This is a genomic window from Streptomyces sp. G5(2025) (assembly GCF_049542075.1).
Classification (GTDB): Bacteria; Actinomycetota; Actinomycetes; order Streptomycetales; family Streptomycetaceae; genus Streptomyces.
The window spans coordinates 3,365,409-3,421,780 of sequence record NZ_JBMUZT010000006.1 but is presented as its reverse complement, the minus strand read 5'-3'; the positions used below and the strand labels follow the sequence as shown (position 1 = coordinate 3,421,780).

Below are 56,372 nucleotides of genomic sequence, written 5' to 3'. Positions count from 1 at the left end.
CGCTCCCGCGCTGCGATTCCGCACACTGAATCTTGTACTCCGCAAGAACTCGTGGAGATCGCGGAGGCCCGTCAACTTCCCCTCACGTGACGGAAGTTGACCCAGGCCGCCCAGTGGCCTCAGCGCTTGGCGACGAAGACGTGCGAGGCGATCTCCGAGGACAGCTCCGCGGCCTCGCCGCTGCTGCCCACGAGCACGCCGCCCGGCGACTCCGTCACGCTCACCACCGAGCCCGGCTGCACCCCGGCCCGCCGCAGCGTGTACATCAGCTGGGCGTCCGTCTGGATCGGCTCGCCGATGCGGCGCACGACGACCGTCTTGCCCTCCGCCCCGGGGTCGAGCTCCGTGAGGGAGACCATCCCCTCGTCCAGGAACGGGTCCGCGCCGTCCTTCTCGCCCAGCTCCTCCAGGCCCGGGATCGGGTTGCCGTACGGCGACTCGGTGGGGTGGCGCAGGAGCTCCAGGACGCGGCGCTCCACGGCCTCGCTCATCACGTGCTCCCAGCGGCACGCCTCGGCGTGGACCTGCTCCCATTCGAGCCCGATCACGTCGACGAGCAGGCACTCCGCCAGGCGGTGCTTGCGCATCACACGGGTGGCCAGGCGGCGGCCCTCCTCGGTGAGCTCCAGGTGGCGGTCGCTGGCGACCGCCACCAGGCCGTCGCGCTCCATGCGCGCCACGGTCTGGCTCACCGTCGGTCCGCTCTGGTCCAGCCGCTCGGCGATCCGGGCGCGCATGGGGACCACACCTTCCTCCTCCAGTTCGAGGATGGTGCGCAAATACATCTCAGTGGTGTCAATCAGCCCCGACATGGGTGCCCCTCAGAATTCGCTCGTGCGCTGGCCCTGCCCTCAATTCTGACGCATACCACCGACAACCGTGCCGCGCCGTGGGAAAACCGGCCCCCAGGCGTCCGGAGACCCTGTTGACAGGGCACTGGTCCAGACCGCAACGTGATGCGAATGAGCGCCAAGAGCGAGAGCAAGCTCGCCGGTCAGTATTTCGACGCCGCGATCGGCCTGCTCCAGCGGGTCCGCGACGAGGAGTCCGGGAACATCGCGGAGGCCGGCGCCCTGCTCGCGGACGCGGCCGCGTCCGGCGGCCGCCTGTTCGCCTTCGGCGCCGGGCACTCCTCGCTCGCCGCGCAGGACGTCGTCTACCGCGCGGGCGGCCTCGCCCTGATGAACCTCCTCGCCGTCCCCGGTGTCGTCGGCGTCGACGTGATGCCCGCGACGCTCGGCTCCGCCCTGGAGCGTGTCGACGGCCTCGCGGGCGCCGTCCTCGACTCCTCGCCGGCCCGCTCCGGCGACGTCCTCGTGATCGTCTCGCTCTCCGGGCGGAACTCCCTGCCGGTGGAGATGGCGATGAACGCCCGCGCGCTGGGCCTCAAGGTCGTCGGCGTCACCTCGGTGGCGTACGCGACCGGGACCAGGTCGCGGCACGCCTCCGGGAGCTTCCTCAAGGACCACTGCGATGTCGTGGTCGACTCCAAGATCGCGGTGGGGGACGCGGAGCTGTCCCTCGACGGGGTCGACGCGCCGTTCGGCCCCGCGTCCAGCGTCGTGACGAACGCGCTGATGCAGGCCATGGTCGCCGCCGCCGTGGAGGAGCTGGCCGCGCGGGGCATCCAGCCGCCGCTGCTCCGGTCCGGAAACGTGGACGGGGGCCATGACTGGAACGGGCGAATCCTTGAGGAGTACGGGGAGCGGATCTTCTACCGGCACTGAAGGCGCCCTAGGACCTGTCGTCCGAGGGGAACCGCACCCGGACGGTGAGCCCGCCCCCCGCGTTCGCCTCCGCCGCGACCTCCGCGCCGTGCGCCCGCGCGATCGCCGCCACGATGGACAGCCCGAGCCCCGCTCCCTCGCCCCGTGCGTGCGTACGTTCGTTCAGGCGCCGGAAGGGCTCGAAGAGGCGCGGGACCGTCTCCGGCGGGACCTCGGGGCCCGTGTTGGAGACCTCCAGCCCGCCGCCCCGGGTGACCAGTACGCTCACCCGGCCCCCCGGCACGTTGTAGCGGACCGCGTTCGCCACCAGGTTGTGCGTGAGACGGTCGAGCAGGACGCCGTCACCCTCCACCGCCAGCGGTTCGGCCCGCACCGACACGGTGACGTCCCGCCGGGCCGCCTCGCCGGCGAGACCGTCCGCCACCGCGTGCGCCAGGACGTCGAGCGCGACGGGCTCACGCCGCTCCAGCCCCTGTTCCGACGCGGCGAGCAGCAGCAGCCCCTCGATGAGGTGCTCGCTGTCGTCGGCGACGGAGATCAGCTTCGAACGGATCTTCGCCACCCGCCGCGCGTCCGGCTCGCCCGCGAGCCCGATCTCGGCCGCCGCCCGTTGCACGGCCAGCGGGGTGCGCAGCTCGTGCGCCGCGTTGGCCGCGAACCGCTGCTGCGCGCCGACCAGCCGCTCCATGCGGTCCAGCATCTCGTCGAACGTGTCGGCCAGCCGCTTCAGCTCGCCCGGCGGGGCGTCCAGGGCGATCCGCTCGTGCAGATTGGCCCCGGACAGGCGGCGCGCGGTCCCGGTGATCACGGCGACCGGGCGCAGCACCCGGCCCGCCATCCACCAGGCGAGCGCGATCGACAGGACGGCGTACACGGCGAAGACGATCGCGGACACCGTCAGGAGGCGGCTGAGAGCCGCCTCCCCCGCGAGGTCGCCGATCTCCTTCGTGACGGCGAGGCCCCGGTCGATGTCCGCCGGCACTCCCTCCATCCGCCGGGCGGGCGTGGCCGAGGCCGTCGGCGCCGGGACGGCGCTCCACGGCGGGAGGGGCCCCCGGGGCACGGCCGTGGTCACCGCCGTACTGATCGACCTGTCCAGGCCCTGTTGTACGAGCAGATACACGAGCCCGGTCAGCAGCGCCCCGGCCAGCACCAGCAGACCCCCGTACAGGGTGGTCAGCCGGGCCCGCTCGCTGCCCATCCGCGCCCGCAGGGGCGCCCGCCGGGTCACAGCGAGCGCCCCGCGATCCGGTAGCCGGCCCCGGGGACCGTCTCGACCACCGGCGGCTCGCCCAGCTTCGCCCGGAGCTTGGAGAGGGTCACGCGCACGGCGTTGGTGCGGTAACTGGTGTCCTCCTCCCAGACCTGTTCGATCAGGTCGTCGCCGCTGACGACCGCGCCGTCCGCCCGCAGCAGCGCCTCAAGGACCGCGAACTCCTTGCGGGACAAGGAGAGATGACGGCCGTCGCGGCTGGCCTGGCGGCGGGCGGTGTCCAGGACGAGGCCCGCGCGTTCGAGGACCGGGGGCAGCGCGGGGCGGGCACGGCGGCCGAGCGCCAGGACGCGGGCGAGCAGTTCGTCGTACGCGAAGGGCTTGGTGAGGTAGTCGTCCGCGCCGAGGCCCAGACCGGCCACGCGGTCACGCACCGTGCCCGCCGCCGTCAGCATCAGGACGCGCGTGAGCAGCCGCTGCTCGACGACGCGGCGGCACACCTCGTCACCGTGCAGGCCCGGCAGATCACGGTCGAGGATCATGACGTCGTACTCCCCGAGCTGGAGTTTCCGCAGCGCGGTCAGGCCGTCGGGCGCGACGTCGACGGCGAGCGCGTCGCGCCGCAGCCCGTCGGCGATCATCTCGGCCAGGAATTCCTCGTCCTCCACCAGCAGTACGCGCATGGGGCCCTGTGTACCGGAGAGTGACCTTTCGCCGGTGTAAGCGTCCCCGTTGAGAGAAATGAAACCCCGCTTCCCCTGAGCCTGAGCACGTCAACGCCAGAGTCACGAACCAGCGTCATGAAGGGGTAGCAGCCATGAGGACCAGGCCGATCAGGTCACGTACGCGCTCGGCGGTCATCGCCTCAGGAATCGCCGCGCTCGCACTCTTCGCCGGAGCGTGCTCTTCCGATTCCGGGTCCGGGCCGACGAACAGCGGCGGCGGGGGAAAGGGCGCCGCCGCCGACAAGGCGTTCAAGGAGCGCGAGTGCCTGCGCGAGCAGGGCCTCAAGGTGCCCGAGCCCAAGCCCGGCCAGGACAGCCGCGGCATCACCATCGGCGGCGACATGAGCCAGGAGCAGATGCAGGCCGCCATCAAGAAGTGCGGCATGGGCGGCGGCTCCAAGGGCGGCGGCGTCTCGCAGACCGACAAGGACAAGATGCTCAAGTACGCGCGGTGCATGCGCGACAACGGCTTCAACATGCCCGACCCGAAGTTCGACGGCGGCGCGCTACAGGCCCAGCCCATGCCCAAGGGCGCCGAGGCCAAGAAGATGGAGAAGGCGGCCAAGGCGTGCAAGGGCATCGTCGAATGAGGCGCCGCACCGCGGTCGTCGCGACCGTCGTCGCCCTCCTCGCGGTCACCGGCGGCGGCATAGCCGTCACCGCCCTCGCCGACGCGGGCGGCGGCAAGGACTCCACGGCGCGCGACGCCGGCCTGCCGCCCGCCACCGCGCCCGTCGAACGCGGCGACCTCAGCAGCGGCACCCAGGTCGACGGCACCCTCGGCTACGCCAAGGAGCGCAAGGTCAACGCGGGTACGACAGGAACCCTCACGTGGCGCGCCGGCACCGGCTCCACCATCCGGCGCGACGGACGCCTGTACGAGGTGAACGGCGCCCCCGTCCGCCTCATGTACGGCACCGAGCCCATGTACCGCACGCTGAAGCCGGGCGCCGAGGGCAACGACGTACGGCAGTTGGAGGAGAACCTGGTGGCGCTCGGATACGGCACCGGGCTCGCCGTCGACGACACGTACACGGCGGGCACGGCCAACGCCGTGAAGCGCTGGCAGAAGGCCCATGACCGCAAGCAGACGGGCCGCGTCGGCCCCGAGCAGATCTCCTTCCAGCCGTCGGCACTCCGCGTGAAGTCCGCCGGGTCGGCCGTCGGCGACCAGGTCGCGCCGGGCAGGCCGGTACTGTCGACGACCGGCTCCCAGCGGGTCGTACGCGTCCTGCTCGACGTCGCCGAGGGGAAGCTGGCGAAGAAGGGCGCGAAGGTCACCGTCACGCTCCCCGACGGCACGACGGCGGTCGGGAAGGTGGCGGCGGTCGGCAAGACCGCCGGGCCCGGCGACGACCCGTCCGACAAGACGCCCAAGATCCCCGTGACGGTCACCTTCGACACCCCGGGGAAGGTCGGCGGCTTCGACCAGTCCCCGGTCACCGTCGACCTCACCGGCGAGCACCGCGAGAACGTCCTGTCCGTCCCCGTCAACGCCCTCCTCGCCCTGCCCGGCGGCGGCTTCGGCGTCCAGGTCGTCGAGGGCGGCCTGGCGCGGGAGGTCGAGGTCGAACTCGGCATGTTCGGACAGGGCCGGGTCGAGGTGCGCGGCGGCGGGCTGCGGGCCGGGATGAAGGTCGGGGTGCCGAAGGTATGAGCACCACACAACAGGTGCCGGCTGTCGTGGAGTTGCGGGGCGTCACCAAGGAGTACGCGGGTGGGGTCGCCGCTCTGCGCGGGGTCGACCTGAGCGTCACCGCCGGTGAACTCCTCGGCATCGTCGGTCCTTCCGGCTCCGGGAAGTCCACGCTGCTGCACATCGTCGGCACCCTCGACCGGCCCACCGCGGGCTCCGTCGCCATCGCCGGGCACGACATCGCCGCGCTCGCCGACCGCAGCCTGTCCGCGCTGCGCGCCCGGCACATCGGCTTCGTCTTCCAGGCGTTCCATCTCGTCCCCGGCATGAGCGCCCGCGACAACGTCGCCGAGGGGCTGCTGTACTGCGGGCTCTCCCGCGCCGAGCGGCGCCGCAGGGCCGCGTACGCCCTGGAGCGCGTCGGTCTCGCCGACCGCATGAAGCACCGCCCGCACGAACTGTCCGGCGGGCAGAAACAGCGCGTCGCCATCGCCCGCGCGGTCGTCGGCGAACCCGACCTGCTGCTCGCCGACGAACCCACCGGCGCCCTCGACTCCGCGTCGGGCGACGCCGTCATGGCCCTGCTGCACGACCTCAACGCGCAGGGCGCGACCATCGCCGTCATCACCCACGACACGGAGATCGCCGAACGGCTGCCGCGGCAGGTGCGGATCAGGGACGGGCGGGTCGTCGCGGACACGCGGGGCCGCCGGGCGGGGGCGGCGGTATGAGGGCGCGCGACATGAGGCCCGGCGAGAAACTCAAGGCGGCGCGGCTCGGTCTCCGTGACGTCCTGCACGTCGGCTCCGCCGGGCCGCGCGCCCGCCCCGTGCGGGTCGTGCTGTCCGCGCTCGGCATCGCCATCGGCATCGCGACGATGGTCGCCGTGGTCGGCATCTCCTCCTCCAGCCAGGCCCACCTGCTGCGGGAGCTGGACAAGCTGGGCACGAACCTGCTGGTGGCCTCGCCGGGCGAGGCGATGTTCGCCGGGGAGAAGGTGACGCTGCCGCGCGACGCGGCGGGCCGCGTGGCGCGGGTCGACGGCGTCGAGGACGTGGGCGCGACGGGAGACCTCGAACACACGGTCCGGCGCAGCGAGAAGATCCCCGAGGACGAGACCGGCGGGATCGCCGTGAAGGCCGCGTCGGAAGGGCTGCTGAAGGTGGTGCGGGGGCGCGTGGCGCACGGCAGCTGGTTCAACGCGGCGAACAGCCGCTACCCGTCGGTGGTCCTCGGCCATGTGGCGGCCCGGCGGCTGGGCATCACCTCACCCGGCCAACAGGTGTGGCTGGACGACCGCTACTTCACGGTCATCGGCGTCCTCGGCCCGCTGCCGCTCGCACCGGACGTCGAACGCTCAGCGCTCACCGGCTGGGACGCCTCGAAGAAGCTGCTCGGCTTCGACGGGCGGCCGACGTCGGTGTACGAACGTTCCACCGACGCCGCTGTCGAGCGGGTCCGGGGGCTCCTCGCCCCCACCATCGACCCGCAGAACCCGCGCAACGTCCAGGTCACCGACCCGTCGTCGGCGCTCCGGGCGAAGACGGCGACGGAAGGAGCGTTCTCCACGCTGCTGCTGGGACTGGGCGGGATCGCACTCCTGGTGGGCGGCGTCGGAGTCGCCAACACAATGATCATCTCGGTCCTGGAGCGCCGCCACGAGATAGGCCTGCGCCGCTCACTGGGCGCGACGCGGGGCCAGATCCGCGTCCAGTTCGTGACGGAGTCCCTGCTGCTGTCGGGCCTCGGCGGCGTGGCGGGCGTGGCGCTCGGCGCGGCGGCGACGGCGGCGTACGCGGCATCCGGCGACCTGCCGTGGGTGGTCCCCCCTGGTCCATGGCAGGCGGCTTCGCGGCGACGCTGGCCATCGGCACGGTGGCGGGCCTCTACCCGGCGGTCCGGGCGGCGCGACTGTCTCCGACGCTGGCGTTGCAGGCGGGGTAATGGGGAGGGGCGTGGCGGGGGCGCCCTGCGGTGTGCCCCCGCCACGCCCCCGCCACGCCCCTCCCCGTCACCCGCCCACTGCCCCCGCGAGGTCCAGCGCCGCCGCCACCCTCGCCGCCACGCTCTCCGCGTACGTCGCGTCCGCCCGTTCGAACTGGCCGCGGCCCGGCCCCCGCAGGAACGTCACGACGCCCAGCGTCCGCCCCCGGCTGCGCAGCACCGCGCACAGCGCGTGCACCGTCTCCGGCGGCCACTGCCGGGCCGCGGCCCACTCGCGGGCCCGCTCCGGGGACGCCGCGCCCGCGCTCGCCCGCACCGAACCGGCCCGCTCCGCGCACTGCGGCGCCGGATGCCCCGCGTCGTACGGGACCGGTATGCCCGCCATGGCCACCGGCAGGCACGGCCCCGGCGGCCCCGCGGGCGTCGCCGCGACGCGGACCAGACGCACCGGGTCCTCGCCCGCCACCACGTCCACCAGGGCATGGTCGGCGAACCCGGCGAGGGCGAAGTCGAGCTGGACCGTGGCCGCCTCCGTCGGGTCCTCGCACTCCGCGGCGGCCCGCGCCGCCCGGTGCAGCTGCTGGGAGCGGAACCGCAGCTGCGAGGCCTCCTGCGCGGTCAGCTTCGCCTCGGTCACGTCCTGGAAGAGCCAGCCGACACCCAGCGGCACCGGCTCCTCGGCGAGCGGTGAGGCCAGCCGCAGGAAACCGCTGCGCCAGCACCGCCGCTCGAAGCCGTCCTCCTCGCCGTCACCGGCCCGCACCGACACCCACAGCTCGGCGGGGGCGGGCGGCGCGCCCTCCGCGAGCACATGGGCCAGGGCGCTCTCCAGCTCCTCGACGCCCTGCCCGAGCAGATCGGCCAGCGGGCGCCCCAGGACCGCCGTACGCCCGAGGCCCAGGGCGCGGGCCGCGTGTTCGTTGACCACGGCGGGGCGCAGGTCCGCGTCGACGAGCACGACACCCCAGGAGGCGTTCTCGAAAAGGGCCTCGCTCAGGGCGATGGACCGCTCCAGGTCGATCTGCGCGTGGACCTCGCTGAAGGCGCAGTACACGCCCGCGGGCTTCCCGTCGCCGCCGCGCACGGCGGCGGACTGCATCCGCACGAGGACCCGCCCGCCGCCCTTGGTCACCAGGGCGAACTCGTGCACCTGCCGCCCCGGCGCGTCCATCGCGGACAGCAGCCGCCCCTCGATCTCCCCGGCGTCGGCCGCCCGCACCGCCCACCCGGACAGCCCCCGGCGCCCCACGGCCTCCGCCGCCGACCAGCCGAGGACGCGCTCCGCCTCGCGGTTCCAGTGCGTCACCACACCATCGGCGTCGAACGCGCACAACGCCGCGTCCATCCCGTCCAACAACGCCGCGAGCAGCTCCGCCCCGCCGGGCTCTGGCTCGTCGGGACCCAGTTCGTCGGTAGTTCCGCTCCGCCGCGAAGCACTCACCTCGAACCCCCCTGTAGGCCGTGTCCTCAGATCATTCAACTTGAACGTGACGCGCCCCACAGGAAGTTCCCGGAAGTTGGAGGGAAAGAAACGGGAAGACGTCGTGCGCGAAAAACCGGTTGTGCGCCGCCCGGAGCGGTTCCTAGGGTGGCGTTCACACAGAAGGGAGGTGGTTCGGCAGATGTATGGAAACCGGACGCGTGAGGTGACTGCGGGCTAGCGGCCCGTCGTCGCAGTACGAATTCGGCGCCGGACCAGCACGTGTGATGTGCGTGCAGCCGGCCCAATCCCCAGCAGTCACCCGACCCGCGAGCCGCCGGTACGTCCGGCCGGCTTCCTGGCGCCCCCGGTCCGTCCGGCGCGGCAGGAACCACGGCTCGCGGGTCGCCTGCGTTCGCGGACGGTGGCGACCCGTCGGTTCCTCGGGCCTGGCCTCGCGCCTCAGCGGACGACGTCGAAGACGTTCTTCTGCACGCCGTTCGCGTACGCCTCGTGCTCGACCAGCCTCAGCTTCTGCGCGTCCTTGTCCGTGTCGCTGAACAGCCGCTTGCCCGCGCCCAGCAGCAGCGGGAAGACCAGCAGGTGGTAGCGGTCGATCAGGCCGGCGTCCGACAGGGCGCGGTTGAGGGTGGCGCTGCCGTGCATGATGATCGGGCCGCCCTCGGTCTCCTTCAGCGCGGCCACCTCGTCCAGTGAGCGCAGGATCGTGGTCTCGCCCCAGCCGTCCACCAGGCCGTCCTCGCCGAGCGTGGTGGAGACGACGTACTTGGGCAGCGGCTTGTACCCCGCGAAGTCCTCCATGCCGGGCCAGACGGGGCTGAACGCCTCGTAGCTGACCCGGCCCAGCAGCATCGCGGTGGCCTCCCCCTGCTCCCGGCCCTTGATCTCGAAGGCCTCCGGGAGGAAGTCGACGTCCTTGAAGGTCCAGCCCGCGTTCCGGTAGCCCGGTTCGCCGCCGGGAGCCTCCACGACGCCGTCGAGCGAGACGAAGGCCGAGCTGATCAAGGTGCGCATCGAAAGTCTCCTGGTCATCCGTCGGTTCGATGGCTCATCGAACCGATCATCAACTGACACATCAGACCGCACCGCCACGCGGAAGTCATCGGTCGACGGCTAACCCTTGCTGACCGCCGTCAGGATCTCCGGGAGCCGCCGGGCCACCCGCGGGGCCGCGAGGCGCAGCCCGGCCTCCGTGATGACCCAGCCGTACGCCGTGCCCAGGGGGAGCAGCAGCCAGGTCCAGGAGGCCGCGTCCGAGGCGTGCAGCCAGATGGCCAGGGCCAGGACGGGGGCGCACAGCAGGGCCCCCGCGACCATGCCGCCGAAGATGGAGAGCCAGGCGAGGCCCGCCTGACCGGGCGCCACGTTCTTGTAGCCCTCCTGCGGGATCGAGTACGGGAAGCGGGCCGAGGACCAGGCGCCCGTCGCCAGCATCGCGCCGAGCAGCGCGAAGGAGAGGCCGAGGGCTTCGGGCAGGGCGGGCCAGGCACCGAGCATCCCCGTGGTGAGGACGGTGACGAGGGTGGCGTACGGGAGGGTGACCAGGACCATGGCCAGGGCGCGGCCCCGCAGCTCCACATAGGCGTCACGGGTCGTCGAGATGGTCATCGCCACCATCCAGAACGCCGAGGTGTCCTGGCCGAACTGGTTGTACATGAGGATGCCGAGCATCCCCGCCGCGAAGCACGCGAAGTACACGGAGCCGGTGCCCTGGAGGGCGTTGAAGACCGGCACGATCAGGCCGATGGCCAGCGAGGTCACCCAGGCCGCCTTCGTCTTCGGGTCGCGCCACATGTACCGCAGGCTCCGCTCCATGACGGTGCCGGTGCGGCCCGCGGGGAGCAGGCCGCCGAGGGCACCGGAAGCGCGGGACGTGCCCTTGTCCGGTTCCGCCGCCGCCAGCGTCGAGCCGTCGGGGGTCGTCATCAGGCGGGTCAGGCTGCGCTGCCAGAGGGCGAGGAGGGCCACCAGGGCCGCCGCGCTCAGGGCGAGTTGGGCGGCCCCCGTCGCGTACGCGCCCTCGCTCACGGAGTCCACCGCGCCGAGCGCCGAGGCCGGCGGGATCCAGCGCACGACGGCCGCCGCCGGGTCGAGGGTGGACAGGCCGGACGAACCGAGTTTCTGCGCCCCGAAGTTGACGGCCTGCGCGCCGACCGCGATGACCAGGCCGCTGAGGACCGCGAGGTCACGGCCCTTGCGGCTGGTCAGCAGGCGGATGTTGGCGGCGGCGACCGCGCGGGCCAGGGCCACGCAGACCAGGAGCGTCAGTGCGGTGGCGAGGACGCCGGTGGCGGCGGCCGCCGCGCCGTGGGCCAGCGCGATCGTCGCGCCGACGGCCAGGCAGAGCGTGAACAGCGGCCCGATGCCGACCAGCGACGCCACGAGCAGCGCCCGCACCAGCGGCCGGGGGCGCAGCGGCAGCATCACCAGGCGGGTGGGGTCGAGGGTCTCGTCGCCGCTCGGGAAGAACAGCGGCATGACGGCCCAGCCGAGGGCGAGGACGCCGGTGAGCAGGACGCAGACGGTGGCGGCGTGCGCGGTGCCGCGCAGCGCGATCAGGCCGAGAAGCTGGAGCGCGGCGATGAGGAGGGTGACGGTGACGGACGCGATGTAGGCGGCCCGGCGCCCGGCCGACTGCCGCAGGCCGTTGCGCAGCAGCGACAGCTTCAGGCGTACGAAGACCGGGGTGATGGCAGGGGCAGGCGGGGAGGTCGTCATCGGGCACCGCCGCCCAGCCAGTCGAGGTCGGAGACGGTGTCGCGGCCGCGCGCGCCGACGAGTTCGAGGAACGCCTGCTGGAGGGAGGGCGCGTCGCCGCGCACCTCGGCGAGCGTGCCGTGCGCGCGGATGCGGCCCGCGGCCATGACGGCCACCCAGTCGCACAGCGACTCGACGAGCTCCATGACGTGGGAGGAGAAGACGACGGTGGCGCCGGAGGCGGTGTAGCGCTCCAGGACACCCCGGATCGTCTGGGCGGAGACCGGGTCGACGCCTTCGAACGGCTCGTCCAGGAAGAGCACTTCGGGATTGTGGAGCAGGGCCGCCGCCAAGCCGATCTTCTTGCGCATGCCGGTGGAGTAGTCGACGACGAGCTTGTGCTGGGCGCCCGCGAGGTCGAGCACGTCCAGGAGCTGGGTGGCGCGCTTGTCGACCTCCGCGCCGGGCAGCCCGCGCAAGCGCCCGGTGTACGCGAGGAGTTCGCGCCCTGAGAGCCGCTCGAAGAGCCGCAGGCCCTCGGGGAGTACGCCGATACGGGCCTTAACCTCGACGGGGTCGCGCCACACGTCGTGGCCGACGATCTCGACGGAGCCCTGGTCCGGCCTGAGCAGTCCGGTGACCATGGAGAGGGTGGTGGTCTTCCCGGCGCCGTTCGGTCCGACCAGGCCGATGAACTTGCCCGCCGGCAGCGCCAGGTCGATCCCGGCCACCGCGACCTGCTCGCCGAACCGCTTCCAGAGCCCCTGGACCCGTACCGCCGGTGCTGTCTCGGTCACCGGTTCCCCCTCTACCGCGGACTGTCCCATGTCCGCACGATACGTGGGGTTCTGCGACCTCGGCACGCGGGGCGGGGTCGCGCCCGGTCAGGGGCGCGGGGAACTGCGTGCCCGGCCGTATCGGGCCCGCGGTGGGGGAACCGGCCTGTCTGCCGTAGTGGTCAGCGCGCTGCTGTGCGGGGCGCGGGGAACTGCGCGACCAGCCCTACCCGCGGAGGGGGAATCTGCCCGCCCCCGCGGAGGTCAGCGGTCACCGCTCAGCGTCGCGCTTCCCTCCCGCACGCGTACGCCAGCGGGGAGATGATCTCCTCCGCGTCCGGCAGCCAGCGGTTGGCGGCGGTGGGGCGGCAGGCCCACTGGACCGCGCCCGAGGCGCCGAAGCGGGTCGGGGGAGCGGCCACGTAGGAGCCCTCGCCGAGTGCGGTCAGGTCGATGGCGGCCGGGGGCCAGCCCAACTTGCGTACGAGGTCGGGGACCTTCGCGGCGGCGCCGGGGAGCACGAAGAACTGCATGCGCCGATCCGGCGTGCAGGTCACCGGGCCGAGCGTGAGTTCCATGCGCTCCATGCGGGCGAGCGCGAGGAACCCCGCGGTCTCGGGGACGTCGATCGCGTCGAACGTACGCCCCGTGGGCAGCAGGATCGACGCCTTGGGCTGCTTCTGCCACAGCCGGCGGGCCACGGTGGCGCTGCCGGTGGCCTGGGTCGCCCAGTCCTCGCGCGCGGGGTGTGCGCCGGGTGCGGCGCACACCGGGTCCCCGCACGAGCACAGTTCGGCTCCCTCGACCGATTCGAGCCAGGTACCAGGGAAGATGTCCCAGTGACGCTCCTCCGCGTATCGCGCGGCCGTGTCCAGCAAGGCTTCTCCGCGCTGCTTCGGGATGTGCGCGGCTGACGTGACTCCGATGGTCTCTTCCACGGAGTTCTCAACTCCCGCCGCCACCGCGGGTTACGGGCGCACGCGAGGGCGGGGGAGGAGCATCGATCCTGCGAACGGGGCGCATGGGTGCACGGGTGGGGGCGCGCGGGGGAAATGGCATCCATGTGCGGGTAGCCAGGTCAAGGGCAATCGGAGGACGCCTCGGAGGAAGCCCCGGACGAAGCCCCGGATGAAGTCTCGGGTGAAGCCTCGGACCGACAGATCCGTCTTATCGTTCGTATGGCTTCTTTTGCCTCTTTCGTGGCGCATCTTCGACTTGCCCCCAGGGCATTGATCGTCGTGTGGCGGCCTCGACGGCCGCCACGTTCCCGATGGTCAACGGTGCACACAGGGGGTACGCCATGGCCGCAAGGCCACTTGTCGCGCGGCAGCCCAACGAACGGCTGCAAGCGCTCATCCAGGAAGCCGGCTGCTCCAACGCCGGCCTCGCCCGCAGGGTCAACATGTGCGGCGCGGAGCACGGTCTCGATCTGCGCTACGACAAGACGTCGGTGGCCCGCTGGCTGCGCGGGCAGCAGCCGCGCGGCCGGGCGCCCGGCATCATCGCGGAGGCGCTCGGCCGCAAGCTGGGCCGGACCGTCACCATCGACGAGATCGGCATGGCGAACGGCAAGAACCTCGCCTCGGGCGTGGGGCTTCAGTTCTCGCCGACCGTCCTCGGCGCCATCGAGCAGGTCTGCGAGCTGTGGCGCAGCGACGTGGGCCGCCGGGACTTCCTCTCCGGCTCGACCGTGGCCGCGTCCGCGCTCGTCGAGCCCAGCCGCGACTGGCTGATCTCCTCGGCGGACCCGCAGGTCGGGCGGACCGCCGGGCCGCGCGTCGGGATGGCGGACGTGGCGGCCGTCAAGGCGATGACGGAGGCACTGACGCGGCTCGACCACCAGTACGGCAGCGGGCATGTGCGGCCCGTCGTCGTGCACTACCTCAACTCCGTGGTCTCCGGGCTCCTCGCGGGCTCCTACCGGGAGGCGGTCGGCAGGGAACTGTTCGCGGCCGTCGCGCGGTTGACGGAGCTGGCCGGGTACATGGCCGTGGACACGGGCCAGCCGGGCCTCGCCCAGCGCTACTACATCCAGGCCCTGCGGCTCGCCCAGGCGGCCGGGGACCGCGGGTACGGCGGCTATGTGCTGGCGGCGTCGATGAGCCACCTCGCCGCCCAGCTCGGAAACCCGCGGGAGATCGCGCAGTTGGCGCGGGCGGCCCAGGAGGGCACGCGCGGGCGGGTCACCCCGCGCGCGGAGGCCATGTTCTACGCCGCCGAGGCGCGCGGGCACGCGCTGCTCGGCGACGCGCGGGCCACGCAGGCCGTGGCGGGCCGCGCGGTCGAGGCCATGGACCGGGCCGCCGGTGAGGCGGAATCCGGCGACGACCCGGTGTGGATCCAGCACTTCGACCACGCGTATCTGGCCGATGAAATGGCGCATTGTCACCGTGACTTGGGGCAGGCGGACGCGGCGGCGCGCAGCGCGCAGGAGTCCCTGGCCGGACACCCTCCGACGCGGGCCCGACGCCGCGCGATCGGCATGGTCCTGCTCGCCACGGCGCAGGTGCAGCGCCGCGAGGTGGAACAGGCCTGCCACACGGGCCTGAAGGCCGTCGAACTGCTCGGCACGCTCCGCTCCAACCGTGGCGCGGAGTACCTGGAGGACTTCCAGCAGCGCCTTGAGCCGTACCGCGAGGAACCGGTGGTGCGGGAGTTCGGGGCGCGGGTCGACGTGCAGGCCGCGTGACGCGCGGCTTCTATCAGCGTCCGGGCGGGAGGTTTTGTTACTTCCGGCACTGGGCAGGAGACGTAACTTTGAGCTGCGTGGCAGAGGGCTGTGGCGACCCGGTAGCGTGAGCCGACGGTTCCGTAGGTCCCCCATACGTAGGAGTCCCGGTGACGCAGCAGAGCGGTCAGGGCGCTGCTTCCTCCGATCCGCGGCAGCCCGCGGCCCGGCCCGCCCACGAAGGCGTCGTGCTGCCCGCCGACGGCAGCGAACCGGTGCTGCCCGGCACCGCGGGGCGGCATGCCACCCCGGCGGAGGGCAGCCCCTGGGACCGGCCCTGGGGGCCCGAGACGGCGGGCCCGCCGCAGACCGCCCCGGGTCGCCCGTGGGACGCCCCGCAGCTCCCGGCCATGCCGCTGCCTCCGGAGGGCGCGGAGGCTTCGTACGGGGGGCAGGGGTACGCGGAGCAGCAACAGGCGGATCAGCGGTACGCGGGTCAGCAGTACGGCCAGCAGTACGCGGGTCAGCAGGGGTACGTCCAGCAGCCGGGCCAGGGTGCCTACGGCGGGCCGGGCGAGGCTTCGTACGGTGGTCAGGGCGACGTTTCGTACGGCGCTCAGCAGGGTTACGGCGCTCAGCAGGAGCAGGGTGGGCAGCGGATGCCGTTGCCGCCGCTCGGGCAGGGCGGCGCCCCGCTGCCTCCCGTCGCCGCCCCCGGTGCGGGTCCTGACGCCGAGGCCACGCAGTACATAGCGCCCATACCCGGCACCCCGGGCGGCGCCGACGAGGGGGCCACGCAGTACATACCCCGGTGGGCCCCGGCGCTCTGCCGCCCGAGGCTCCCGCCGCCGACGCCACGCAGTTCCTCGGCCGCGCCCAGGCGTCCGCCCCCGCTCCCGTGTCCGACAGCGAACCCACGCAGTACATCGCGCCCATCCCCGGCGGCAGCGGCCCCAACGGCAGCGGCCCCGCCGGGCACGGCACGCCGCCCGAGCCGGTCAAGGCGCCCTACGGCATCCGCCCAGGCGCCCCCGGCGACCGGCAGCCGCCCGCCGAGTTCGACAGCCTCTTCCGCGCCGAGGCCGGAGCCGAGGGCCCCGCCTCCACGCAGCAGATGCCCCGCTTCGAGGCCCCGGAGCCCGCCGCCGCCCCCGCCCCGGCGCGCGAGGGCGGCCGTGGTGGACGCCGTACCCGTACCGGCTCCAAGGTGCCGCTCATCGCCGCCGTCGGCGTCGGTATAGCCCTGCTCGGCGTCGGCGCGGGCGCGCTCCTGAGCGGTGGTGGCGGTGACGACGCCCCGGACGCCGACAGCAAGCCGGTCTCCGCCTCGGCCCCCGCCGACGAGCGTCCCTCGCCGTCCGCCGACCCGGCGAAGGACCAGGCGGTCGCCCTGGACAAGCTGCTGGCCGACAGCAACGACAGCCGTGACATGGTCATCGCCGCCGTACGCAATGTGGGCAAGTGCCAGAACCTCGGCCAGTCCGCGAAGGACCTGCGCGCGGCGGCCAAGCAGCGCAACGGCCTGGTCACCCGCCTCGCCGCGCTGAACCTCGACAAGCTCCCGGCCAACGACCACCTCACGACCTCCCTCAACAAGGCCTGGAAGGCGTCCGCGTCCGCCGACAACCACTACGCGGCGTGGGCGGACCAGGTGGCCGGCAAGAAGGGCTGCAAGAAGGGCCACGCCCGTGTCACCCCGCAGGCAGCCGCGGGCAACCGGCAGAGCAACGCGGCGACCACCGCCAAGGAGCAGGCCGCGGGCGCCTGGAACCCCATCGCCCGCAAGTACGGCCTGACCACGCGCGACAAGACCCAGCTGTGACGGCCCCGCCGCGCTGACCGTGGGGGAGGGGGCTACGCCGACTCCAGCGTCGCCTCCACGTCCACGAAGCCCTTGCGCGCCGGGACGAGCCGCCCGTCGCGCACCACCTGGAACGTGACGCCCGAGTTGATCAGTCGCGGGTACTCGCTGGCCGCGATGAGGTCCTCGAAGCGCCAGCTCAGCGGCGGCGTGAGCCCGCCCGTCCCGACCCGCAGACCGCCGTCCAGGGCGCGGCGCAGCGTGTGGGCGGTGACCTCGCCGCCGTCCAGCGACTCGACGGCCCGCTTCAGGACGGTGTAGGCGATCCACGTCGTCTGCACGCCCGCGTCGGCCGGGTCGACCCGGTTGTCGCCGAACGCCTGCTCGCGGATGACCTCGCGCATCTGGGACCAGCGCGGATCGCCCGACGCGGGGTACCAGCCGGTGACGTACGCCCCTTCGTAGGGGCCGCTCGCGCCGCCGGTGCGGTCGACGAGCGACTGGTCGACGCTGCCGAGCACGGAGGAGATCCGTACCGGCGGATAGTCGGCCCTGGCGCGGCGGAACGAGTCGTAGAAGGTGTCGGTGCGGGCCCCGAGCGCGGCCGTCACGCAGCCGTCCTTCGCGCCCGCGTGCTGCAGGGCCTGCTCGGCCTGCGGGGTGAGGTCGGTGCCGTCCTCGGGGGCCCGTATGTCGGCCACGGGCTTGTGGTGGCCGTCGCGCAGCCCGGAGTTGAGCAGCTTGGGCAGCTCGTCGCCGGCGAGGGTGTCGGGGCGTACGAGGGAGACGCGGTCGCAGCGGGCGGCGAGCTGGCGGCCGTTGCCCGCGAGGAGCGCGGGCTCGCCGCCGTTGACGGGGTAGGACAGGGGGCTGCTGAACTCGTCGTCGGTGACGCCGTAGCCGCCGATGTAGGGGATGCCCGCGACCTCCAGCGGCCCGAGGAAGGACCGGCCGTGCTGGCTGTACGCGCCGACGACCGCCGCCACGCCCTGGTCGACCGCCTCGCGCGCGCAGTCGGCGGCGCCCACCGGGTCGTTGTGGTCGTTGCAGGTCAGGACCTTCAGCTCGCGGCCGTCGATGCCGCCGTGCGCGTTGACCCAGCGCGCGTAGGCCTGCGCCATCGCGGGGACGCCGGGTTTGTTGGTGGCCTTGGTCTTCTCGGGGGCCCAGGTCATGACGGTGATGGGGTCGTCCCTGCCGTCCTCGGCGGTGCCGGGGGTGACCCCGCATCCGGCGGTCAGGGTCAGGCACACCGCCGCTGCCAGGGCGAGAGCCGCGGTTGGGGAGGGACGGGAGGGGGTGGGGCGTCGCCGGCCGGTCATGTACCCGCACGATTCCTGGGGAGGACCAACCGTGGAGTGACGCCTTCTCAACGGACAGTGACATAAAGGTGAACGCGCGGGGGCCGGTTCGAGTGCACGGTGTGGGAACGTACGATCGATGACCGTGCAAGGTTCGGAGAACACTTCCCGTCGCGGCCGTCGCTCAAGCACCATGGGTGGCATGCCGACCAACGACATGCCGTGGTGGCGCTGGCGCAGCAACGTGCGCTCGGCGCTGCACATGCTCTCCGACCCCGAATTCCAGCGGGAGTGCTGGCTCGCGGGCCGCGAGGAGTACGGGGACGTGACCGATGCCGTCTACCGGCTCGTCGAGGACACCTGGCTCGACAACTGGTCCGCCGAGAAGTACGTCGGCACGATCTTCCGGGACCCGCAGGAGGCGGCCCTCGTCGACACCGCCGTGCTGAGGGTCCTGCGGATCATGCACGAGGTCGGGCCCGACGCAATGGTCTCCGCCTACCTGGAGCACCCGGGCTGGCCCGACGCCGTACGGGCGGCGCGCGACGCGCACGTACGCCTTTCGGCTGAGGACGGCGAGGACCCCGACGTCCCGCCGCGCACGCTGGAAGTCCTGCGGATCATGACCCGGGCGGCCTGAGACGGACGTTCCGCCCTGCGGGACGCCGGTCCGCGGCGGCCGTCGCATATGGGAACCTTGGGCGCATGAACGAGCAGTCCGTCGCCCCCGCCGCGCCCGCTGAGCAGTACGTCCTCACTCTCTCCTGCCCCGACAAGCAGGGCATCGTGCACGCCGTGTCGAGCTACCTCTTCATGACCGGCTGCAACATCGAGGACAGCCAGCAGTTCGGTGACCACGACACCGGACTGTTCTTCATGCGCGTCCACTTCTCCGCCGAGGCGCCGGTGACCGTCGACAAGCTGCGGGCGAGCTTCGCCGCGATCGGCGACTCCTTCCACATGGACTGGCAGATCCACCGGGCCGAGGAGAAGATGCGGGTCGTCCTGCTCGTGTCGAAGTTCGGGCACTGCCTGAACGACCTGCTGTTCCGCTCGCGGATCGGCGCGCTGCCGGTGGAGATCGCCGCGGTCGTCTCCAACCACACGGACTTCGCCGAGCTCGTCGCCTCGTACGACATCCCCTTCCACCACATCCCGGTGACGCGCGACAACAAGCCGCAGGCCGAGGCGCGGCTCCTGGAGATCGTGCGGGCGGAGGAGGTCGAGCTGGTCGTCCTCGCGCGCTATATGCAGGTGCTCTCGGACGACCTGTGCAAGGAGCTGAGCGGACGGATCATCAACATCCACCACTCCTTCCTGCCGAGCTTCAAGGGCGCGAAGCCGTATCACCAGGCGCACGCGCGGGGTGTGAAGCTGATCGGTGCCACCGCGCACTATGTGACGGCGGACCTCGACGAGGGGCCGATCATCGAGCAGGAGGTCGAGCGGGTCGGCCACGGCGTGACGCCGGACCAGCTGGTGGCGATCGGCCGTGACGTGGAGTGCCAGGCGCTGGCGCGGGCCGTGAAGTGGCATGCGGAGCGGAGGATTCTCTTGAACGGGCGGCGGACGGTGGTGTTCGCGTAGCCGTCGTGTGGGTGGGCGGGTGCGGGTGGTCCGAGGGCTTCCTGGCCGCCGCTTCGTGGCGAGGTCTCCCACCCACCCGTCCGTCTCGGCCACGTGAGAAGCGGCCGTCCTGGGAGCCGCTTCACAGCCTGCTCAGTGACGCCGCCGCGAACAGGACGTCGCGGATCGCCTCGCGGTCGCCGTCCTGGCCCGCGGCGGCCTCCACCGGTGAGACGTGGCCCGCGGCCAGGCGGCAGAACTCGACGCCGTCCAGCGCCACATGGGCCACCTCCCGCTCGGCGGACGCGTCCGCGCCCGGTGAGTCCAGCGCGATGAACCACTCGCCGCCGCCGAGGCCCTCGATCTCCAGACGCAGACTGCGGCCGGGCGCACCCGCCGCCACCAGATCGCGGGGCGGCGCGGCGCGCCCGGAGCGGCGGCGGCCGGCCAACGTGTCCGGGAGCATCCGGGCGGCGAGGTCGATCATGCGGTGGAGGTGCCGGGGCGAGGGCGGGTCGTAGGGGTAGTCGACGGCCTCGGCGATGTCGCCCGCGTGGATCCAGCACTCGAAGGCGCGGTCCACCATCGCGTCCCGCAGCGGCAGCTCGATCTTCTGCCCCGGCCCTTCGCCGGGCGGCGCGGGCACCGTCCCGTACGGCACGGGGAGCCGCCCCGAACCGTCGCCCGCGAAGGACACCGTGCGGACCACGTCGTGTGTCTGGTCCCGCCACGGTTCCCGCACCGCGCGGGTGGGCGGGAGGCGCGAGGCCTGCCAGTACGCCTCGGTGCGGCGGGCCGGGAGCTGCGGGTCCCCGGCCTCCGGGCCCAGCGGGTCGTCGAGGCCGAGAGCGAGCCCGACCAGGCCGTCGACGGCGAGGAGATGCGCGATGACACCGGCCACGGTGGACTTCCTGCTCGCCCGGCCGTCCCGTTCGAACCAGCGCAGCCGCACCGGGGCGTGCCACTCCGCGTCGCCGATGTCCCGCAGCAGGGCGTCGAGGCGGGCGGTCTCCGCGTCGTAGGGCACGGCCCACTCGGGCACCGGGATGCGCGGCGGACGGCGGCCGAGACAGCTCTCCAGGACCCGGGAACGCAGCCCGGGGTCGAGGTCGAGGCTCTCCTCCGGGTGCAGCAGGCCGACGGCGTCCCGCAGCCGCAGCGCCTCCTCCGCACAGGGCCCGCAGTCACCCAGATGCTCCTCGACGGCGGCGGCCTCGCCCGCAGAACACGCGGCGAGCGCCCAGGCACCGAGGAGCGACTTCAGGACACGGTGCTCCATGACGAGGGGCGCGGGCCGCGCCGGGGGAGGCGGCATGTCGTGTGCGGCCGGCTGTGGCGGAGGCGGCATGTCGTGTGCGGGCGCGGCCTGCTTCGGGGGAGGCGGCATCTCCCGCGCGGGTCGCTCCGGGGGAGGTGGCACGTCGTGTGTGGACCGCCTCGGCGGAGGTGGCACGTCGTGTGCGGACCGCCTCGGGGGAGGCGGCATGTCGTGTGCGGTCGGCTGTGGCGGTGGCGGCATGTCGTGTGCGGGCGCGGCCTGCTTCGGGGGAGGCGGCATCTCCCGCGCGGGTCGCTCCGGGGGAGGTGGCACGTCGTGTGCGGCCTGCTCCGGGGGAGGTGGCACGTCGTGTGCGGACCGCGCCGGGGCAGGTGGCATCTCCCGCGCGGACCGCTCCGTACGAGGCGGCGCCTCCCCCGCCGGCCGCTCCTGCGGAGCATCCGGCATGGGCTGGCCGGGGTCCTCTAGGGAGGCGCGTGGCATCGGTATGCGTGGGTCGGCCTGTCGGTCGGTGGTGTGGGGGACGTCCGGGTTCTCGGGCGGCTCGGGGCGGTGCGAGCCGGTCACCGTGATGTCCCGTATCCGGCCGAGGGGTCCCCCGTGTCGTTGGCCGTCGACAGCAGTTGGAGGCCGAGGCGGAGCCTGCGTCGGGCCTCGTCCTCCGTCACGCCGAGGTCGGCCGCCGTCTGGCGGTAGTCGCGCCGCTGGAAGTACGCGAGCTCCAGGGCGTCCCGCAGCGGGGTGGGCATGGCCGTGACGATGTAGTCGGCGCGGGCCGCCGCCGAGGCGCGGCGGACCTTGCGCTCCAGGTCCTCCGTGGTGCCCTCACCGCCGCGGGCGAGGGCGGCGGCCTCCGTCTGGCGGAGCCTGCGCACGGCCCGCTGGTGGGTGAGCGTGGCGAGCCAGGAGCGCAGCGGGCCCTGCCGCGGGTCGTACGCGTCGGGGTTCTCCCAGATGTGGGCGAAGACCTCACGGGTGATGCGGTCGGCGGCGCTCTCGTCGCCGAGGACGCGGTGGGCGAGGCTGTGCACGAGCGAGGCGAAGCGGTCGTACAGCTCGCCCAGTGCGGCGGCCTCCCCATGCGCGAGCCGCTGCTGCATCCGGCGGTCCCAGCGCCGCGGCGCGTCCTTCGGCATGCGGCCCCCTCATGCGCTTGCCTCTGCTCCGACTGCTCTGACTGCTCCCGTCACCGCACCGGTCCGCCCGGTCCGGCTCCCTCCGACGGTACTTCCTGTGCAGGCTTTCCCTTGAATGTAATCGTGACCACTGACAGTTCACTCCTGTTTGCGGCAAAGCGCACCCCTCACCGGGCACCGGATGATATTGACGGTGGGCCCTGGTGTTTCATGGGAGAGGCGGTGGGGCAGCCGAAGCAGAACGAAACGTAAGGACTGCTTCCGGATCAGGGTGAGCGAGAGGGCGTGGCGCGTGACGCTCAAGGTGGCGGTGGGCCAGGAGTCCGGCTGGGCCGTGCTGCGCGTGTCCGGCGAGATGGACCTGCTGACCTCGCCCGTGCTGCGCCAGCGCGTGCACGACGCCGTGGCGGACGGCCGCCGCAGCGTCGTCCTCGACCTCTCCGACGTGCTGTTCTGCGACTCCAGCGGCGTCGGCGTACTGATCGCCACGCGCCGCCTGATCCGCTCCTGCCAGGGCCGACTGCGGCTGATCCTGCCCGCGCAGGGCGCTGTCGACGGCAGTCACGTCAACCGCGTCCTCGCGGCGCTCGGCGTGCGCAGGCTCTTCGAGGTCTTCCCGGACGTCGGGGCGGCCCTCGACGAGGACGCGACGCCGCTCTCCGCCTGACGGGCGGCCGGGCCCTCGCTGACCGCACGTCAGACGTGGCGCTTGGCCGCCGCCACAAAGGCGTTGATCGCGTCACGGGAGACCCGGCGCCGCTCCGCGAGGTCGTCGCGGTCCTCGGCCCTGTGCAGGTCGGAGACCATGTCGAGGGTCGCCCACGCCTGCCGCGCCAAGTCGTCGTCGCTGGTCAGCAACTGCACCCGGAACAGCGCCTCCTGGGCCTCGGACCGCATCTCGTACGAACGGAAGCGCGACTCCTCGCTGTCCTCGACGCGGTTCTCGTGCCGGCTGAACCAGCGGTCCATCAGGACCCGCCGGTAGTTGACCAGCGCGCCCGCGTACGCGCTGTAGGCGTCGATCCGCTCCTGCCGCAGCCTCTCGCCACGGGTGAACTCCTCCGTCCGCTCGATCGCCCTGCGCTGGAAGGAGTGCGTGACTCCCGCGCCCAGGAGGGTACCCAGCACCGCTATGACACTCGCCGCGACCGCTTCCACGGGGGACAGTGCAGCACATCACCCCTCCGGGTGGCCTCGGACGACGTACGCTCGCTGCCGGGGTACCCATCCCCTGAAGCGCACCCAACCGCGGAAGTGAGGCGGCCCGAAGACCATGGACAGTGCCGAGTACGAGCGTAGGATCGCCGCCCGGTTCGCCACCTTCGACCAGGACGGCAACAAGTACATCTCCCGTGAGGACTTCAGCACGGCGGCGGCCGCCCTGTGCAAGGAGTTCGGCGTGACGGCGCGGTCCGACAAGGGCCAGGCGCTCTACATCGGCGCCGAGGCGTTCTGGCAGGGCATGGCCGGGATCGCCGACCGCGACGGGGACCAGCGGATCACCCAGGGCGAGTTCGTGGGCGGCGCGGTGAAGCGGCTGCGGGACAACCCCGGGCGGTTCGCCGAGATCGCCCGGCCCTTCCTGCACGCGGCGATCGACATGGCGGACTCCGACGGCGACGGGGCGGTCGCCCCGGGCGAGGTCCAGCGCGCGCTCAAGGCACTCGGCGTGCCCGAGGAGCTCGCGGCGGCGACGGCCGCCGGGCTCGACGGCGACGGTGACGGCAAGGTCGTCGAGCAGGAGATCGTGCAGGCCTTCGCGGAGTACTTCACCGTGCCCGAGTGAGGGCTCCGTCACCGGCCCCGGGCCGGTGAGAAGCGCTCCCGCAGTTTGTACTTGAGGACCTTGCGCAGCGTCTCGTTGCGGGGGAGGGCCTCGACCACCTCCAGCTGTTCCGGCAGCTTGTGGGTGGCGAGGCCTTCCCCGCGCAGGTACGAGGTGACCGCGTCCAGGGTCAACGCCTGGGCTCCCGGACGCTGTTCCACGACCGCGCAGACCCGTTCCCCGCGTTCGGGGTCGGGCAGTCCGACGACCGCCGCGTCGCCGACGGCCGGGTGCCGGTGGAGCAGGTCCTCGATCTCCTTGGCGGAGATGTTCTCGCCCTTGCGGATGATGATGTCCTTGGCCCGGCCGGTGAGGACCAGGTGGCCGCTCGGCGTGAGGTGGCCCAGGTCCCCGGTGATCAGGAAACCGTCGCTGTCGAACGCGGGTGTGCTGTGGGCCGGCGCCAAGTAGCCCTGGCAGACCGCCTCGCCGCGCAGCCGGACCTCGCCGTCCGTGCCCGGGGGCACTACCTCGCCGTCGGCGCCGGTGACGCGGATCTCCATGCCGGCCGGGGCCGCCCCTCGGTCGTCGCCAGGTTCTCGGCCGTGTCGGCCGGATCGCCCATGGTGATCATCGGGACCTCGGTCATGCCGTAACCGTGGGTGAGCTGACAGCCCATCTCGCGTACGACGGCGTGGTAGATCTCCGGCGGCTTGGGCGCGCCGCCGCCCGCGAGGAGCCGCAGCGTCGGGATGACCTTCTCGCCCGGCGGCAGTTTGCGCTGCTCGGCCAGGAACATGGAGTAGAAGGCCGTCGATCCGCCCGCCACGGTCACGCCGTGCCGCCGGTAGCCGTCGAGTGCGTCCGGCAGCGCGAAGTGCTCGAACATCACCGCGGGGAAGCCGTACAGGAGCAGCATGACCGTGTAGTCGGGGCCCGCGATGTGCGCGTAGGGGAACGCCATCGAGCCGACGTCCGAGGCCGTCAGCCGCAGCGCGTGGGCCAGGCACGAGCCGCCCGCGAGCAGGGAGCGGTCGGTGTGCAGGACGCCCTTGGGGTCGGACGTGGTGCCGGAGGTCCAGTAGATCCAGCGTACGGATGTGCCGTCGGAGGGCGGTGGGGGCAGGGCGGACGGGTCGGCGTCGGGCAGTTCCTCGTACGCCTCGAAGACTCCTTTGGCGCCGAGCCGCCGCGCCATCTCCCTGTGGTCGAAGCCGCGCCACACGCCCGGGACCGCGAAGAACTCCGCCTTGGACTCCCGCAGCGCGAAGCCGACCTCGCGGTCGCGGTAGAAGGGGATGACCGGGGACTGGACGGCTCCGAGGCGGGCCAGGGCGAAGGAGAGCAGGGCCGCCTCGACGCGGGTGGGCAGCTGCCAGGCGACAACTGTGCCGGGGCGTACGCCCATGCCGTACAGCCCGGCGGCGACGCGTTCGGCGCGGTCGCGCAGGGCGCCGAAGGTGAGCGTGCGGTCGTCGGCGGGGTCGGCGGCGGCCTGGATGAGGACGGGGGCGTCGGGGGTGAGGGCGGCGCGGCGCTCGACCAGCTCCCAGAGCGTGCGGGAGGCGCCCAGTTCGTACGCGGCTTCGTGCCGTGCGGTGCTCATGTGGTCCCCCCGGGTCGGCCAGGAATGGACAGGGCGGGCGACGCTGCTGATGGCCCGTCAGATCGTGCGGAGAGCGTAGGCCGCCGCGCCTTGTCGGTCCATAGGCGCGGGGCTAGCCTGCCTTCTGACGGGTCATCAGATTGCCGGGGATGCCGGAGGGATGACCCCCTTTTCTCGCAAGGAGGGGACACCTTGACCGAGCTTCCTCGGATCGTCAGCGTCGACGACCATGTGATCGAGCCCGCGCATCTCTTCGAGACCTGGCTGCCCGCCAAGTACCGCGACCGCGGCCCGAAGCCCCTGACCGCCGGTATCGGTGAACTCGCCTACGTGGGCGGCAAGTACCAGATCACGATGGACCCCGAAGGCCCGCCCACCGACTGGTGGATCTACGAGGACCTGAAGTTCCCGTACAAGCGCAACATCGCCGCCGTCGGCTTCGACCGCGACGACATGACCCTGGAGGGCATCACGCGCGCGGAGATGCGGCGCGGCTGCTGGGACCCCGTCGCCCGCCTGAAGGACATGGACCTCAACCACGTCGAGGCCTCCCTGTGCTTCCCCACCTTCCCCCGCTTCTGCGGCCAGACCTTCGCCGAGGCCCACGACAAGGAGGTCGCCCTCGCCTGCGTCCGCGCGTACAACGACTGGATGGTCGACGAGTGGTGCGGCGACAGCGGCGGCCGGCTCATCCCGCTCTGCATCATCCCGCTCTGGGACATCGGCCTCGCGGTCGCCGAGATCCGGCGGAACGCGGCGCGCGGCGTGCGGGCCGTCACCTTCTCCGAGATCCCGACCCACCTGGGGCTGCCCTCGATCCACTCCGGCTACTGGGACCCCTTCTTCGCTCTCTGCCAGGAGACCGGCACGGTCGTGAACATGCACATCGGCTCGTCCTCCCAGATGCCCGCCGCCTCGCCCGACGCCCCGCCCGCCGTGCAGGCCGCCCTCTCCTTCAACAACGCCATGGCGTCGATGATGGACTTCCTGTTCAGCGGCGTCCTCGTCAAGTTTCCGGCACTGAAACTGGCGTACTCCGAAGGGCAGATGGGCTGGATCCCGTACGCCCTGGAGCGCGCCGACGACGTGTGGGAGGAGCACCGCGCGTGGGGCGGTGTGAAGGACCTGATCCCCGAGCCCCCGTCGACGTACTACTACCGGCAGATCTTCTGCTGCTTCTTCCGCGACAAGCACGGAGTGGCCTCCCTGGACGTCGTCGGCCGGGACAACGCCACCTTCGAGACCGACTACCCGCACGTCGACTCGACCTTCCCGCACACCAAGGAGGTCGCCCTCGACCACGTCAAGGGCCTCGACGACGAGACCGTCCACAAGCTGATGCGCGGCAACGCCATCCGCATGCTCGGCCTGGACCTGGACAAGTAGGCCGCGCGTGGACCTCACATACACCGACGAGGAGGAAGCCTTCCGGGCGGGCCTGCGGGAATGGCTCGCGACCGTGCTCCCGAAGCTCCCCGCCAGGCCCTCGCCGCGGGACTGGCCCGCACGGCGCGCGTACGACACCTCCTGGCAGCGCATGCTGTACGACGCGGGCTACGGGGAAGTGCACTGGGACGCCTCTCCCACGCAGCGGCTGATCTTCCTGGAGGAGACCGAGAAGGCGGGCGCCCCCTATGTGGGCGCCAATTTTGTCGGTCTGTTGCACGCGGGACCGACCATCGCCTCCGAAGGCACCCCCGAACAGCGGGAGCGGTGGCTGCCGCCCGTGCTGCGCGGCGACGAGGTGTGGTGCCAGGGGTTCAGCGAACCGGACGCGGGCTCCGACCTCGCGTCGCTGCGCACGCGCGCGTGGCGCGACGGCGACCACTACGTAGTGAGCGGGTCCAAGATCTGGACCTCGCACGCGGAGGTCGCCGACTGGTGCGAGCTGCTTGTGCGGACGACACCGGTGAGCGAGGCCGTGCCCAAGCACCGGGGCATCACCTGGCTCGCGATGCCGATGGGCGCCCCCGGGATCACCGTGCGCCCGCTGCGGACGCTGGCCGGGTCGACCGAGTTCGCGGAGATGTTCCTCGACGAGGTGCGGGTGCCGGTGGCGAACCGCGTCGGCGACGAGGACGACGGCTGGCGCGTGACCATGGTGACGCTCTCCTATGAGCGCGGCACCGCCTTCGTGGGGGAGGTGGTGGCCTGTCGGCGCGTCCTCGGGGAGATCGCCCGCGAGGCCCGCGCCAACGGCCGCTGGGGCGACGCGGCGTTGCGCCGCAGGCTCGGGCGGCTCGCGGCGGAGTTCACGGCGCTGTGGCGGCTCACGCAGTGGAACGTGAGCGAGGCGCAGCGCACCGGCGGGGTGCCCGGCGTGGGCGGCTCGGTCTTCAAGCTGCGGTACTCGCACGCCCGGCAGGAGCTGTACGACGCCGCCGCCGAGGTGCTCGGGGCGGGCGCCCTTGACCTCGGGCACGCGTGGAACCTCGACCGGCTGTCCTCCCTGTCGTACACGATCGCCGCGGGCACCTCGCAGATCCAGCGGAACATCGTGGCCGAGCGGATCCTCGGCCTCCCGAAGGGGCGGTGAGGGACGGCATGGATTTCCAACTCACTGATGACCAGCGGGCTTTGCGCTCCGGGTTGCGGGACATCCTGGCGGGGCGGTTCTGTCTGCGGGGCGCCGTGGACCGCGTCGACCGGGCCCTGTGGAAAGAGCTGGGCGAGGCCGGTTTCTTCTCCCTGGCCCTGCCCGAGGAGCGCGGGGGCGTCGGCCTGGGGCCGCCGGAGGCCGTACTGGCCTTCGAGGAGGCGGGAAGGGCCCTGCTGCCCGGCCCCGCGGTCGCGTCGTTCCTGGCGGCCGGGGAGGTGGAGGGTGCCGCGTCGGGGGAGGCCGTCGTGACCGCCGTCGACGGGACGCTGGTGCCCTGGCTGACGGAGGCGGACACCGTCCAGGGGGACGCGACCGGAGCCGTGGCCCTGCGCTCCGTCGACCCGCTGACACCGCTGCACCGCGTACCCGGACCGCCGCGCCCGGGCCGCGGCGCGCTGCTGTACGCCGCCGAACAGCTCGGCAGTGCCGCCCGGACCTGCGACATGGCCGTCACCTATGCCCGCGAGCGCGAACAATTCGGGCAGCCCATCGGGGCGTTCCAGGCCGTGAAGCATCTCTGCGCGCAGATGCTGGTGCGCGCCGAGGTCGCCCGCGCCGCCGTGTACGCCGCCGCCGTGACCGGGGACACGCGCGAGATCCGCGGCGCCAAGCTGCTGGCCGACGACGCCGCCGTACGCAACGCCCGCGCCTGTCTTCAGGTGCACGGCGGCATGGGGTTCACGTGGGAGTCGGAGGTGCATCTGCACCTGAAGCGGGCCTGGGTGCGGGCCGAGCTGGGACAACGGGCCGACGAGGCCGAGGAAGCGCTTGCGGCCGCGCTGTGACAGGGGGTGGTGACGCTACGGAGCGTTGACGGAGCGTTGATACCGGGTTGTGTCCTGCGCGAGAGTCGTCACGGCACGGAGTCGGTCTCCGCCTCTAGTACCTTGTGTCAGATGCGAGTGGTTCTGAGGCCGAGCCATCCCGGTGCCGCCCCCGCGGCGGCTCCGGGCCCGGCGACGCGCGCCGCTCGCCGTGCAGGACCGGGCCTCGGGCCCGTCTGTTCGACCCCCCGCGCTACGCGTCGCACAGTATGCGGCACGCGTACTCCTTCGCGCTGGAATATGCCCGAAGCGCTTGTTGGGGTGACTGAACGTCAATCATGCTGTCTCCTAAGGGGATCACGTTCCGTGACCCCGTGGAGTCGCGAGGCGATGTGTCCGCCGGTTCGGATGGTGTGAGCGGTGCAGGTGCTTCAAGTGCAGCTGGAGGTCGGGGCCGACCCCGCGGAGGTGGGGCGGGCCAGAAGATGGGCCCGTTCCCGACTGGCGGGCTCGGGCATAGAAGTCGACGAGCCGGTGGCCGAGACGCTGATCCTGCTGATCTCGGAACTCGTCACCAACGCCGTTGTGCACACGGGCTGTCCGGCCGTCCTGCGCATGCTCCTCCCCGGAGTCCCCGACGACGTGCCGGGGACGGTCCGGGTGGAGGTGGCCGACCGCAGCGCCCGCCCGCCCAGGCAGCGGCACGCGGAGGGTGACGACACCAACGGCCGCGGCCTGGAGCTCGTCGACGGTCTCGCCGACCGCTGGGGCTGGCAGCCCGAGGGCGGCGGCAAGAGCATCTGGTGCGAGGTCGACCGGTGCGAGGCCGGGGTCGCCGCGGTGACTTTCGACGGGGCGTCGTACGGCGACACGGACGCCGATGCCGACGTGGCGTACGAAGCCGTCTGAAGCCTGGCGGGAGCCTTCCGGCCCTGAGCCCGTACGCGCCGTCGTGTGCCACGATGCGCGCACCCGTGCGCGGGTGAGATAAATCGGGCATAGACCGTTAATCCCCGGCAGGGTGTTGACGTACCGTGTCCGATTGATCACGCTTGTGTGCAGCGATTCGCCGCGAGGGGACGTCGAGGGTGCTCGGTGACGGAGGCCCTTGACGAGATGTGGATCGCATTGTCGGCGTCGGTCCCCTCGGGGTCATGAGGGCAGTGTCGAGCGCCGAGCCGGATGGCGGCGCGCGGTATCGCGCTCGGGGCGGAAGCCGACGCGCCGCCGTACTGGCGGTGCTGTGCCGGTGTCACAGCACCGCCACCGGCGCCACGGGCGTCCCCGTCCCGCCGACGAACGGCTCGGGCATCGCGGAGAGCAGGAAGGCGTAACGGCCCGCTTCTGCACAGGCTGTGGACAACTTCTCCAGATTCCAGTTCTGGCCCTGCATCATCCCCATCTCGACCAGGTGGAGCGCGTGCACGGGCAGCCACAGGTTCTCGATCTCCGGCGGGAAGATCTCGAAGGTGAGGGTGTCGTCGGCGACCGCCGCCACGTCCCGCGCGTGGAACCACTCGGGTGTACGGAGCGAGAGGCCGGGGGACGGGTAGCCGTACGCGTGTCTGTCGCCCGCCAGGTAGACCTGGATCTGTCCCGTGCGGACGAGGACGATGTCGCCGGCGCGGACCGTGACGCAGCCGAACTCGGCTGCCTCGTCCAGGTCTTCGGGCGTCACGGCGTGATCGCCCGGCAGCCGGTCGAGCCCCTTGGCGCGGGCCACGTCCAGCAGGACACCGCGCGAGACGACGTACGGAACCTTGTCTATGCCGCTGAACCGCGCGCCCGTGTGGGCCGTGATGGTGTGCGCGGGTCGGCCGTTGTAGATCTTCCCGGAGTGCGACGCGTGGGTCAGGGCGTCCCAGTGGGTGGCCGTCTGGAGTCCCATCGTCACCGCGTCGTCGCTGGTGGCGACCGTGCCGGGGCCGAACAGCTCCTGGTTGATCTGCACCATGGCGTGCAGGGGGTTCACGCGGCCCGGGATCAGGCCCGTCTGGACGCCGTCCTCCTTGAGGGGTAGCGCGAGCGGGACGCGGCCCCCGGAGCGGACCTCGGCGGCGGCCGACCGTACGACGTCGTCGGTGATGAGGTTGAGCGTGCCGATCTCGTCGTCGGCACCCCAACGGCCCCAGTTGTTCACGCGTTTGGCGATGTCGCGGAACGCGGGCGGCATCGACGTGCCGGTGGTGTCGGGGTCCGACATGAGTCCTCCGCGGGGCTTGTCTTCCGGTATCCGGCGGGCCATAGAATCTAACGGTCCGTCAGAAAGCGCGGGAAGGGGCCGGCGTGGGAAAATTCTTGGCAGGCAAGGTGGTGGCCGTCACCGGCGCAGGGCGCGGCATCGGCAGGGCCGTCGCCCTCGCCGCGGCGGCCGAGGGCGCGAAGGTCGTCGTCAACGACTACGGCGTCTCCATGGAGGGCGGCGAGCCGACCGGCGAGGTGGCCGAAGCCGTGGTCAAGGAGGTCCGGGCCGCGGGTGGCGAGGCCGTCGCCGTCGCGGACGACATCTCCACCATGGCGGGCGGGCAGCGGATCGTCGACGTCGCGCTCGTCGAGTACGGCCGCCTCGACGGGGTCGTGTGCGTCGCCGGGATCCTCCGCGAGCGAATGCTGTTCAACATGTCCGAGGAGGAGTGGGACCCGGTGCTCGCCACCCACCTGAAGGGCACCTTCACCGTCTTCCGGGCCGCCTCGGCGGTGATGCGGAAGCAGGGTTCCGGCACCCTGATCGGGTTCACCAGCGGCAACCACCAGGGGTCCGTCGCGCAGGCCAACTACAGCGCGGCGAAGGGCGGGATCATCTCGCTGGTGCGCAGCGCCGCGCTCGGTCTGCACAAGTACGGGGTGACCGCCAACGCGGTGGCCCCTGTCGCCCGTACGCGGATGTCCGCCAACGTGCCCATGGAGCTGAAGGAGATCGGCGAGCCGGAGGACGTGGCGGCCTTCGTCGTCTACCTGCTCAGCGACCGGGCCCGCGAGGAGAAGATCACCGGACAGGTCTACACGATCGCCGGACCCAAGATCGCCGTATGGGCGCAACCGCGGGAGCTGCGCGCCGGGTACGCGGACGGGGCCTGGACCCCGGAGAAGATCGCCGACTTCCTGCCCGGCACGGTCGGCACCGACCCCATGCCGCTCCTCGCGCAGGTGGAGGCCATGGCGAAAGCGGCGGCCGGCAAAGCGCGGCCGAACGCGTAGGCGGGGAGGGGCGGGGCGGTGGATTTCGGTTTCGGGCCCGACGACGAGGCGTTCCGCGGGGAGGCGCGGCGCTGGCTCGCCGCACACCTCACCGGTGGTTACGGGGGTGTGCGGGGGCGTGGTCGGCCCGGCAGCGAGCACGAGGGCGTGGCGGAACGCCGCGCTTGGGAGCGGGAGTTGGGGCGCGGGGGCTGGATCGGCCTCGGCTGGGGCAGCGACGCGTACGGCAACCGGCGGGCCACGCTCACCCAGCAGGTCGTGTGGGCCGAGGAGTACGCACGCGCGCGGGCGCCGGGCCGCCACGGGCACATCGGCGAGAACCTGCTCGCGCCGACGCTCCTGGCGTACGGCAGCAAGGAGCAGCGCGAGGAATTCCTGCCGCCGATCGCCCGGGGCGAGGTGCTGTGGTGCCAGGGGTACAGCGAGCCGGGCGCCGGGTCCGACCTGGCGGGGGTGCGGACGCGGGCCGTGCGGGACGGGGAGATGTACGCCGTCACCGGGCAGAAGATCTGGACCTCGCTGGCGCACGAGGCGGACTGGTGTTTTGTGCTGGCGCGCACGGAGGAGGGGTCCCGGGGGCACCGGGGGCTTTCGTTCCTGCTGGTGCCGATGGACCAGCCGGGGCGCGTGGAGGTGCGGCCCATCCGGCAGCTGACCGGGACCAGTGAGTTCAACGAGGTCTTCTTCGACGGCGCACGCGCGCGTGCCGGCCATGTGGTGGGGGGCGCGGGGCAGGGTTGGCGAGTCGCCATGGGGCTGCTCGGGTTCGAGAGGGGGGTCTCGACGCTGGTCCAACAGATCGGCTTCGCGCAGGAGTTGGCGGCGGTCGTGAGGGAGGCGGTCGCCTCGGGGGCGGTGCGGGATGCCGTGGTGCGGGAGCGGTTGGAGCGGTTGTGGGCGGAGTTGTGGGTGATGCGGTGGAATGCGTTGCGGACGTTGGGGGGTGCGGGTGCGGGTGCGGGTGCGGGTGGAGGTGCGGGTGCGGGTGTAGGTGCGGGTGCGAGGGCCGGTGGAGGTGCGGGGGCGGTGGTGGAGGGCGGGGCTCCGAGCGTGGCCAAGTTGCTGTGGGGGCGGTGGCATCAGGGGCTGGGGGAGCTGGCCGTGCTGGTGCGGGGCGCGGCGGGTGCCGTCGGGCCCTCGGACTGGTCGGCGGACGCGCCGTACGAACTCGACGAAGCGCAGCGGCTCCATCTGTTCACCCGCGCCGACACCATCTACGGCGGCTCGGACGAGGTACAGCGCAACATCATCGCCGAGCGTGTGCTCGGCCTGCCGAGAGAGGCCAGGGAGCCTCGGTGAGGGGTGCGTGGTGAGAGGTGTCGTCTTCGACGGGGAGCGGGCCGAGGTCGTGGAGGACCTGGCCGTCCGGGACCCGGGGCCCGGCGAGGTGCTGGTCGCGGTGGCCGCCGCCGGGCTGTGCCACAGCGACCTGTCCGTCATCGACGGGACCATTCCGTTCCCGTCGCCCGTGGTCCTCGGGCATGAAGGGGCGGGCGTGGTGGAAGCGGTGGGGGCCGGGGTCACGCATGTGACTCCCGGGGACCATGTGGCGCTGTCCACCATCGCGAACTGTGGTGCGTGCGGTGAGTGCGGGCGCGGGCGGCCGACCATGTGCCGACGGGCCGTCGGGCGGCCCGAACGGCCCTTCTCGCGCGGCGGTGAGCCGGTGTACCAGTTCGCTGCCAGCTCCGCCTTCACCGAGCGGACCCTGGTCAAGGCCGTGCAGGCCGTGAAGATCCCGGAGGACGTGCCGCTGACGTCCGCGGCGCTGATCGGGTGCGCGGTGGTCACGGGCGTGGGGGCGGTCCTCAACCGGGCCCGGGTGGCCGCCGGGGAGACCGTGGTCGTCATCGGCGCCGGGGGTATCGGGCTGAATGTGTTGCAGGGGGCCCGGATCGCCGGGGCGTCGGTCGTGGTCGCCGTTGACGCGAACCCTGACAAGGAGGGCGTCGCCCGGCGGTTCGGTGCCACGGAGTTCTTCGGGTCGGTGGAGGCGGTGCGGGAGGTGCTGCCGCAGGGGGCCGACCATGTCTTCGAGTGCGTGGGGCGGGTCTCGCTGGTGCGGGAGGCCGTGGATCTGCTGGACCGGCACGGGCAGGCGGTGCTGCTCGGGATGCCGGGGGCGGCGGAGGAGGCGTCGTTCGTGGTCGCCTCGCTCTTCTTGGACAAGGCGATTCTCGGGTGCCGGTACGGGAGTTCGGCGCCGCAGCGGGATTTCACCCTGTACGCGCGGTTGTACGGGGAGGGGCGGCTGCTGCTGGATGAGCTGGTGACGGCGACGTACGCGGTGGAGGACTTCGGGAAGGCGGTGGCGGATGCGGAGGGGGGGAGGGTGGCTCGGGCGGTGCTGACGTTCTGAGCGATGCGTTGTGGTTCGGACGGTCGCCCGGTGCGGCGCCGTCTCCGGCGCCTCATCGGCCGTGGGGCGGGGCCGCGCCGGTATGTCCGTCCTCGCTATCGCCTGCGTTGCCGCCCTGTGCTTCGGGGCTCCGTGGGGTGCTTGCCGTGCTCCGGGCGGACATACCGGCACGTCCCCTCCCGTCGTGAAGGCGGCTGCGGGTGGTGGGGGCGCGGTCTCAGGCGGTGGTGACGTCGCGGAACGTACGGCGGTAGGTGGTGGGGGTGACGCCGAGTGCGGTCTGTAGGTGTGCTCGCATCGACTGGGCCGTGCCGAAGCCGGCGTCCCGTGCGATCCGGTCGACGGAAAGGCCGCTGGACTCCAGCAAGTGCCGTGCTCGCTCGACGCGTTGCTGGGTGAGCCACTGGCCGGGGCTGACGCCGACCTCCTCGCGGAAGCGGCGCGTGAAGGTGCGTACCGACATCGACTCCTGCGCCGCCATGTCCCGCAACCGCAGCGGCTGGTCGAGGCGGCCCAGCGCCCACGCCCTCGCCGTCCGTGTGGTCGCCAGCTGCGGCTCGGGGACCGGGCGCTGGATGTACTGGGCCTGGCCGCCGTCGCGGTGGGGCGGTACGACGGTGAGGCGGGCCACGTCGTTGGCGACCGCCGTGCCCTGGTCGCGGCGTACGAGATGGAGGCAGAGGTCGACGCCCGCGGCCACGCCCGCCGACGTCAGCACGTCGCCGTCGTCGATGAACAGCACGTCCGCGTCGACCTTGACGCGCGGGAAGAGCCGCTGGAAGTGGGCCGCCGACGCCCAGTGCGTGGTCGCCGGACGCCCGTCGAGGAGGCCGGCGGCGGCGAGGACGTATCCACCCGTGCAGATCGAGACCAGGCGGGTGCCCGGCTGGATGTAGGCCAGCGCGGCGGCCAGCTCGGCGGTGAGCCAGGCCCTCCTCGTAGACCGGGCCCAGTTCGTACGACGCGGGGACCACGACGGTGTCGGCGGTGGCCAGCGCAGCGGGGCCGTGTTCGACGAGGATCACGAAGTCGGCGTCCGTACGGACCGGGCCAGGCGGCCGGATTGAGCAGGTCAGGACCTCGTAGAGAGGGCGGCGTGCGGTGTCGCGCGCGCGGCCGAAGATCCGCTGGGGGATACCCAGTTCGAAGGGGATCACGCCGTCGAGGGCGAGGACCACGACGCGGTGCCGCCGGGTTGTCCGTGCGTGGGATCCTCCGGAAGCGGCCATGGCCCGATCCTAGCGAACGCTGTCCCTCGGGCCACTCGTTCGGGAGCGGGCGAGTGCCGATTCTTGTGACGTGACCCAGACAACCGAACCGAGCGCCGAGGTGGGCCGTACCAGCCAAGTGGGCGAGACGGTTCCGCCGTCCGAGGGCTCCGGCCGCCGCGCTCCCCGTATCCACCGCGCCTGGTTCGTCGCCGCCGTCACGTTCGTGACGATCATCGGCGCCGCCGCGTTCCGTTCGCTGCCGAGCCTCCTCATCGACCCGCTGCACGACGACTTCGGCTGGTCGCGCGGGACCATCGGGCTCGCCGTCTCCATCAACCTCGCGCTGTACGGGCTCACCGCGCCGTTCGCCGCCGCGCTCATGGACCGCTTCGGCATCCGCAGGGTCGTCGCGACCGCCCTGATCGTGATCGCCCTGGGCTCCGGGCTGACCGTGTGGATGAACCACGCCTGGCAACTGCTGCTCTACTGGGGCCTGCTCGTCGGGCTCGGCTCCGGTTCGATGGCGCTCGCCTTCGCCGCGACGGTCACCAACCGCTGGTTCACCGAGCGGCGCGGCCTGGTCACCGGCATCCTCACGGCCGCCTCCGCCTCCGGCCAGCTGATCTTCCTGCCGCTCCTCGCCTGGATCGTCGAGAGGTACGAGTGGCGGCCCGCCGCAGTGACGGTCGCGCTCTCGGCCCTCGTGGTCGTCCCCTTCGTATGGCTGCTGCTGCGCGACCACCCGGCGGACGTCGGTCTGAAGCCGTACGGGGCCAAGGAGTTCGTCGCGAAGCCGCCGCCCGTCCCGGGGGCCGCCCGGCGCACGATGACCGTGCTCTTCGGGGCGGCCCGCACCGGACCGTTCTGGCTCCTCGCGGGCAGCTTCGCGATCTGCGGCGCCTCCACGAACGGCCTGATCCAGACCCACTTCGTGCCCGCCGCCCACGACCACGGCATGCCCATCAGGGCCGCGGCCTCGCTGCTCGCCGTCATCGGCGTCTTCGACATCGTGGGGACGATCGCGTCGGGCTGGCTCACGGACCGCTTCGACGCGCGGCGCCTGCTCGCCGTCTACTACGCGCTGCGCGGCGTCTCGCTGCTCTTCCTGCCGATCCTCCTCGCCCCGAACGTCCACCCGCCGATGATCTTCTTCATCGTCTTCTACGGCCTGGACTGGGTCGCGACCGTCCCGCCGACCCTCGCGCTCTGCCGGGAGCAGTACGGCGACGACAGCGCGATCGTCTTCGGCTGGGTCCTGGCCTCGCACCAGGTCGGCGCCGCCGTCGTCGCGTTCCTCGGCGGGGTCGTGCGGGACACCTTCGGGTCCTACGACGTCATCTGGTACGCCTCCGGGGCCCTGTGCGCGGCGGCCGCGCTGATGGCGCTGGTGATCCGGCGGCGCGACCCGGCGGCCGCCCCCGCCCTCACGGTGTGAAGCGGCCGAACCTGCCCTGGTGGAAGAGGAGCGGCCCGCCGGCGTCGTCGCCGTCGGCGGTGCCCAGCGCGTCCACCCGGCCCACCACGATGAGGTGGTCACCGCCGGTGTGCACCGCCTGGATCGCGCAGTCGACCCAGGCGGGCGCCGGCCAGGCGGGGCGAGCCGGACACGGGCGCCGCGTCGTACTCCACCCCGGCGAACTTGTCCGCGCCGCTCACGGCGAAGGCCCGGCACAGCTCGCCCTGGCCGGCGCCGAGGACGTTCACACAGAAGACGCCCGCGCGCGCGATGCGCGGCCACGTCGTCGAGGTGCGCGCCACCATGAAGGTGACCAGCGGCGGGTCCAGGGAGAGCGACGAGAAGGACTGGCAGGCGAAGCCCGCGGGCCCTTCGCCTGCCGCGAAGGGGGGAGCCGTGATCACGGTGACGCCCGTCGCGAAGTTCCCGAGGACGCGGCGGAACTCGCCCGGATCGAGCGGGGCGCGCTCGTCGTCGCCCACCGCCCGCAGCTCGGGGCGCGGCAGCGTTTCGAAGGGGCCCGTGGTGGTGGGGGCCCCGACCGACCTGAGGTAGCGGACGGCGGTGGCCGCCATCCCTGCGTGTCCCATCACACCGACCATTGAAGCTGACGGGCCGTCAGATAGGAAGGGTGCGGTGACGACCGGACGTGGACGATCGGCGGTACGGAATCCGCCCCCGAACTGTTCGTGCGGTTCGGCGACCCGGACTCACCGGACATCGAGCGGTTGGTGCGCAGCCCCCCGCGCCGGGCCCGGTCAGCGCCCCCGGTAGCTGGGGGCGCGGCGCTCCACGAAGGCGGCCACGCCCTCGTGCGCGTCCGCCGTGGTCATGTTGATCTCCTGGGCGTTCGCCTCCGCCGCGAAGGCGGTCGCGCGGTCCGACTCCAGGGAGGCGTTCACCAGCTGCTTGGTCAGGGCGAGGGCGCGGGTCGGGCCCGCCGCGAGGCGCCGCGCCCACTCCCGCGCGGTCTTCTCCAGGTCCTCGGCCGGTACGACGCGGTTGACGAGGCCGAGCCGTTCCGCTTCGGCGGCGGACACGGAGTCCCCGAAGAACATCAGCTCCTTGGCCCGCCGCGGCCCGATCAGGCGTGGCAGCAGATAGGCGCCGCCGCCGTCCGGCACGAGACCCCGGCGTACGAACACCTCGATGAACATGGCCGGTTCGGCGGCGATCACCAGGTCGCACGCGAACGCCAGGTGGGCGCCGATGCCGGCCGCCGTGCCGTTCACCGCGGCGATCACCGGCTTCTCGCAGTCCAGGACGGCGGAGATCAGCCGCTGGGCGCCCCCTCTGATGGTCCGGGCGACGTCACCGGGCACCCGCTCACCCGTGGCGGGCGCGCCGCGCAGATCGGCGCCCGCGCAGAACCCCTTGCCGGTGGCGGTGATCACGACGGCTCGCACGGCGGGGTCGCCGGAGGCCGCGTCGAGCAGCGCGATGACGCGTTCGCGCTGGTCCCGGGTGACGGCATTCATGGCCTCGGGCCGGTTGAGCGTGATCCACGAGACGGCGCTGTCAGTGGCGTGGAGTATCAATGAGTCGAGGGGTTCGGGGGAGGCCGTCGGGTCGGGGGAGGACGTCGTCATGGGGGAGTGGCTCCGTTTCGCACGACGGTGCGCGGTGGGGGTGGCGGTGGCGTGGGCGAGGGCGCTTGGGGTGGCGCGGGCGGTGGGGGGTGTCTTTTCCAGTGGCTCCTCAGCGGCAGACGGCGAACGCGTCGAGTGCGACGGCCCCCTGCCCCCGGGGCAGCACCATCAGGGGGTTGATGTCCAGCTCGGCGAGGTCGTCGCCGAGTTCGAGGGCCATGCGCTGGACGCGCAGCACGACCTCGACGAGCGCGTCGACATCGGCGGGCGCCGCCCCCCGGACCCCGTCCAGCAGGGCACGGCCCCGCAGCTCGGACAGCATCGCCTTCGCCTGGTCCTCCCCGAAGGGCGGCACCCGCACCGCCGCGTCCCGGAGGACCTCGACGAGTACGCCGCCGAGCCCCACCGTCACGGTCGGCCCGAAGAGCGCGTCGTGCGTGACGCCGACGACCATCTCGACGCCCCGCTCGACCATCTGGCAGACCAGCACACCGTCCAGCGGCACGTCCTCGTAGCGGGCGATGTCCGTCAGCTCCCGATAGGCGTCGCGCACCTGGCTGGCGGAGGTCAGGCCGATCTTCACCAGGCCCAGCTCGGTCTTGTGCGCCAGCTGGGGGCCCGAGGCCTTCATGACGACCGGGTAGCCGACGAGCCCGGCCGCGCGGACGGCCGCCGCCGCGCTGGTCACCAACTGCTCACGCGGTACGCGGATCCCGTACGCGCGCAGCAACTGTTTCGCCGCGTGCTCGCTGAGCTGCTGGCCCGGCCGCATCAGGGCCTGCGCCTTGCGGAAGGAGGGGGAGGGAGTGCGCGGCGCCTCATCGAAGGGAGAGCGGTAGCCGGCCGTGAAGCGGTGGTGGTCAAGATGGGCGCGCACCGCCGTGATGCAGTTGGCGAAGGTGCGGAAGGTGGCCACGCGCGAGGAGCCGAGCAGCGTCCGGCGGTAGGCGTCCTCGGTGCCGACGGGCGAGCCCCACACCACGCACACCAGTTTGTCCGTCTCCTCCGCCGCGTCCACCAGGTCCTGCGCGAGCTTGTCGCTCATCGGCGGGAAGGGCCCGGTGATGGGGCAGATGAGCACCCCCACCTGCGGATCGTCGAGGATCGCGTCGATGATCTTCCGGCCGCGCCAGTCGCCGACGGGGTGCCCGCCGTTGTCGATGGGGTTGGTGACACTCAGGTACTCCGGTATCCACTGGTGCAGCTCCGCCTGCTTGGCCTCGTCGAGCGTCGGCAGGGTGAGGCCCGCCTCGGCCGCCAGGTCCGAGAAGTGCGCGCCCGTGCCGCCCGAGATCGAATAGACGGCGACGCCCTCGGCCGACGGCCTGCGGGCCCGCGCCAGCAGGGCGGAGGTGTCCTGGAGTTCGTCGAGCCCGTCGACGCGGATGACGCCGAACTGCCGCATCGCCGCGTCCACCACCGCGTCGGCGCCGGTCAGCTTCCCGGTGTGTGAGGCGGCCGTGCGGGCGCCGGTCTCGGTCCGGCCGACCTTGACGGCGACGACGGGGACGCCGCGGCGGGCCGCGCGGTCGGCGGCGAGCAGGAAGGCGCGGCCGTCCTTGAGGCCCTCGACGTAGCAGGCGATGGCGCCGACCTCGGGGCGCTCGGCGAAGTAGGAGATGAAGTCGGAGGTCTCCAGGTCGGCCTCGTTGCCGGTGGGGGCCCAGTGGGAGAGGCGGATGCCGAGTTCCTGGAGGGTGAAGACGGGGCGGCCCTGGTGGCCGGACTGGGTGATCAGCGCGATGGCGGGGCCTTCGAGGTCGTCGCGGAACTCCTCGAAGGCGTTGAGGTTGGTGTTGGGTCCGAGCAGCCGCAGGCCCGAGCGTCGTACGGCGGCCGCGAGGCGGGCCTGGGCGGCCGCGCCGCGCTCCCCCGTCTCGGCGAACCCGGAGGCGAACGCCACGGCGAACCGCACCTTCGCCTCGGCGAGCTGCTCGATCACCGGCAGCGGATCGGCGACCAGCAGTACGGCCAGATCGACCTGTTCGGGCAGGTCGGCGACGGAAGGGGAGCAGGGGATGCCGAAGACCTCGCGGCGGGCGGGGTGCACGGGGTGGAGCCGCGCGCCGACCCGCTCGGCCCAGGCGATGAGTCGGCGGGTGATGCCGGCGCCGGGCCGTCCCTCGGCGTCCGAGGCGCCGATGACGGCGATGGACTCGGGGCGGAAGAAGCGGTCCAGGTCGGGCACGTCGGCGTGCAGCGGCCGGCCGCTGACGTCCAGGTCGTCCGCGGTCGGGGCTCTGCCGTGGACGGTGGGGGAAGTGAGTTCGCCGCAGGCCACGACACGCGCGCGGCGGGGGTCGGTGGTGAAGGTGCCGTGTGTCGATCCAAGCATCGGTCCGCCCGCTCCTGTGTGACAGCACTTACCTGATGACCAGTCAGATTACTGAACTGACGTGGCGTCAGGAATGGGGGTGCAGGCAAAGATGAGGTTCCCCCGCGGGGCGCTGCGGGGGCGCTGCGGGGCGTGGCGCTGTGCTTGGGGTGGAGGGGTGTGCTGGTTCTACGGAAGCGTAGGTTTCGGGTGTTGCCAAGGTGGCGATTCGGCCGGGGTGGGGCGGGTTGGGGTTGGGGTTGGGGTTGGGGTTGGGGTTGGTTTTCGGGTGCGGGGCGGTGAGGGCTGGTCGCGCAGGTCCCCGCGGCCCTTGCAGGGCTGGTTGGGTCTTGGCGATTCTTTTGGCGATCTTCTCGGCGTCTCGGGAGAGTTCGCGGAGGGTGCCGCTGATGGGGGTGGTGAAGCCGGTGAAGTAGAGGTTCGGGGCTTGTTTTGGAGGGTGGGGGCCGTGGGCTGTGGGGTGGCCGTGTTCGTCGAGGGTGCCCAGGGCGCCCAGCAGGCCTTCCAGGGCGCTGCGGTAGCCGGTCGCCGCGATGACGGACTGCGGGGCGATCCGCGTGCCGTCGGCCAGGACCACCTTGCCGTCCTCGAAGGCCTCCACGGCGGCGACGGGCTCGACCGTGCCCTTGCGTACGGCGTCGATGAGGCCGACGTCCTGCACCGGGATCGCCCCTTGCCCGGCCCGCGAGAAGAGGCCGGTGTCGGGGCGCGGCAACCCCTGCGCCGACAGGTCGGGGACGGAGACGCGGGCGACCAGGGCCGCGAGCCGGTCGGCCAGGAACACGGGCAGCCTGCGGCACAGGATGCCCGAGCGCTGCGCGGGCCACCCGGCCGTGGAGCGGCGCACGATGTGCGGGGCGGTGCGCACCGCGAGGCGGACCCGGGCGGCGCCGCCCTCGGCCAGGTCGACGGCGATCTCGGCGCCGGTGTTCCCGACGCCGACGACCAGGACGTCCTTGCCGGCGAAGGGGCCCGGGTGGCGGTAGTCGCGGGCGTGCAGGAGGTCACCGGCGTACGCGTCGCGGCCGGGCCAGTCGGGCAGGCGGGGGGTGTGGTTGCGGCCGGTGGCGACCACCACCGCGCTGCCGGTCAGTTCCCGGCCGCCGGTCGCGCGCAGCAGCCAGCCGGTGCCGTCGGCGGTCCGTTCCAGGCCGGTGACCTCGACGCCGGTGACGACGTCGAGGGCGTGGTGTTCCGCGTACGTCTCCAGGTAGCGGATCACGTCGCCGCGTGACACCCACCGGCCGGCCGACCGTGGGATCGCGAGCCCCGGCAGGGCGGAGAGGCGGCGCGTCGTATGCAGGTGGAGGCGGTCGTAGTGGCCGCGCCAGGAGGCGCCGACGCGCTCCGACTTCTCCAGGACGACCGCGCGGACACCGCGTGCGCGCAGTGCCGCGGCGACGGCGAGTCCGCCGGGGCCGCCCCCGATGACGTACACGGGGCGGTCCTGCCGGGGCGCCTGCGGAGCTGTCGAGTCGGACATGACTGGAGAGTAACCGCGCGCTCACTTGATGGGTGACGGTCAAGTCCGGAACCGGTTGCGAATCGATCACGGGCCCGCGCGGCGTCCGCCCCTTGCGGATCCGCCTGCCCGTGCGCTGAACTGACGTACCGTCAGGAACGTCGTCGCGACCGCCGAAGTGGGAGAGGCCACGGAATGGACTCGATCTGGCTCGCCGGTGCCGAATGGCTCGCCGTGCTCCGCATAGGCCTTGGCCTGTGGTGGCTGGAGAGCTGGCGCCACAAGGACAAGAAAGGCTGGTTCGAGCGGGGTACGGGCATCGCCTGGGCGTCCGACGTGGCCGCCAAGCACAAGTGGCACGCGGTCCGCAGCGGCTTCGACACCGTCGTCGCGCCGCGCCCGAAGACGATGGCGTACGTCGTCGTCTACGCCGAACTCGCCCTGGGGCTCGGCCTGATCGCCGGCTTCCTGACCCCGATCGCCCTGGTCGGCGGTCTGCTCCTCAATCTCCTCTACCTCGTCCTCATGATCCACGACTGGGCCGAGCAGGGGCAGAACGCGATGATGGCGCTCATCTCGCTCGTCGCCCTCTTCGCCATGTCCTGGCAGACCTGGTCCCTCGACGACGCGTTCGGGCTCTTCCGGTGAGCCCGGGGAGTACGGAGGCGAGTGCCGGGCCGCGCTTCGACCTTCCAGAACCCGACGCCTTCACCCGCCCCTACTGGGACGCGACGGCCGAGGGGCGGCTGCTGATCCGCCGCTGCGGGGCGTGCGGGGCGGCGCACCACTATCCGCGCGAGTTCTGCCCGCGTTGCTGGAGCGAGGACGTCACCTGGGAGCGGGCGAGCGGCCGGGCCACGCTCTACACATGGTCGGTGGTGCACAGGAACGACCTGCCGCCGTTCGGCGCGCGCGTCCCGTATGTCGCCGCGGTCGTCGATCTCGCCGAGGGGCCGCGGATGATGACGGAGGTCGTCGATTGCGGGGCGGAGGCGCTGCGGATCGGGATGGGGCTGGAAGTGGCGTTCCGGGAGGCCGGGGAGTTCGCTGTGCCGGTGTTCAGGGTGGGGGAGGGAGTGGGGGCGCAGGCCTGATCGCGGGCGTGATCGCGGGCGTGATCGCGGGCGTGATCGCGGGCGTGATCCGGGGGAGCGGGAAATTCTTTGTGGCCGGTGGGTGGCGCGCGGGATCATGGGCCATGTCCATCGATCTGTGTTCCCCCTGGCGGCTGACCCACGACCTCGACGGCTTCCACGCCCGCACCGAGAAGTTCCTGCACTCCGAACCGGCCCTCCACACCGCCCTCCTGAGCGTCACCGAAACCCTGCGCGTGCGGGGACTTCATGTGTACGGGGAGGGGGCACCCCAGTTCGGTACGTACGTCGATGCCGATGCCGATGCCGATGGCGGGGCGGGCCGCGTTCGGGGGGCCTTTCTGCGGACCCCGCCGCATCGGATGACCGTCTCGTCCGTCGGTCCCGAAGTCGCCGACGCCCTCGCCCGGCAGCTCGCCGAGGCCGCCCCCGACCTGCCGGGAGTCGCCTCCGACCAGGACACCGCGGAGGCCTTCGCCCGGTCCTGGGAGAAGTACACCGGGGTGACGGCCACGCTCAGCACCCGGCAGCGGCTGTACCGGCTCGATGCCCTCACGCCGCCCGAGCCCGCCCCGCCGGGCCGCGCCCGGGTCGCCGGCGGAGGCGATCCGGACGTCCTGGCGCGCTGGTACCTGGAGTTCTGCGAGGCCGTGGGGCAGCGGCCCGGCATGGACGCCCAGGAGTGGGCACAGACCTGTATCGCCTATGGAGGCGTCACGCTCTGGGAGGCCCCGGACGGGACGCCCACCGCGATGGCGAGCGTGACCCGCCGCACCGCGGGACAGGTCCGCGTCGCCACCGTGTACACCCCCGCCGCCCTTCGCGGCCGGGGCTACGCCGGTGCGGTCACCGTGGCCGTCACCCGCGCCGCCCTCGACGCGGGCGCCGCCGAGGTCCTGCTCTTCACGGACCTCGCCAACCCGACCAGCAACGGCCTCTACCAGCGGATCGGCTACCGCCCCGTACGGGACTTCGCGCAGTACGACTTCAGTGGGTGAGGGCGGCCCGGGTTTCCGGTGACGTCGGGGCTCAGGGCCAGAGCAGCTCCCGGGTCCACTCCCCGGCGGCGGCTGCGCCCCGGCCCTGGTTCTGGCCCTGGCCCTGGTCCCTGCGGTACCGCAGCCGCACGTGCCGCCGCCGTTCGTCGCCCTGGAAGAACTCCGCCTCCACGGGTTCCAGGACGTACAGCGTCCAGGTCGGCGCGTCCGCGTCCGGTTCGGCCCGGGCGCGGTCCCAGGCGGCGGCCGAGGCGCGGGCCAACTCATCGCAGGAGCTGAGGGGTTCGCTCTGGCGGCCCACCAGGGCGGCGGCGAGGGCACCCGTCGAGCGGGCGTGCAGGTCGGCGAGGCTCTCGGCGTGCGGGGCCGTGGTGACCCGGCCCCTGATCCGGATCTGCCGGCCCCGCGACGCCCAGTAGAAGTGCAGGGCGGCCTCCGGGCGGGCGGCGAGCTGGCGGCCCTTCCGGCTGCTCGCGTGCGAGGCGAAGTGCCAGCCGCGGCCGTCCGCGTCGTGCAGCACCACGGTCCGCACGTCGGGGCCGCCGTCCTCGGCGACCGTCGCGAGGCCCATGGTGTGCGGCTCGGCCTGCCCGGCGGCCACCGCCTCCGCGAACCACGCGTGGAAGAGAGACAGCGGGTCGGCGGGCGCCCCGGCCGGGTCGAAGGCGGGCAGCGCGACGTCCCACACACGCTGCGCCCGCAGCAGCTTCTGGAAGGGGGTCGCGGGGCCGGCGGCATGGGGTGCGGAGGGCTGCGGCGGGGTTCCGGGTGTCGTCATGCGCCGATTGTGACGCGCGCGGCACGGGGGTGCTGCACGGGTGCCCTGCGGGTGCCTCAGCCCCGCCCCAGCACTACCGTCCCCGAGGAGCAGAACCACCCGCCCGTGCCCGATGCCACCGCGAGCTCGGGCAGCGTGCCGTCAGGGCGTCTGACCTGGCCCGCGCCCGCTTGGCCGCGTAGTTGCCGGGCCGCCTCCACCAGTAGGAACAGGCCCCGCATGCCGGGGTGCTGGGCGGAGAGTCCGCCGCCGTCCGTGTTGGTCGGGAGCTCTCCCGTGCGCAGCAGACGGCCCTTTTCCACGAACGCGCCGCCCTCGCCCTTCCCGCAGAAGCCGAGGTCCTCCAGCGTCACCAGCGTCATGTAGGTGAACGCGTCGTAGATCTGGGCCACGTCGATGTCCTGGGGCCGCACCCCCGCCCGCTCGAAGGCGAGAGCGCCGCTCACCGCCGCCGGGGAGACCGTGAAGTCGTCCCACTCCGACATCGTCGTGTGCGAGACGTGTTCGCCCGCGCCGAGGACCCACACCGGCTCCGACGCGCAGTCCGCCACGTACTCCTCGGCGGCGAGCAGCACCGCGCAGCCGCCGTCGGAACGGATGCAGCAGTGCAGCTTGGTGAAGGGGTCCGCGATCATCGGTCCTGCCAGGACCTCGTCCACCGTGATCGGGTCGCGGAACATCGCGTCCGGGTTGGCGGCCGCGTTGGCCCGGGCCTGGACGGCCACGGAGGCGAGCTGTTCCAGCGTCGTGCCGTACTCGTGCATGTGGCGGCGCGCGGCCATCGCGTACTTGGCGATCAGGGAGTGTCCGTACGGGATCTCGAACTGGGCCGGGCCCCGCGCGCCGAAGGAGAGGTTCGATGTGCGGCGCCCCGCCTTGATGTCCGCGCGGGCGGTCGAGCCGTAGACGAGGAGTACGGCGTCGGCCCGTCCCGCCGCTATCGCCTCCGTCGCGTGCGCGGCCATGACCTCCCAGGTGGAGCCGCCCACCGAGGTGGAGTCCACCCAGCGGGGCCTGAGGCCGAGGTACTCGGCGACCTCCACGGGCGCCAGCGTGCCGAGGCCCGCGGACGCGAGCCCGTCGACCACGTCGCGGCCGAGACCGGAGTCGGCGAGCGCCCGGCGGGCCGCCTGGGCGTGCAGGGCGTAGGGCGTGGCCTCGTCGACCCGCCCGCAGTCCGAGAGGGCGACACCGACGACGGCGACCTTGCGGGGAGTGGAGCGGGAGGAACGCGGGGCACCGGCCATATATCTGACGGTACATCAGATAGTGGTGACGTGAGGAGGGTGTCACCGCTGGGGGGCAAGCCTGTGGCGGCGTTCGTCCGGGCTCTGTGCATCTCGGCGCCCCGGGCCTAACATGACGGCCCGTCAGATCCAGGACCGGCCGCCGGACCCGGGGGAGGAGCCCGCCGATGGACGCCGCCTTCAGCGCGGAGCAGGACGAGATCCGCCGCACCCTTCGCGAACTGATCACCAAACGCTGCGGGCCCGACGACGTCAAGGCCGCCGCCCGCACGCCCGCCGGGCACGACTCCGCCCTGTGGACCGCCCTCGCCGAACAGCTCGGCCTGCCGGGGCTCGCGCTGCCCGAGGCGTACGGGGGTGTCGGGTGCACGGCGGCGGAGCTGGCCCTCGGCTGCGAGGAACTGGGCCGCGCCCTCGCCCCCTCCCCGCTGCTGGCCACCGCCGTCCTCGCCGCCCCGCTGATCCTCGCCCTCGGCACCGAGGAGCAGCGCGCCGCCCACCTGCCCAGAATCGCCGCGGGGGAGCTGACCGCCGCGCTCGCCGTACCCGGCACCGGGCTCGCCACCGCCCTCGGGCTCGTCGGCGACAACTCCGGGGACTGGTCCGGCGGGGGCCGCGCGGGCGGCGTACAGGCCAAAGCCAGTGACGGGACGTGGCGGCTGTACGGGCAGGCCGAGCAGGTGCTCGACGGGCACAGCGCGGGGCTCCTCGTCGTCGCCGCGCACACGGGAGGCTTCGCCCGCTCCCGCACCCTCCTCTTCCTGGTACGCGAGGACACGCCCGGCCTGGCGCGGACCCGGCAGACCTCCCTCGACGAGACCCGCACGCAGGCGCGCGTCGAACTGCGCGACGTACCGGCGGAGTTGCTCGGAGGAGTTGCCTGTGACGTGCCGGGCGCGCTCGCCTCCGTCGGGGACGTCGCCGCCACCGTGCTCGCCGCCGAGGCCGTCGGCGCCGCGGACCGCGCGCTGGAGCGGACCGTCGAATACGTCGGCCGACGCGAGCAGTTCGGCCGGGCGATCGGGTCCTTCCAGGCCGTCAAGCACCGCCTGGCCGAGGTGTACGTGCAGGTCCAGGCCGCGCGCTCGGCCGCGTACTACGCGGCGTGGGCGGCCGGGGCGGAGGCCGCCGGGTTCGGCGGGCAGGGCGCCGAGCGGGCCGGCGCCCTCGCGCTCGCGCAGGGGCTCGACGCGCTGCGGACCGCCGCGTCCGAAGCCGTACAGCTGCACGGCGGCATCGGCTTCACCTGGGAGCACGAGGCGCACCTCTACTTCAAGCGGGCCTCCGGCGACGAGCTGCTCTTCGGTCCCGCGCACCGCCTGCGCGCGCGGGCGGCCGATCGGGCCGGGTTGTTCGAGGCCGGGGCTCTCCGGGACGGGGAGGCCGTCTGATGCCGTCCGGACCGCGTCCTGCGCGGACGACGACCGGGCTGCGCCTGATGCGGAAGCTGTCGTCCACCCGCGCCTTCGCCAAGGCCGCCCCGCACGTCATCCCCGCGATGGACCGCGCCGTGCACCGGCTGACCCGGGGCAAGGTGCTGCCGAGCGCGCGGATGCTGCCCGGCCTCGTCCTGACGGCGCGCGGCGCGAAGAGCGGACTGCCGAGGCGTACGCCGCTGGCGTGTATGCCCGACGAGGGGAGCGGGCGCGGGTGGGTGCTGATCGGGTCCAACTTCGGGCGGTCCGGCCACCCCGCGTGGACCGCGAACCTGCTCGCCCAGCCGGAGGCCTCGGTCAGCTGGCACGGCGCGGACATCCCGGTCCGGGCACGGCTGTTGACGGGGCGGGAGCGGGCGCAGGTCTGGGAAGCGGCGCTCGCGTTCTGGCCGCCGTACGCCATATACGAGTCACGGGTGGACCGGGAGATCAGACTCTTCCGCCTGGAGCGGCGTGAAGGAGGGGGCGGCGCGCGGCGGGACGGGCGCGGAGACCGCGACGGTGGATCACCTGAGTGATCCGCCGTCGGGCTGACAGGATGGGGAGGCGCGCCCCTCGGGGCGGGCGTCGGAACTACTGCGTCACTACTGCGTCGCTGCTGCCCAGCTACTGCGCCGAGTGGACCTCACTACTGCGTCACTACTTCGTCGGCTTTTTGCCGGTGACGCCCAAATGCACCAACATGGCCAGGTTGGGCTTGAGTTCGGCCTGCTTGACGCCCCACGTCTGGAAGCCGCGCTGGTGCGAGGCGACCGCCGCCAGCATCGCGACGATCGACCCCGCCATGGCCGCCGGGCTGACGTCCTTGTCGACCTTGCCCTTGGCCTGGAGCTCCTTGACGGTGTCCGTAAGGGAGTTGTTGACCGAGTTGAGGATCTTCATCCGGATCTTGTAGAAGCGCTTGTCGCCCTCGGCCGCGCCGAGGTCGACGACGCGGAGGATCGCGTCGTTTCTGCGCCAGAAGTCGAGGAAACCCTCGACCAGCTCCTGGGAGGTCTGCCAGCCCGCCTTGCCGACCCACGACCTGCCTTCGAGCAGCCGGGTCAACTCCGCGCCGTCGGCCGCCATTTGCTCGGCGATCTCCAGGACGGCACCCTCGACGTCCGGGAAGTACTGGTAGAAGGTCGCCGGTGAAGTCCCCGCCTTCCGGGCCACGTCGATGACTTTGACGTCCCGATAGGGCGAGGAGGTGAGCATCTCGCTGAGGCAGTCGAGCAGCTTCTGACGCGTCGCCTGACCGCGCCGACCGGCCACACGGCCGTCGACGGTACGTACCTGTCCTGTCATGCCGTCAGCTTACCGAGGGGTGATCGGAGCGCGATTCGGCCGACTGCAAATGGGGTTGGGGCCCGTGCGGGCGGACGAGGGGGACTCCGTAAGGGCCGATCAGGTGTTCGAATGTGTGCGCTGCGGGTGCCGTGCCGGGCGGTTAGCTTGACGACATGGACTACGCAGAGCAGGACACAGGGGGCGGATACGCGGAGGGCGAGCCCTGCTGGGTCGACGCGATGCTCCCCGACGTCGAGGGCGGCAAGCGGTTCTACGGCGAGCTGTTCGGGTGGACCTTCGCCGCGGGCCCCGCGGCCGCCGGGGCCCGCGGTGGGGCCACGGGGCCGGAGTACGGGCAGTACACCCCCGCGTACAGCGACGGCCTGCCCGTCGCCGCGCTCGCGCCCAAGGCCGACGGCCGCATGCCCACCGTGTGGACCGTCTACCTCGCCACCCCCGACGCCGCCGCGCTCGCCGAGCGCGTCCGGCGCGCGGGCGGCTCCATGGTCCGCGAGGCCATGCCCGTCGGCCCCCTCGGGACGCTGGGCCTCGCCGCCGACCCCGAGGGCGCCGTCTTCGGGATCTGGCAGGGCGGCACGCACCCGGGCTTCGGCAAGCAGCGGCAGCCCGGCTCGTACTGCTGGACGGAGGTCTACTCGCGGGACAAGGACCGGGTCGACCCCTTCTACGAAGGCGTCTTCGGATACGGCGGCTTCGACCTCGACCTCGACGGCGTCCCCTTCCGCACCTGGTCGCCGCCCGGGACCCGGGCCGGGCCCGAGACCGCCATCGGCGGACGCAGCCTGATGTCCCCGGCCACCGACCGCTACAGCACGCCCGAGACGCCCCCGCACTTCCTCGTCTACTTCAACGTCACCGACGCCGACGCGACGGCCGCGGCGGTGACCCGGCTCGGCGGACGCGTACAGCTGCCGCCCCATGACATCCCGTACGGACGTATCGCGGTGCTCAGGGACAACCAAGGGGCGACCTTCGCTGTCCTACAGGACTGAGGAGGACTGAGGAGGACTGAGGCCGGGCCCGAGGCAGGACTGAGGCCGCCGCCCAGGGCGGCGGTCATGGGTCTTTTGTCCCGGGAAACCCCCAGACACCCCCAGACACCCCGAGACACCCCGATCCCGCCCCGGGTTCGCCACGGCCGCCTCGGACAGGAAGAATCAGGGTGCGTGCCGCCGTAGCGGCTCGGGTGGTGAGACGCTGCACGGGGCTGTCTTCTTCGGCGGCCGCGTACGGGGAGGTGGCAGGGCAAGTGGTGGATCAGCTGACGCAGCACGATCCGAGGCGGATCGGCCCGTTCGAGGTCCTCGGCAGGCTGGGCGCCGGTGGCATGGGCCTGGTCTATCTCGCGCGTTCCGCGTCGGGACGGCGCGTGGCGATCAAGACGGTGCGGACCGAACTCGCCGAGGACCAGCTGTTCCGTGTCCGCTTCACGCGCGAGGTCGAGGCGGCGCGCGCCGTGTCCGGCTTCTACACGGCCGCCGTGGTGGACGCCGACCCGCGGGCCGCCGTGCCGTGGCTGGCCACGGCGTACGTTCCCGCGCCCTCCCTCGAAGAGATAGTGAACGAACACGGGCCGCTGCCCACCCAGGCGGTGCGGTGGCTGGCGGCGGGCGTGGCCGAGGCCCTGGAGTCCATCCACGGCGCCGGCCTGGTCCACCGTGACCTCAAGCCGTCCAACGTCCTCGTCGTCGAGGACGGCCCGCGCGTCATCGACTTCGGCATCGCGTCCGGCGTCTCCAACACCCGCCTGACGATGACCAACGTCGCCGTGGGCACGCCCGCGTACATGTCACCCGAGCAGGCGAAGGACTCGCGCAGCGTGACCGGCGCGAGCGACGTCTTCTCGCTGGGCTCCACGCTCGTCTTCGCCGCGACCGGGCACGCCCCTTTCCACGGCGCCAACCCCGTCGAGACGGTCTTCATGCTGCTCCGGGAAGGCCCGGACCTCGAAGGACTCCCGGACGAGCTGCGTCCGCTGATCGAGTCCTGCATGCAGATGGAGGCGGCGCTGCGGCCCAGCCCCGCCGACCTCCAGGCGCAGCTCGCCCCGCACCTCTTCGCCTCCGAGAGCCCCGGCAACGACGACAGCGGCACGGCCTCCGCCTGGCTGCCGGAGCGGGCCGTCGCGCTCATCGAGGCCCGCAGGAACGGCCGGCCCCTGCCCGGGTCCCGGCCACCGCCGGACGCGGCGGCGGCCGGGGCGCCGCTCCCGCCCCCGCCCCCGCTCCCGCTTCGGCGCCGGTCGCCGCGCCGCCGCCCCCGCAGCAGCCGCCGCCCGCGCCGTCCCGGCCGCCGTTCGCGGCCACGCCCGACGCGGGGCCCGTACGGCTCGCCGGGGCGAAGGTGCCGATCGGGCCCGGACCGCGCGTCGCCGACTCCCGCGCGGCCGCCGCGCCCGGTGACCACGGGCTCGCCGCGTCCTGGTCGCGGTCCTCGACGCCCAGGACCGGGGCCAACGGCGCCGCCCCGCAGGCGCCCGCCGTGCCCGCGCCCGCCGCGGCGCCGGACGCCGGGGCCAAGACGTGGCGGCCGTGGCGGTTCCGGATGTCCAACGACGTGTGGGGCACGCCCGCGGTCGCCGGGAACCTCGTCTACGTCACCTCCTTCGAGGTCCACGCGCTGGACGTCGCCACCGGCCGCCGCAGCTTCAAGACGCGGGACGTCGCCTGGTCCATGGCGGTGGCCGACGGCCGTCTCCACGCCTCCGACGGCCCGACCCTCTACGCCCTCGACGGCGCCGACGGCACCGACCTGTGGCGGTTGCAGACCGACGCCTGGGTGTACTCCCTCCAGGCCGCCCGCGGCACGGTCGTCACCGGTACGCGCGGCGGCGGCGTCCAGGCCTGGGAGGCCGCCAACGGCGAGAAGCTCTGGGAGATCACCGGCGCGCAGACCGACTTCGAGACCCCGGAGGCCGGGCCCGCCGTGTTCGACGGCACGGTGTACGTCTGGAAGGACGCGCGGCTGCGGGCGCTGGAGGCCCGTACGGGCGAGGAGCGGTGGTCGTACCCCGTGGGCGACGCGGCGTCCTGCGGCGGGGTGCCCGTGCGGGTCACCCAGGCGCAGGACGGCCACGTGTACGTCTCCGCCGGCACCCGCGTTCTGGCCATCGACGTGGCCGCCGGGCATGTGCGGTGGCACTTCGAGGCGCCCGCCGCGTTCCTGTGCCCGCCCGCGTTCGCGCCGGGGCCCGCCGTCACGGGCGGCGGGGTGTACCTCGCCGACTACCTCGGGACGGTGTACGCGCTCGACGCCACGGACGGCCGTGACCGCTGGCGCATCGCCACGGAGTCCCGCTCCTCCATCGAGCCCGTCCTCGTCGCGGACGGCCACGTCCACGTCGGCAGCGGCAAGGGGCTCTACACCCTGGACGCCGTGACCGGCACCCCGAAGTGGCGGTTCCAGGCCGGGGGTGAGGTCGTCGGCACGCCTGTCGTCGCCGACCGGCGCATCCACTTCGGCTCCACGGATCACTTGCTGTACACGTTGAAGGCCGACGACGGGCGGCTGCGGTGGAAGCTGGCGACGGGCGGGGAGATCACGGGGGCGCCGGTGGTGCGGGACGGGGTCGTGTACGCGTGCAGCAAGGACCGCTGTGTGTACGCGTTGGACGCGGAGCGGGGGACGGGGACGGCACCGCGGTCGTAGGGGTGGGCCCCCTGCCCTCTGGCGCCCTGTAGCCGGGGCCGGGGGTTCTCGGGTGCGGGCCGTATCCGCTCTACGCCGCCGCTCCGCGGCGGACGCCTCCCACCCACCCACCCGACACCCGGCGGCTGCGACCGCCGCCGTAGGAGCGGGGCGGGGTGCGGTGGGGAGGGGCGGTGCTGGTGGCTGGACGGGACGTCGTGCCCGGCACTCAGCCGCTGCGACCGTCGTCGTACAGGCTCGGGCGGGAGCGTGCTCGGTACTCGGCGGGTGCCACTGTCGCCGTAGGGGCTGGGCGGGGTCGTGCTCGACGCTTGGCGGCTGTGAAGGTCGCCGTAGCGGCCGGCACCCGGCGGCTGCCATAGCCTGTCGACGCAGGGGCTCGGCGGGTCGGGTCGCGCCCAGCACTCGACGGCTGCGACCCCCGCCGCGAAGTCTCGGCGGGGGCGTGCCCCGCCCTCAGCCGCTGCGACCGTCGCCGTACGGGCCCGGCCGGGGCTCCTCCGTGGGGTGTGGGGAGCGGTTGTGGAGGCGGCGGGCGCTGAAGCGGCGCGGCTTCGGTTGAGGGTAGGTGGCGTCGTCGGGCGGGCCCGTGTCCCGTACCCGCGTCCGGCCCGCCATGAGCGCCGCCGCGAGGAGCAGGAGGATGCCGCCGCCCAGTGCGCCGAGGACGCCGAGGCCGAGGCCCGAGCCGTCGCCGGAGACGGAGAGGCTGCCCGCCGCCTGGCCCTGGCGGACCATCCACAGCACCGTGAAGCCGAGCACGACGACGCCCGCGAACGCCACCGGCAGCCGGGACCGCAGCAGCAGTCCCGCCAGCGTCACCAGCGCCGCGAAGGCGAAGGGGAGGAAGAGCGAGGCGAAGAGTTCCGCGTGGGCGGCCGTGATGCCGCCGCCCGAGAAGAGTTCGGAGAGGCGGAAGTGGCGTCCGAGACGGCCGTCGTACCAGGCTCGGAAGGGGCTCCATACGGCGGCCGTCGCTCCGATGAGAGCGAGGACCGTCCCGAGGACGTTGCGGACCATGCCGGGGCCTCCTCTCACGATGGACGCTACGCCGGGTGCGCCCCCGCCGCCACCGCCGCCACGTGGCGGTACTCGCTCACCTGGCGGGCGGGTCACCGGGTGCGGAAGCCGCGGCCCCGCCGTGCCCCGAACAGCTCCGCCTGCCGCTCGGGCGGCAGGTTGCCGAGGGCGATCAGATGGGGCGCGTGCGCCAAGGCCTGCGCGCGGGCGGCCTCCTTCGCCGACCAGAGGGCCCTGACCGTGCCCTGTACCGCCTCGGTGGGGTAGGACGCGATGGTCTCGGCGGCTCGTACGGCCGCCCCCACCGCGCCGCCCGGCGGGGTGACCTCGGAGACCAGGCCGGTCTCGTACGCCCTGTGCGCGGAGAGCCGTTCGGCCGTGCCCATCAGCGCCGTCCTGGCGACCTCGCCGAACGGCATGCGCTGCGCCATGTGGATCGTCTCGAACGCGCTGACCATGCCGTAGGCGGTGTGCGGGTCGAAGAACGTGGCGTGCTCGTCCGCGACCAGGAACTCGGCCTCGCCCAGGAGGTAGAAGGCGCCCCCGCACGCCATGCCGTTGACCGCGGCGATCACCGGCTTCCAGAGGTCGTTCGCCTTCGGGCCGATCGTGAGGAGCGGATCGTCGATCGTGTAGGGGGAGTCCGGCTGCGGCACGTGCGCGGCGCGGTCGATGCCCGTGCAGAAGGCCTGGTCGCCCGCGCCGGTCACCACGATCGCGCGTACCGAGTCGTCGTACCGGAACCGCCGCCAGGCCGCGGCCAGTTCGGCCGCCGTCGCCAGGTCGATGGCGTTGTGCCGCTCCGGGCGGTCCAGGGTGAGGACCGCCACGCCCGTGTCCTTGTCGGCGCTGGTCCGCAGCGCGCCCGCCGGTGTCACGGCCGCTCCAGGACCCAGCGCGGCACCGTCATCCCGGCCACCTCCGCGAAGACGGCCTGCACCTTCGCGCCGATGCGCAGCCTCGCGGGGTCGACGGAGTTCAGCGGGGCGTCGGGGGCCGCGACGAGGTTGCCGACGAGGCGGATGCGCGGGGCGTCGGCGAGCTCGACGACGATCGCGTTGTACGGGGCCTGCGCGGCGTAGGCGGGGAGGAGGGGCGGGTGGGGGACGACGTAGGACCAGATGCGGCCGCGGCCGCTCATCCTGCGCCACTCGCTGTCGAAGGACTGGCAGTGGGGGCAGCAGGGGCGGGGCGGGAAGCGGAGTTCCGCGCAGCCGGGGGCCGCGCAGGCTTGTACGCGGAGTTCGCCTCGGGCGGCGTAGTGCCAGAAGGGGGCGCCGTCGTCGTCGATGGTGGGCGTCAGGAGGGGTTCGGCTTTCGCCGTCGCGTCTGCCATGGGCGGGTTCCTTCGCGGGTGCGGGCGGGCTGTGGTTGCTCGCGCAGTTCCCCGCGCCCCTTAGTGGGGGCGCGTCTGCCGTGTGGTGTCTGTTGTCGGGTGCGGGATCGTTGTGGTTGCTCGTGTTCGCGCGGCGGAGCCGCATATTGATACAGCCCCGGGCCCCTTAGTGGGGGCGCGTCTGCCGTGTGGTGTCTGTTGTCGGGTGCGGGATCGTTGTGGTTGCTCGTGTTCGCGCGGCGGAGCCGCATATTGATACAGCCCCGCGCCCCTTACGGGGCGCCCGTACGGCCCCTTACGACGCCCTCAGCAGCAGCGCCGACGTCGGGACGCCCTCGCCCGCCGTCACCAGGCACGTCGCCGCGTCCGGGACCTGGGCCGTCGAGGTGCCCCGCAGCTGCTTGACGCCCTCGTTGATGAGGTTGAAGCCGTGGACGTACGCCTCGCTGAGGCCGCCGCCCCCGGTGTTGATGGGCAGCCGGCCGCCGCTCTCCAGGGCGCCGCCCTCGGTGAACGCGCCGCCTTCGCCGCGCCCGCAGAAGCCGTAGCCCTCCAGGGAGAGCGGGATGAGGGGCGTGAACGCGTCGTAGATCTGGGCGACGTCCACGTCCTCGGGGCCGAAGTCGGCCTGTTTCCACAGGTGTCGGGCGGCCGTCCAGGCGGGCCCGGAGAGCGGGTCGTCGTTCCAGTAGTTGACCATGCCGTGGTGCTGCGCGGGCAGGCCTTGCGCGGCGGAGTGGACGTACACGGGTCTGGTACGGCAGTCGCGGGCCCGTTCGGCCGACACGACCACGCACGCCAGCGCGCCGTCCGTCTCCAGGCAGTTGTCGAAGAGGCAGAGCGGTTCGCTGATCCAGCGTGACGTCATATACATGTCGCGGGTCAGCGGGCGGTCGTACATCATCGCGGCGGGGTTCTGGTTGGCGCGGTTGCGGCAGGCGAGCGCGACGTTGAAGAGGTGGTCGCGGGTGGTGCCGTACTCGTGCATGTGGCGGCGCGCGAGCATCGCGATCTCGTCGACGGGGCGGAGCAGGCCGAAGGGGCGGGTCCACTGGGCGGGGGTGGGGAGCTGGACGGTGGTGTTCTTCCAGGGGCGGGGGCCGCTGCCGCGTTTGCGGGAGCGCCAGGCGATGCCGACACTCGCCCGGCCGGTGGCGATGGCGGAGGCGAGGTGGCCGACGGTCGCGCAGGAACCGCCGCCGCCGTAGCCGACCTTGCTGAAGAACGTGACGTCACCTGCGCCGATGGCCTTGGCGACCTCGACCTCGTCG

The 56,372-nt window shown here is 72.9% G+C and carries 45 protein-coding genes and 7 pseudogenes (1 of these 52 only partly in view); 26 read left to right on the top strand and 26 right to left on the bottom strand.

What is annotated here, in order from left to right; translation table 11 throughout:
- Positions 1 to 119: 119 nt before the first annotated feature.
- Entirely contained in the window at positions 120 to 812 is a 693-nt protein-coding gene (locus ACOBQB_RS26245; RefSeq protein ID WP_223775271.1) for a metal-dependent transcriptional regulator, read from the bottom strand.
- A 150-nt stretch (positions 813 to 962) separates the two neighbouring features.
- Between ACOBQB_RS26245 and ACOBQB_RS26240 the strand changes: the two genes are divergently transcribed.
- Complete coding sequence (locus tag ACOBQB_RS26240) at positions 963 to 1,727, top strand: SIS domain-containing protein (protein ID WP_423594843.1); 765 nt, start codon at positions 963 to 965, stop codon at positions 1,725 to 1,727.
- A gap of 7 nt (positions 1,728 to 1,734) precedes the next feature.
- Here ACOBQB_RS26240 and ACOBQB_RS26235 read toward each other — a convergent pair whose 3' ends face one another.
- Together ACOBQB_RS26235 and ACOBQB_RS26230 are read right to left on the bottom strand one after the other, a co-directional pair.
- Positions 1,735 to 2,928 carry a sensor histidine kinase gene (locus tag ACOBQB_RS26235; RefSeq protein WP_423598766.1) on the bottom strand — a complete coding sequence of 398 codons (1,194 nt, stop codon included), beginning with the start codon at positions 2,926 to 2,928 and terminating at the stop codon, positions 1,735 to 1,737.
- 26 nt (positions 2,929 to 2,954) lie between these two features.
- Positions 2,955 to 3,623: a response regulator transcription factor gene (locus ACOBQB_RS26230; protein ID WP_423594841.1), complete on the bottom strand. Its 669-nt coding sequence runs from the start codon at positions 3,621 to 3,623 to the stop codon at positions 2,955 to 2,957.
- 134 nt (positions 3,624 to 3,757) lie between these two features.
- Between ACOBQB_RS26230 and ACOBQB_RS26225 the strand changes: the two genes are divergently transcribed.
- The 4 genes and pseudogenes from ACOBQB_RS26225 (at position 3,758) to ACOBQB_RS26210 (ending at position 7,245) form a co-directional block, all read left to right on the top strand.
- The gene (locus tag ACOBQB_RS26225; protein WP_423594839.1) at positions 3,758 to 4,255 is read left to right on the top strand and encodes a hypothetical protein; all 498 of its coding nucleotides are present in this window, start codon (positions 3,758 to 3,760) and stop codon (positions 4,253 to 4,255) included.
- The gene (locus ACOBQB_RS26220; RefSeq protein WP_423594837.1) at positions 4,252 to 5,322 is read left to right on the top strand and encodes a peptidoglycan-binding protein; all 1,071 of its coding nucleotides are present in this window, start codon (positions 4,252 to 4,254) and stop codon (positions 5,320 to 5,322) included. The genes ACOBQB_RS26225 and ACOBQB_RS26220 overlap by 4 nt, the downstream gene beginning before the upstream one ends.
- Positions 5,319 to 6,032, top strand: a complete 714-nt coding sequence (locus ACOBQB_RS26215; RefSeq protein ID WP_423594835.1) for an ABC transporter ATP-binding protein — start codon at positions 5,319 to 5,321, stop codon at positions 6,030 to 6,032. The genes ACOBQB_RS26220 and ACOBQB_RS26215 overlap by 4 nt, the downstream gene beginning before the upstream one ends.
- A pseudogene (locus ACOBQB_RS26210) lies at positions 6,029 to 7,245 on the top strand (ABC transporter permease). The gene ACOBQB_RS26215 and the pseudogene ACOBQB_RS26210 overlap by 4 nt, the downstream one beginning before the upstream one ends.
- Positions 7,246 to 7,312: 67 nt before the next feature.
- Here ACOBQB_RS26210 and ACOBQB_RS26205 read toward each other — a convergent pair.
- From ACOBQB_RS26205 to ACOBQB_RS26185, 5 genes are all read right to left on the bottom strand, one after another.
- Entirely contained in the window at positions 7,313 to 8,686 is a 1,374-nt protein-coding gene (locus ACOBQB_RS26205) for a PAS domain-containing protein (RefSeq protein ID WP_423594833.1), read from the bottom strand.
- Between the two features lie 441 nt (positions 8,687 to 9,127).
- Positions 9,128 to 9,700 carry a dihydrofolate reductase family protein gene (locus ACOBQB_RS26200; protein ID WP_423594831.1) on the bottom strand — a complete coding sequence of 191 codons (573 nt, stop codon included), beginning with the start codon at positions 9,698 to 9,700 and terminating at the stop codon, positions 9,128 to 9,130.
- A gap of 99 nt (positions 9,701 to 9,799) precedes the next feature.
- Positions 9,800 to 11,404, bottom strand: coding sequence for a transporter (locus ACOBQB_RS26195; protein ID WP_423594829.1), 1,605 nt, complete (start codon positions 11,402 to 11,404; stop codon positions 9,800 to 9,802).
- Positions 11,401 to 12,210, bottom strand: a complete 810-nt coding sequence (locus tag ACOBQB_RS26190; protein ID WP_423594827.1) for an ABC transporter ATP-binding protein — start codon at positions 12,208 to 12,210, stop codon at positions 11,401 to 11,403. The genes ACOBQB_RS26195 and ACOBQB_RS26190 overlap by 4 nt, the downstream gene beginning before the upstream one ends.
- A gap of 227 nt (positions 12,211 to 12,437) precedes the next feature.
- Positions 12,438 to 13,097, bottom strand: a complete 660-nt coding sequence (locus ACOBQB_RS26185) for a bifunctional DNA primase/polymerase (protein WP_423594825.1) — start codon at positions 13,095 to 13,097, stop codon at positions 12,438 to 12,440.
- 362 nt (positions 13,098 to 13,459) lie between these two features.
- On the opposite strand from ACOBQB_RS26185, the gene ACOBQB_RS26180 reads away from it, so the two are divergent.
- Both ACOBQB_RS26180 and ACOBQB_RS26175 read left to right on the top strand, forming a co-directional pair.
- A complete protein-coding gene (locus tag ACOBQB_RS26180) occupies positions 13,460 to 14,848 on the top strand; it encodes a transcriptional regulator (RefSeq protein WP_423594823.1) in 1,389 nt (462 codons plus the stop codon).
- Between the two features lie 227 nt (positions 14,849 to 15,075).
- Positions 15,076 to 16,649: pseudogene (locus tag ACOBQB_RS26175) on the top strand (hypothetical protein).
- Between the two features lie 32 nt (positions 16,650 to 16,681).
- Here ACOBQB_RS26175 and ACOBQB_RS26170 read toward each other — a convergent pair.
- Positions 16,682 to 17,950 (bottom strand): ABC transporter substrate-binding protein, encoded by a 1,269-nt coding sequence (locus ACOBQB_RS26170; RefSeq protein WP_423594821.1) that lies wholly within the window; start codon positions 17,948 to 17,950, stop codon positions 16,682 to 16,684.
- Positions 17,951 to 18,068: 118 nt separating this feature from the next.
- On the opposite strand from ACOBQB_RS26170, the gene ACOBQB_RS26165 reads away from it, so the two are divergent.
- Both ACOBQB_RS26165 and purU read left to right on the top strand, forming a co-directional pair.
- On the top strand, positions 18,069 to 18,569 hold the full coding sequence (locus tag ACOBQB_RS26165) for an SCO4402 family protein (RefSeq protein ID WP_423594819.1): 501 nt from the start codon (positions 18,069 to 18,071) through the stop codon (positions 18,567 to 18,569).
- A 65-nt stretch (positions 18,570 to 18,634) separates the two neighbouring features.
- Complete coding sequence (gene purU, locus ACOBQB_RS26160) at positions 18,635 to 19,516, top strand: formyltetrahydrofolate deformylase (protein ID WP_423594817.1); 882 nt, start codon at positions 18,635 to 18,637, stop codon at positions 19,514 to 19,516.
- A gap of 121 nt (positions 19,517 to 19,637) precedes the next feature.
- On the opposite strand, the gene ACOBQB_RS26155 is transcribed toward purU, so the two are convergent.
- Entirely contained in the window at positions 19,638 to 20,981 is a 1,344-nt protein-coding gene (locus tag ACOBQB_RS26155) for a zf-HC2 domain-containing protein (protein ID WP_423594815.1), read from the bottom strand.
- Positions 20,982 to 21,337: 356 nt separating this feature from the next.
- A complete protein-coding gene (locus tag ACOBQB_RS26150) occupies positions 21,338 to 21,910 on the bottom strand; it encodes a sigma-70 family RNA polymerase sigma factor (protein WP_423594813.1) in 573 nt (190 codons plus the stop codon).
- Between the two features lie 292 nt (positions 21,911 to 22,202).
- On the opposite strand from ACOBQB_RS26150, the gene ACOBQB_RS26145 reads away from it, so the two are divergent.
- Positions 22,203 to 22,577, top strand: coding sequence for an STAS domain-containing protein (locus ACOBQB_RS26145; protein WP_423594811.1), 375 nt, complete (start codon positions 22,203 to 22,205; stop codon positions 22,575 to 22,577).
- Between the two features lie 29 nt (positions 22,578 to 22,606).
- On the opposite strand, the gene ACOBQB_RS26140 is transcribed toward ACOBQB_RS26145, so the two are convergent.
- A complete protein-coding gene (locus ACOBQB_RS26140) occupies positions 22,607 to 23,038 on the bottom strand; it encodes a hypothetical protein (RefSeq protein WP_423594809.1) in 432 nt (143 codons plus the stop codon).
- Positions 23,039 to 23,183: 145 nt separating this feature from the next.
- On the opposite strand from ACOBQB_RS26140, the gene ACOBQB_RS26135 reads away from it, so the two are divergent.
- Positions 23,184 to 23,696: an EF-hand domain-containing protein gene (locus ACOBQB_RS26135; protein ID WP_423594807.1), complete on the top strand. Its 513-nt coding sequence runs from the start codon at positions 23,184 to 23,186 to the stop codon at positions 23,694 to 23,696.
- 8 nt (positions 23,697 to 23,704) lie between these two features.
- Here the strand turns inward: ACOBQB_RS26135 and ACOBQB_RS26130 are convergent.
- Positions 23,705 to 25,281, bottom strand: a pseudogene (locus tag ACOBQB_RS26130) (AMP-binding protein).
- 192 nt (positions 25,282 to 25,473) lie between these two features.
- Here ACOBQB_RS26130 and ACOBQB_RS26125 point away from each other — a divergent pair.
- The 4 genes from ACOBQB_RS26125 to ACOBQB_RS26110 all read left to right on the top strand — a co-directional run bounded on the left by ACOBQB_RS26125 (position 25,474) and on the right by ACOBQB_RS26110 (position 29,553).
- Positions 25,474 to 26,667, top strand: a complete 1,194-nt coding sequence (locus ACOBQB_RS26125) for an amidohydrolase family protein (protein WP_423594805.1) — start codon at positions 25,474 to 25,476, stop codon at positions 26,665 to 26,667.
- A gap of 7 nt (positions 26,668 to 26,674) precedes the next feature.
- A complete protein-coding gene (locus ACOBQB_RS26120; RefSeq protein ID WP_423594803.1) occupies positions 26,675 to 27,817 on the top strand; it encodes an acyl-CoA dehydrogenase family protein in 1,143 nt (380 codons plus the stop codon).
- Between the two features lie 8 nt (positions 27,818 to 27,825).
- Positions 27,826 to 28,665: an acyl-CoA dehydrogenase family protein gene (locus ACOBQB_RS26115; RefSeq protein WP_423594801.1), complete on the top strand. Its 840-nt coding sequence runs from the start codon at positions 27,826 to 27,828 to the stop codon at positions 28,663 to 28,665.
- A gap of 399 nt (positions 28,666 to 29,064) precedes the next feature.
- Complete coding sequence (locus tag ACOBQB_RS26110) at positions 29,065 to 29,553, top strand: ATP-binding protein (protein ID WP_423594799.1); 489 nt, start codon at positions 29,065 to 29,067, stop codon at positions 29,551 to 29,553.
- 343 nt (positions 29,554 to 29,896) lie between these two features.
- Here ACOBQB_RS26110 and ACOBQB_RS26105 read toward each other — a convergent pair whose 3' ends face one another.
- A complete protein-coding gene (locus tag ACOBQB_RS26105) occupies positions 29,897 to 30,847 on the bottom strand; it encodes a cyclase family protein (protein ID WP_423594797.1) in 951 nt (316 codons plus the stop codon).
- Positions 30,848 to 30,930: 83 nt separating this feature from the next.
- Between ACOBQB_RS26105 and ACOBQB_RS26100 the strand changes: the two genes are divergently transcribed.
- From ACOBQB_RS26100 to ACOBQB_RS26090, 3 genes are read left to right on the top strand one after another with little or no spacing between them, the layout of a single operon-like run.
- Positions 30,931 to 31,842 (top strand): SDR family oxidoreductase, encoded by a 912-nt coding sequence (locus ACOBQB_RS26100; RefSeq protein WP_423594795.1) that lies wholly within the window; start codon positions 30,931 to 30,933, stop codon positions 31,840 to 31,842.
- Positions 31,843 to 31,860: 18 nt separating this feature from the next.
- Complete coding sequence (locus ACOBQB_RS26095; RefSeq protein WP_423594793.1) at positions 31,861 to 33,141, top strand: acyl-CoA dehydrogenase family protein; 1,281 nt, start codon at positions 31,861 to 31,863, stop codon at positions 33,139 to 33,141.
- A 10-nt stretch (positions 33,142 to 33,151) separates the two neighbouring features.
- The gene (locus ACOBQB_RS26090; RefSeq protein WP_423594791.1) at positions 33,152 to 34,201 is read left to right on the top strand and encodes a Zn-dependent alcohol dehydrogenase; all 1,050 of its coding nucleotides are present in this window, start codon (positions 33,152 to 33,154) and stop codon (positions 34,199 to 34,201) included.
- Between the two features lie 217 nt (positions 34,202 to 34,418).
- On the opposite strand, the pseudogene ACOBQB_RS26085 reads toward ACOBQB_RS26090, so the two are convergent.
- Positions 34,419 to 35,430, bottom strand: a pseudogene (locus tag ACOBQB_RS26085) (GlxA family transcriptional regulator).
- A 118-nt stretch (positions 35,431 to 35,548) separates the two neighbouring features.
- Between ACOBQB_RS26085 and ACOBQB_RS26080 the strand changes: the two are divergent.
- Positions 35,549 to 36,847, top strand: a complete 1,299-nt coding sequence (locus tag ACOBQB_RS26080; RefSeq protein ID WP_423598764.1) for an MFS transporter — start codon at positions 35,549 to 35,551, stop codon at positions 36,845 to 36,847.
- Here the strand turns inward: ACOBQB_RS26080 and ACOBQB_RS26075 are convergent.
- The 4 genes and pseudogenes from ACOBQB_RS26075 to ACOBQB_RS26060 all read right to left on the bottom strand — a co-directional run.
- Positions 36,837 to 37,443: pseudogene (locus tag ACOBQB_RS26075) on the bottom strand (flavin reductase family protein). The gene ACOBQB_RS26080 and the pseudogene ACOBQB_RS26075 overlap by 11 nt on opposite strands.
- Positions 37,444 to 37,626: 183 nt before the next feature.
- Positions 37,627 to 38,457 carry an enoyl-CoA hydratase/isomerase family protein gene (locus tag ACOBQB_RS26070; RefSeq protein WP_423594789.1) on the bottom strand — a complete coding sequence of 277 codons (831 nt, stop codon included), beginning with the start codon at positions 38,455 to 38,457 and terminating at the stop codon, positions 37,627 to 37,629.
- Positions 38,458 to 38,566: 109 nt separating this feature from the next.
- Positions 38,567 to 40,792 carry an acetate--CoA ligase family protein gene (locus ACOBQB_RS26065; RefSeq protein ID WP_423594787.1) on the bottom strand — a complete coding sequence of 742 codons (2,226 nt, stop codon included), beginning with the start codon at positions 40,790 to 40,792 and terminating at the stop codon, positions 38,567 to 38,569.
- A 328-nt stretch (positions 40,793 to 41,120) separates the two neighbouring features.
- Positions 41,121 to 42,275, bottom strand: a pseudogene (locus ACOBQB_RS26060) (flavin-containing monooxygenase); the annotation flags it as partial.
- A 174-nt stretch (positions 42,276 to 42,449) separates the two neighbouring features.
- Between ACOBQB_RS26060 and ACOBQB_RS26055 the strand changes: the two are divergent.
- From ACOBQB_RS26055 to ACOBQB_RS26045, 3 genes are all read left to right on the top strand, one after another.
- Positions 42,450 to 42,902 (top strand): DoxX family protein, encoded by a 453-nt coding sequence (locus ACOBQB_RS26055; RefSeq protein WP_423594785.1) that lies wholly within the window; start codon positions 42,450 to 42,452, stop codon positions 42,900 to 42,902.
- Positions 42,899 to 43,348, top strand: coding sequence for a Zn-ribbon domain-containing OB-fold protein (locus tag ACOBQB_RS26050; RefSeq protein WP_423594783.1), 450 nt, complete (start codon positions 42,899 to 42,901; stop codon positions 43,346 to 43,348). Before ACOBQB_RS26055 ends, ACOBQB_RS26050 begins: the two co-directional genes overlap by 4 nt.
- Before the next feature lie 104 nt (positions 43,349 to 43,452).
- Positions 43,453 to 44,346: a GNAT family N-acetyltransferase gene (locus tag ACOBQB_RS26045; RefSeq protein ID WP_423594780.1), complete on the top strand. Its 894-nt coding sequence runs from the start codon at positions 43,453 to 43,455 to the stop codon at positions 44,344 to 44,346.
- A gap of 31 nt (positions 44,347 to 44,377) precedes the next feature.
- Here the strand turns inward: ACOBQB_RS26045 and ACOBQB_RS26040 are convergent, their stop codons facing one another.
- On the bottom strand, positions 44,378 to 45,124 hold the full coding sequence (locus ACOBQB_RS26040; RefSeq protein WP_423594778.1) for a pyridoxine/pyridoxamine 5'-phosphate oxidase: 747 nt from the start codon (positions 45,122 to 45,124) through the stop codon (positions 44,378 to 44,380).
- Between the two features lie 56 nt (positions 45,125 to 45,180).
- Complete coding sequence (locus ACOBQB_RS26035; RefSeq protein WP_423594776.1) at positions 45,181 to 46,371, bottom strand: thiolase C-terminal domain-containing protein; 1,191 nt, start codon at positions 46,369 to 46,371, stop codon at positions 45,181 to 45,183.
- Positions 46,372 to 46,538: 167 nt separating this feature from the next.
- Between ACOBQB_RS26035 and ACOBQB_RS26030 the strand changes: the two genes are divergently transcribed.
- Both ACOBQB_RS26030 and ACOBQB_RS26025 read left to right on the top strand, forming a co-directional pair.
- A complete protein-coding gene (locus tag ACOBQB_RS26030; RefSeq protein WP_423594774.1) occupies positions 46,539 to 47,762 on the top strand; it encodes an acyl-CoA dehydrogenase family protein in 1,224 nt (407 codons plus the stop codon).
- Entirely contained in the window at positions 47,762 to 48,325 is a 564-nt protein-coding gene (locus ACOBQB_RS26025; protein WP_423594772.1) for a nitroreductase family deazaflavin-dependent oxidoreductase, read from the top strand. Before ACOBQB_RS26030 ends, ACOBQB_RS26025 begins: the two co-directional genes overlap by 1 nt.
- Positions 48,326 to 48,446: 121 nt before the next feature.
- Here ACOBQB_RS26025 and ACOBQB_RS26020 read toward each other — a convergent pair whose 3' ends face one another.
- Positions 48,447 to 49,094: a TetR family transcriptional regulator gene (locus ACOBQB_RS26020; RefSeq protein ID WP_423594770.1), complete on the bottom strand. Its 648-nt coding sequence runs from the start codon at positions 49,092 to 49,094 to the stop codon at positions 48,447 to 48,449.
- A 155-nt stretch (positions 49,095 to 49,249) separates the two neighbouring features.
- Between ACOBQB_RS26020 and ACOBQB_RS26015 the strand changes: the two genes are divergently transcribed.
- On the top strand, positions 49,250 to 50,089 hold the full coding sequence (locus tag ACOBQB_RS26015; RefSeq protein ID WP_423594768.1) for a VOC family protein: 840 nt from the start codon (positions 49,250 to 49,252) through the stop codon (positions 50,087 to 50,089).
- Between the two features lie 257 nt (positions 50,090 to 50,346).
- Positions 50,347 to 52,745 (top strand): annotated as a pseudogene (locus ACOBQB_RS26010) (PQQ-binding-like beta-propeller repeat protein).
- 456 nt (positions 52,746 to 53,201) lie between these two features.
- Here the strand turns inward: ACOBQB_RS26010 and ACOBQB_RS26005 are convergent.
- The 4 genes from ACOBQB_RS26005 to ACOBQB_RS25990 form a co-directional block, all read right to left on the bottom strand.
- Positions 53,202 to 53,765 (bottom strand): hypothetical protein, encoded by a 564-nt coding sequence (locus tag ACOBQB_RS26005; protein ID WP_423594766.1) that lies wholly within the window; start codon positions 53,763 to 53,765, stop codon positions 53,202 to 53,204.
- 92 nt (positions 53,766 to 53,857) lie between these two features.
- Positions 53,858 to 54,643 carry an enoyl-CoA hydratase/isomerase family protein gene (locus ACOBQB_RS26000; protein WP_423594764.1) on the bottom strand — a complete coding sequence of 262 codons (786 nt, stop codon included), beginning with the start codon at positions 54,641 to 54,643 and terminating at the stop codon, positions 53,858 to 53,860.
- Positions 54,640 to 55,101: a Zn-ribbon domain-containing OB-fold protein gene (locus ACOBQB_RS25995; protein ID WP_423594762.1), complete on the bottom strand. Its 462-nt coding sequence runs from the start codon at positions 55,099 to 55,101 to the stop codon at positions 54,640 to 54,642. The genes ACOBQB_RS26000 and ACOBQB_RS25995 overlap by 4 nt, the downstream gene beginning before the upstream one ends.
- A 295-nt stretch (positions 55,102 to 55,396) precedes the next feature.
- On the bottom strand, positions 55,397 to 56,372 hold the 3' portion of the coding sequence (locus ACOBQB_RS25990; RefSeq protein ID WP_423594760.1) for a lipid-transfer protein. The gene runs 176 nt beyond the window's last position; only the last 976 of its 1,152 coding nucleotides appear in the window; its start codon lies beyond the right edge, outside the window; its stop codon occupies positions 55,397 to 55,399.

Coding starts and splice junctions, on each gene's coding strand:
- ACOBQB_RS26035 (WP_423594776.1), bottom strand. CDS start 46,371: ATGGCCGGTGCCCCGCGTTCCTCCCGCTCCACTCCCCGCAAGGTCGCC.
- purU (WP_423594817.1), top strand. CDS start 18,635: ATGAACGAGCAGTCCGTCGCCCCCGCCGCGCCCGCTGAGCAGTACGTC.
- ACOBQB_RS26070 (WP_423594789.1), bottom strand. CDS start 38,457: ATGACGACGTCCTCCCCCGACCCGACGGCCTCCCCCGAACCCCTCGAC.
- ACOBQB_RS26020 (WP_423594770.1), bottom strand. CDS start 49,094: ATGACAGGACAGGTACGTACCGTCGACGGCCGTGTGGCCGGTCGGCGC.
- ACOBQB_RS26030 (WP_423594774.1), top strand. CDS start 46,539: ATGGACGCCGCCTTCAGCGCGGAGCAGGACGAGATCCGCCGCACCCTT.
- ACOBQB_RS25995 (WP_423594762.1), bottom strand. CDS start 55,101: ATGGCAGACGCGACGGCGAAAGCCGAACCCCTCCTGACGCCCACCATC.
- ACOBQB_RS26245 (WP_223775271.1), bottom strand. CDS start 812: ATGTCGGGGCTGATTGACACCACTGAGATGTATTTGCGCACCATCCTC.
- ACOBQB_RS26040 (WP_423594778.1), bottom strand. CDS start 45,124: ATGACGACACCCGGAACCCCGCCGCAGCCCTCCGCACCCCATGCCGCC.
- ACOBQB_RS26015 (WP_423594768.1), top strand. CDS start 49,250: ATGGACTACGCAGAGCAGGACACAGGGGGCGGATACGCGGAGGGCGAG.
- ACOBQB_RS26180 (WP_423594823.1), top strand. CDS start 13,460: ATGGCCGCAAGGCCACTTGTCGCGCGGCAGCCCAACGAACGGCTGCAA.
- ACOBQB_RS26235 (WP_423598766.1), bottom strand. CDS start 2,928: ATGGGCAGCGAGCGGGCCCGGCTGACCACCCTGTACGGGGGTCTGCTG.
- ACOBQB_RS26005 (WP_423594766.1), bottom strand. CDS start 53,765: ATGGTCCGCAACGTCCTCGGGACGGTCCTCGCTCTCATCGGAGCGACG.
- ACOBQB_RS26045 (WP_423594780.1), top strand. CDS start 43,453: ATGTCCATCGATCTGTGTTCCCCCTGGCGGCTGACCCACGACCTCGAC.
- ACOBQB_RS26115 (WP_423594801.1), top strand. CDS start 27,826: ATGGATTTCCAACTCACTGATGACCAGCGGGCTTTGCGCTCCGGGTTG.
- ACOBQB_RS26195 (WP_423594829.1), bottom strand. CDS start 11,404: ATGACGACCTCCCCGCCTGCCCCTGCCATCACCCCGGTCTTCGTACGC.
- ACOBQB_RS26155 (WP_423594815.1), bottom strand. CDS start 20,981: ATGCCGCCTCCCCCGAGGCGGTCCGCACACGACGTGCCACCTCCGCCG.
- ACOBQB_RS26065 (WP_423594787.1), bottom strand. CDS start 40,792: ATGCTTGGATCGACACACGGCACCTTCACCACCGACCCCCGCCGCGCG.
- ACOBQB_RS26170 (WP_423594821.1), bottom strand. CDS start 17,950: ATGACCGGCCGGCGACGCCCCACCCCCTCCCGTCCCTCCCCAACCGCG.
- ACOBQB_RS26225 (WP_423594839.1), top strand. CDS start 3,758: ATGAGGACCAGGCCGATCAGGTCACGTACGCGCTCGGCGGTCATCGCC.
- ACOBQB_RS26165 (WP_423594819.1), top strand. CDS start 18,069: ATGACCGTGCAAGGTTCGGAGAACACTTCCCGTCGCGGCCGTCGCTCA.
- ACOBQB_RS26055 (WP_423594785.1), top strand. CDS start 42,450: ATGGACTCGATCTGGCTCGCCGGTGCCGAATGGCTCGCCGTGCTCCGC.
- ACOBQB_RS26150 (WP_423594813.1), bottom strand. CDS start 21,910: ATGCCGAAGGACGCGCCGCGGCGCTGGGACCGCCGGATGCAGCAGCGG.
- ACOBQB_RS26215 (WP_423594835.1), top strand. CDS start 5,319: ATGAGCACCACACAACAGGTGCCGGCTGTCGTGGAGTTGCGGGGCGTC.
- ACOBQB_RS26135 (WP_423594807.1), top strand. CDS start 23,184: ATGGACAGTGCCGAGTACGAGCGTAGGATCGCCGCCCGGTTCGCCACC.
- ACOBQB_RS26025 (WP_423594772.1), top strand. CDS start 47,762: ATGCCGTCCGGACCGCGTCCTGCGCGGACGACGACCGGGCTGCGCCTG.
- ACOBQB_RS26220 (WP_423594837.1), top strand. CDS start 4,252: ATGAGGCGCCGCACCGCGGTCGTCGCGACCGTCGTCGCCCTCCTCGCG.
- ACOBQB_RS26190 (WP_423594827.1), bottom strand. CDS start 12,210: ATGGGACAGTCCGCGGTAGAGGGGGAACCGGTGACCGAGACAGCACCG.
- ACOBQB_RS26230 (WP_423594841.1), bottom strand. CDS start 3,623: ATGCGCGTACTGCTGGTGGAGGACGAGGAATTCCTGGCCGAGATGATC.
- ACOBQB_RS26200 (WP_423594831.1), bottom strand. CDS start 9,700: ATGCGCACCTTGATCAGCTCGGCCTTCGTCTCGCTCGACGGCGTCGTG.
- ACOBQB_RS26105 (WP_423594797.1), bottom strand. CDS start 30,847: ATGTCGGACCCCGACACCACCGGCACGTCGATGCCGCCCGCGTTCCGC.
- ACOBQB_RS26240 (WP_423594843.1), top strand. CDS start 963: ATGAGCGCCAAGAGCGAGAGCAAGCTCGCCGGTCAGTATTTCGACGCC.